The organism is Pseudomonas sp. E1BtOHC1 (assembly GCF_058744285.1).
The window spans coordinates 5,851,034-5,905,262 of sequence record NZ_CP196023.1 but is presented as its reverse complement, the minus strand read 5'-3'; the positions used below and the strand labels follow the sequence as shown (position 1 = coordinate 5,905,262).

Genomic DNA, 54,229 nt, shown 5'->3' with positions numbered 1-54,229 from the left:
AGATCCATGGGTCGCTATCAAGGCTCGTTACCCAGAAAGCACCCGCGTTACCGCTCGTGTAACCAACCTGACCGACTACGGCTGCTTCGCTGAGCTGGAAGAAGGCGTTGAAGGTCTGGTACACGTTTCGGAAATGGACTGGACCAACAAGAACATCCACCCTTCGAAAGTCGTACAAGTTGGCGACGAAGTGGAAGTTATGGTTCTGGACATCGACGAAGAGCGTCGTCGTATCTCCCTCGGCATCAAGCAGTGCAAGTCCAACCCATGGGAAGACTTCTCTGGCCAGTTCAACAAGGGCGATAAAATCTCCGGTACCATCAAGTCGATCACCGATTTCGGTATCTTCATTGGTCTGGACGGCGGCATCGACGGTCTGGTTCACCTGTCCGACATCTCCTGGAACGAAGTGGGCGAAGAAGCCGTACGCCGCTTCAAGAAGGGCGACGAGCTGGACACCGTTATCCTGTCTGTTGACCCAGAGCGTGAGCGTATCTCCCTGGGTATCAAGCAACTGGAAAGCGATCCGTTCTCCGAGTACGTACAAGAGAACGACAAAGGCGCAATCGTTAAGGGTGTTGTAAAAGAAGTTGACGCCAAAGGCGCCATCATCACCCTGGCTAACGATATCGAAGCTACTCTGAAAGCCTCCGAAATCAGCCGTGACCGCATCGAAGATGCTCGTAACGTTCTGAAAGAAGGCGAAGAAGTTGAAGCCAAGATCATCAGCGTTGACCGTAAGAGCCGTGTAATCCAGCTCTCGATCAAGTCGAAAGACGTTGAAGACGAGAAAGAAGCTATCCAGAGCCTGCGCGACAAGCCAGCTGCTTCTGATATCGCTGCTGGTCCTACCACTCTGGGCGACCTGCTGCGTGCACAGATGGAAAAGCAGAACTAAGTTCTGTCAGACCATAAAAAAGAGCGACTTCGGTCGCTCTTTTTTTTTGCTCAAAAATCGTTAGTTTGAGAGTTCTCCATGTGGGAAACCAACACATGCCGTGAGTTGTCTCTTTCTTGAGTGGGGCGGCTGCATATTTGGAGCTAGGCTTTACTTTGGAAGTGCACCATTCGAGTAGCAAGGGCTGGCATGGCATAAGGAAGAGTATGAGCAGGCTGGGTGTGGTTGTTTTGGTTCTTCTATTGGTTGGCTGTACGGCCAATGTAAAAACCTATGCTGTTCGTGGGGGCAGTGGTATCGAGATCGATTGTTCAGGTTTGGGGTCGGGTTGGGAGAAGTGCTACGCACGTGCTGCGAGTGAGTGTCAGGCTAGTGGTTACAGAGTTATCACCAAGTCGAGCGACGCCAGGGACGAGGAGGGAGATTATCCGTTCGGCTGGAATCCAGCGGGGTACCTCACACGTACGATGCTCGTGATGTGTCGATAGAGAGGCTTGGATTCTTGTATCTGAGTCTCTACCAGTGGCAAAAGAAGTTTGTGTTAGCAACTCAGCGCTTGGGCTGTTCAAAACCTTCAGGGCATGCTAAAACCTTTTGAGCACTGACCTAGCTGCTTGAAAAAGAAGGGAAAAATATGACGAAGTCGGAGTTGATCGAACGAATTGTCACCCATCAAGGGCTGCTGTCATCCAAGGATGTCGAGTTGGCCATCAAGACGATGCTTGAGCAAATGTCTCAGTGTTTGGCTACTGGGGATCGGATTGAGATTCGAGGGTTTGGTAGCTTCTCGCTTCACTATCGCGCTCCTCGGGTAGGTCGGAACCCAAAAACGGGTCAGTCAGTTAGCTTGGATGGGAAGTTTGTGCCCCATTTTAAACCGGGTAAGGAGCTTCGAGATCGAGTAAATGAAGAGGAGGGGGATGGGCTCTGAGTCTGTAGGCTAAGGAGTCATCACCATTCTGATTTTACTTAAAGTGAGCTTCTTTAGTGCGTTTGTTGGTGTTTTTTAATGAATAAAGTTTTTTGAAAGTTGTTATGTGGAATTTTGGTTCTTCTAAAGTATTTCGGTGTTTTATAGATTGATGTATGTGTTGGGTTGTTTTTCTAGTGTGTTTTTAAGTAGCACTTTTATTTGATTTGTTGGTGTGTGTTTTGTAAAAGCTTGGTGCTTCGCTAAATTTCTATAAGGTTGCGAGGATTTTTTGCTACTGGATGTGGATCGTCAGGGCTCTATAAGCGCATAATGCCGCTTTTCGAGTGCTTCAGATACTATCCTGTGGCGCCAGTTTAAGAAGGTATAGTAGGAAATGAGCAGGATCCTTTTGACAGGAGCATCCGGTTTTGTGGGAGGAGCTGTTCATGAATGCTTGTCTAAGATTTCAACTCAGAAGCTAACCTTGGCAGTACGTAAGCCAGTACAAGGGCTGCTATCCACTACGCTCACTGCTCAGATTGATCAGATTGATGGCTTTACGGACTGGGCTCAGGCCCTGTTGGATTGTGATGTCGTAATACACGCGGCTGCTCGTGTTCATGTAATGCATGATTCCTCTCTTGATCCTCTCGCTGAATTTCGGAAAGTTAATGTTGACGGAACGCTGAATCTTGCGCGACAAGCTGCGCAAAGAGGGGTGCGTCGTTTGATATTCATTAGCTCCATAAAAGTGAACGGTGAGGAGACTTCGCTTGATGCTCCCTACACAGCAGATATTGAGCCAGCTCCGGTGGATCCCTACGGAATTTCCAAGATGGAAGCGGAAAAGGGGCTTATGACCATCGCATCTCAAACTGGAATGGAAGTAGTGATCATTCGCCCTACGCTTGTATATGGTCCTGGGGTTAAGGCGAACTTCTTGAGTATGATGCAATGGTTGTATAGAGGTGTTCCTTTACCTTTTGGTGCTATACATAATCGCCGCAGTTTAGTTGCGCTGGGTAACTTGGTAGACCTGATTGTTACGTGCATTGACCATCCCAAAGCCGCAAATCAGACATTTTTGGTTAGTGACGGTGATGATCTGTCAACAACTGTGTTGTTGGAAAAAATGGGAACTGCACTAGGGCGGTCTGCTCGCTTGTTGCCTGTGCCGAGTGGGTTTTTGAAGTTTGGTGCGGCCATTTTTGGGAAAAAAGCCCTGTCTCAACGATTGTGCGGCTCGCTTCAAGTTGATATCGCTAAGAATCGCGAGTTACTGGGGTGGACTCCACCTATAGCTGTAGATGTCGCGCTTAGTCTTACGGCCAAGCATTTTCTTGACAGTCACTCCTGACTCTTCGTGCATATCAAGAGTGTTATTCATGAGATTTTTCATTGTTTAGATTGAGCAGTTCTAGTTGTAGTTGCTCTCTTGTTTTGAATTAGGGAAAAAAATATACATGGCAATCTGGTGGTTGATGTTGGCGGTGCTCGGCATTTCGCTTTTGTTGACTTGGGTGCTACGGCGCTATGCGCTAGCCCGCAGCCTGATGGATATTCCCAATAACCGTAGCTCTCATTCGGTGCCTACCCCAAGAGGGGGCGGGGTTGCAATTGTCTTGAGTTTTCTTGTAGCCAGTCCTCTTCTGACTTTTATTGCTGATGTGCCTTGGCCGTATATTTGGTCTCTATGGGGAGCGGGTGCGCTTACTGCTGTGATTGGTTTTCTGGATGATCATGGACATATAGCCGCACGTTGGAGGCTACTTGCTCATTTTTTTGCCTCGATTTGGGCGTTGGCCTGGCTGGGTGGTTTGCCTCCTGTACAGTTGCTGGGGGTTGACTTCAACCTTTCATGGGGTGGTCATTTTTTCGCTGTTTTCTATCTAGTCTGGATGCTTAATCTATATAACTTCATGGATGGTATTGATGGAATAGCTAGCGTGCAGGCAGTGAGCGCATGTCTTGGCGCATGCGTTATCTATTGGTTGGCCGGAGACATATCGTTGATCTGGATGCCACTGCTATTAGCCGTAGCAGTATTGGGATTCCTTTATTGGAATTTTCCTCCCGCGCGCATTTTTATGGGAGATGCGGGCAGTGGTTTTCTCGGGCTTATTTTGGGTGTGTTTTCAGTACAGGCTGCTTGGACCTCCTCACGTTTTCTTTGGGTTTGGTTGATTCTTCTTGGAGTATTCATCGTTGATGCGACTTTTACTCTGATTCGTAGATTGTTACGTGGAGATAAAGTTTATGAGGCTCATCGTAGCCATGCTTATCAGTTTGCCTCCCGTCAGTTTGGTCGACATCTGCCGGTGACTCTGGCAGTCATGGTCATCAACGTCCTTTGGCTGCTGCCAATTGCCATGTGCGTGGGGCTTTTCGACTTGGATGGTAGTATTGGACTGGTGCTGGCTTATGCGCCTTTGGTGGTCCTTGCTATCCGGTTTCATGCGGGGGAGTTGGAGAAAACCGGCTGATAAGGCTCGATGCCAGGGGTAGGGAAGTGAGTGCTCCGCATCAGTGTGTAACATAGATCGAGGCAAGAGGCCGGGGTTCGAAAAAAGAGATTATGGATAAAATACGAACATGTCTGTTAAGGCTTCCACGTCGACAGAAGCGAGTCCTGCAAGTCATCACCGACATTTTTTTGGTGTGGACTGCGTTATGGATGGCGTTTGTCGTTCGGTTGGGCTTTGATGACCTGAACAATCCCTTTATTGTGCATTTCTGGCTCTTTGCTAGCGCACCCGTCGTTGCCATACCTTTGTTTGTACGGTTCGGAATGTATCGTGCGGTCATGCGCTATTTTGGTAACGATGCCCTTATTGCAATAGTTAAGGCTGTGACGCTGTCGGCCTTGGTTCTTGCTTTGGTCGTTTATCTGTATAGCAATCATCAAACTGTGGTGCCACGCTCAATCGTGTTCAACTATTGGTGGTTGAGTATGGTAATGATCGGTGGGCTTCGGCTTGCTATGCGCCAGTACTTTCTGGGGGATTGGTTCACTACAGCCCAGCATGTGCCGTTCACCAATCGGGATGATGGTTTACCCAAGGTAGCCATTTATGGTGCAGGCGCGGCGGGCAATCAGCTGGTAGCAGCGTTGCGATTGGGGCGACTGATGCGTCCGGTGGCATTTATCGACGATGACAGCAGCATCGCTGACCGGATGATCGCGGGACTACAAGTATACAAACCCAAGCATTTGCAACAGATGATTGACGAAACAGGTGCGGAAGAGATACTTCTGGCTATCCCTTCGTCCACTCGTAGTCGCCGCAGAGAGATTCTGGGTTATCTGGAAGGTTTCCCCCTTCATGTTCGAAGTGTTCCTGGTTTCATGGATTTGGCCAGCGGACGAGTGAAGGTCGATGACATTCAAGAGGTAGACATCGCGGACTTGCTTGGACGTGACTCTGTGCCTGCTCAAGGCGATTTGTTAGCGCACTGTATAAAAGGGAGAACTGTTCTGGTGACAGGTGCGGGGGGCTCTATTGGATCCGAGCTTTGTCGACAGATTCTGTCCTTGAGCCCCACCACTCTGATACTGCTCGATCATAGTGAGTTCAATCTATACAGTATTTTGTCTGAGCTTGAACAGCGTGTGTCGAGAGAGGCGCGTATTGTAAAACTGCTCCCGATCTTAGGCTCTGTGCGTAACTACGAAAAGCTGTTGTCTGTCATGAAAACCTGGAGTGTCGAGACGGTTTATCATGCTGCTGCTTATAAGCACGTACCTATGGTGGAGCATAATATTGCCGAAGGCGTGCTTAATAATGTGATGGGTACGCTCAATACCGCGCAGGCCGCGTTGCAATCCGGCGTAGCTAACTTTGTACTGATTTCCACTGATAAGGCTGTTCGCCCAACTAACGTAATGGGTAGTACCAAGCGTTTGGCGGAACTCACTCTTCAGGCGTTGAGCGAAGAAGTGGCGCCAGTGTTGTTCAATGACTCTTCAAATATTTCGAGGGTAAATAAAACTCGTTTCACCATGGTGCGCTTCGGTAATGTATTGGGCTCCTCAGGCTCGGTCATTCCACTGTTCCACAAACAGATCAAATCAGGTGGTCCGTTAACGGTTACTCATCCGAAGATTACGCGTTATTTCATGACTATTCCGGAGGCCGCTCAGTTGGTGATCCAGGCTGGATCGATGGGGCAGGGCGGTGATGTATTTGTGCTGGATATGGGCGAGCCAGTGAAAATTGTCGAGTTGGCAGAAAAAATGATTCATCTATCCGGGCTGAGCATCCGCTCGGAAAAAAATCCTCACGGCGATATCGCCATCGAGTTCACCGGCCTTCGTCCCGGTGAAAAGCTTTACGAAGAGTTGCTGATTGGTGACAACGTAGTGGCCACGCAACACCCAATGATCATGAGCGCTAATGAGGATCATCTGTCTTGGGATGTGCTCAAGGCCAAGCTCAGCGAACTCCTTGCTGCGCTTGAGTCAGATGATTATGCAAGAGTTCGACAACTGCTTCGTGAGACGGTGAGTGGTTATACACCGGACGGTGAAATCGTCGACTGGGTTTATCAACAACGGCGTCTTAAGCCTTGAATCTACACAACCGGTAACCCTCCTGCTTTTGACTTGCCTGCGGCATCACCTAGGTTTGGAAGGCAGCTTCGGAAAAGCTGCTTTCCTTACTCGATGTCATGGAGCGTCACTATGCGTAACTCTTATTTCTTCTCGCTGATCTTTGCCTTTCTAGCCAGCCTTTCGCTCGCAGCTCAAGCAGCGCCTGTCGTCAAGGCGCAAGCTGCAGCTCCTGAGGCAGTAGAGCAGGCAACACCTCAAGTCAGCAAAATCAACCTTAATACTGCCGATATGGCTGTCCTGCAGCGCGAGCTTTTTGGTATTGGCGAGGCCAAGGCCAAGGCGATTGTCGCTTATCGTGAAGAGAACGGTCCCTTTGCTTCGGTGGATGAACTGCTGGAGGTCAAAGGTATCGGCAAGACTATTCTGGAGCGCAATCGAGACAAGCTCGTCGTCAACTGACCTGATCCAGTAGCAGTCGAAGGCCGGTCACTGACCGGCCTTCTGCATTTCAGGGCGGATTTGGAGCCTGGCAGTGAATCTGTATCACTGGGTTAGATTTTTTTCATGGTGTCGTAAAAATATTATAGGTGTAATGTTTTTTCGTTCGCCGGATCTTCCAATCGGAGGCGTTCATTACTTTCAAGTATTGTCAGGAGCACTGCTATGAGTTCGGTTCGATCCCAAGGTACGGCGGTGGTTACCGGTGCGTCATCCGGTATCGGTGCAATTTACGCTGAACGTTTGGCGGCGCGGGATTTCGATTTGCTACTGGTCGCCAGGGATGAGGGCCGTTTGCGGGCGGCAGCCGCAGCCCTCAGTACTAGGTATCAGGTTCAGGTTGAGGTATTGAAGGCGGATCTGACGCTCAAGGATGACCTGTTGAAGGTAGAGCAACGGTTGCGTGAAGACCCAGGCATCAGCTTGCTGCTGAACAATGCGGGCGTGGCTGCCAACGGGCCTTTGGCCGGCGCCGATCTGGATCAGATGGAGCGCATGATCCAGCTCAATGTGTTGGCCTTGACTCGTCTGGCTGGAGTGGCCGCGACGAGTTTTTCCGCGGCTGGGCGAGGGGCGATCATCAATATTGCCTCGGTGGTGGCGTTAATCCCTGAGCGCTTCAATGCAACTTACAGTGCCACCAAAGCTTACGTGCTCAGTCTGACTCAGTCGCTGCAGACTGAGTTGAAAGACAGTGGCGTTCAGGTTCAGGCGGTCTTGCCCGGGGTTACCCGTACCGAGATCTGGGAGCGTTCAGGCCTGGATGCAACGGCCATCCCGCCAGAGATGGTGATGGAGGTGGCTGAGATGGTGGACGCGGCATTGAGTGGTTTCGACCAGGGAGAGTTGATCACGCTGCCTTCGCTTCCCGACCCGGCGGATTGGCAAGCGCTGGTGGCCGCACGACTGGCCTTGGCTCCCAATCTTTCCAGGAACAGTGCCGCCGCGCGTTACAAGTAAGGGGGAGCTTGGAGCGGATTGTATTATTCCCGCTCCTGTTTCTTCAGGCCCTCACTGACGACCTCCAGTATCTGTACCGCCAGTTCAGGATTTTCCACGCTGCGCGATAGCATCAACGCTCCCACCAGGGTCGACATGATCATCAGGCTGCGTTGCGCCTTATCTCCACCTTGCAGGGTCGCTTCCACTTGGGCGAGCCTGGCATTGAGCACAGCATCGGTTGTGGGGCTGGGTTGGCCGCGCTGGCCGAGTTCCGAGCTCATGGTTGGTAGGGGGCAGCCTTGATGAGGTGAGCTGCGGTGCCACTCGGAAAGATAGTTGTCGATAAACGCTTGCAAAGGCTGTTCTTGTGCGAACAGTGCTGCGCAGTGGGCGTCAAGGTCTTGTGCTGCTGCGCAAAGGGCTTCTTCTACCAGATCATCCTTGGACTTGAAGTGGGAGTAGAAACCACCATGGGTCAAGCCCAGGGCCTTCATCAGGGGTTGTAAACCTGTTCCCCCTATTCCATCACGACGAAAACGTTCCGAAGCTTCTTTGATAATGCGTTGATGTGTCTGAGCTTTATGGTCTGCTGAATAACGCATTTGAGAAACCTCCACAACTAGAGCGCTATTTTAACCAAGGATCATCAGATCTTGTCCCTACTTATCAGTGGGGTTTTTTGCGTATTTACAGCTTTCCGACAGGTATGGAGGGTGTGGAAGGGTTATCAGGAGTTGGCACGATAAGTGACTAAGGTTTGATCACGAATTGTTGAACAATACTCGAGGTATTTCCATGAGCAGCGGTTTATCCCTGGCAGACCAGATTAGGGTGGAGCTGCGTGCGGACATTATCGGTGGTCGCCTGTCGCCTGGCATGCCGTTGGTGGAGAGCGAGTTGGTCAACATCTACAACGCTTCCCGCAACACCATACGTGAAGCTTTGCACTGCTTGGGCCAGGAGGGGTTGACCCACTATGTCCGTCATAAGGGCGTTGTGGTCAGACGCCTGAGCAGTGATGAGGTAAGGGATCTGTTCCGAGTGCGTCGGACTCTGGAGTTGCAGGCGATCGCCAGTGCAAGGCCGCTGAGTGAGAGCCAGACCGATCGGATGCTCGATGCCATCGAGGCGGCCGAACTGGCCAGGGAGCGTGAGGACTGGCGTGCTGTCGGTACCCATGGTTTGCGCTTTCATCAGCAGGTGGTGGGGCTACTGGATTCCCCCCTGTTCGATGAGTTTTTCACCAATGTAGTGGCGCAATTGCGTCTGGTGTTTTGTGCGGCGCCGGATGAAGCGTTGTTCCAGGCGCCCTGGCTGGTTCGTGATCGGCAGATTTACCAATGGCTGGTGGAGGGTGACAAGGCCCGCGCCGGCGAGGCAATGGAGGCATACCTGGATGACTCCGAGCGCCTGCTGCTGAACATGTTCAGTCAATCCTTCCGTCACTGAGTGAGGGCCATACCCATGTACAAAGACTATCCAGCGGCTTATCAGGTCAGCAAAGGTTCGGCGCTGCAGGTGGATACGACCTTTTATGAACGTATCCGTGATAACCGGGCACAACGTACGCTGATTGAGCAGTTCGAGGTTCCGATCCGTACCGGCCGGGCCTGGAAGGTGCCCGCCGGTCATGTGTTTCGAGTGACCACGCCGGCAGGCCCGCAAGTGGGTGACTTCAACGTCTGGAATGCCAATGACCCGCGGGAACGTCTATGGGCCGCACGTACTCGGCAACTCCAGGGAGCCCATGTCAGCACCCATGATCGGCTCTGGTCGAACCTGCCTTTCTTACGGCCACTGGTCACGATCACCGATGACAGCCTGGCGAATTATGGCATCGACGAGCATGGCGGGCGCCTGCACGATTTATTGGGCACCCGTTGCGATCCTTATGTGAATCGAATGCTGACAGGCGAGGATTTTCATCATCACTGTCATTCCAACCTGACGCGGGCGGTCCTGCCCCATGGCCTGACCGAGTTCGACGTACATGACGTATTGAATATTTTTCAGTGCACCGGCCTTAATCATGACGACATGTATTTCATGAAGGCCTGCCCGGCGCAGAAGGGTGACTATCTGGAGTTCTTTGCCGAAATCGACCTGCTGTGTGCACTGTCGACCTGCCCGGGGGGCGATCTGTCCTTGCCTATGTGGGGGCCCGAGGCTCAGGACCCTTTGAGTGTGTGCCGTCCACTGGGGGTGGAAATCTATCGTCTCGAAGAGTCACTGCTCGAAGGCTGGAGCCAGCCGGAACGGGCGGCCTACAACGGTCAGCACGGCTTGCACATCGCCAAGGCCGAATGGGAAAAATAGAGCCTTGAACAGCCCCTTCAGCGTCGGACGAAGGGGCTGACGGGCTCAACGATCCCGCGCTTCCTTGGCATCCATTTCCGCGTTGCGTTCGGCTACGCGTTTACGTTGCTCATCAGTCAGCTCCACCTTGTTGGCGGTGTCGCGCAGCATCATCAAGCCGCCGACGATCGAACCGATAGCAACCACCAGAATCAACCAGGCATACCAGGGCATAGGGCTCTCCTTGAACGGCAGTTTCCCGAGGGCGAAGGTTCGCCCTCGGGACTGCCTGTAATGCTTTGAGTTAAAGCGTTTCGCACTGGTTCCATTGTATGCCCGATTGTTCTGGCCAGTAGCGCTCTACGCTTACAAACCGGTGAGCATGGCATCCGCCGGGGCATCGGCCCGTAGTTGTGCGGTGAGCAGGAAGTAAATGAAGCCCAGCACCATGAAGCCGAGGAAGATCAGGCCAATCAGTGCGTTGAACCAGGCCATGGCCACCAGACACACCAGCGCCAGGGCCAGTGCGATGGTGGGTACCAGCGGGTAGCCCGGGGCGCGGAAGCAGCGTGGCAGGTCCGGTTCGGCCCGGCGCAGTTTGAACAGGCTGAGCATGCTCATGATGTACATCACGATGGCGCCGAATACCGCCATGGTGATCATAGCGGCGGTCAGGGTCATGCCGCCCAGGTTGATCAGGCCGTCGCTGTAGATCGCGGCGATACCGATCAAGCCGCCGGCGATGATCGCCCGGTGCGGCGTCTGGAAACGTGACAGCCTGGCCAGGGGTGCAGGCAGATAACCGGCACGGGCCAGGGCAAAGAACTGCCGTGAATATCCGAGAATGATCCCGTGGAAGCTGGCCACGAGGCCAAACAGGCCGATCCATACCAGCATGTGCAGCCAGCCGGAACTGTCACCCACCACGGCTTTCATCGCCTGGGGCAGCGGGTCGTTGATATTTGACAGGGTACGCCAATCACCTACGCCACCCGCGAAGAACATCACCCCCATGGCCAGCAGTACCAGGGTCAGGATGCCGCTGATGTAGGCCTTGGGAATGGTGCGTTTGGGGTCCTTGGCTTCTTCGGCGGCCATGGCCGCGCCCTCAATGGCCAGGAAGAACCAGATAGCGAAGGGGATGGCGGCGAACATCCCGGCAATCGCCGGGGCACCGAAGGTGTCGGCTCCGGCCCAGCCATTGAGGGCGAAGTTGCTGAAGCTGAAGGCCGGTGCTACCACGCCCATGAATACCAGTAGCTCAGCCACCGCCAGTACGCAGACCACCAGTTCGAAGGTGGCCGCCAGTTTCACCCCGAGAATGTTCAGGCCCATGAAGACGAGGTAGGCACCCACCGCGGCATGCTTGGGGTCCAGCGCCGGAAACTGCACATTCAGGTAGGCGCCAATGGCCAGGGCAATGGCCGGTGGCGCAAAGACGAACTCGATCAGTGTGGCCAACCCGGCAATCAAGCCGCCCTTCTCACCAAAGGCGCGCCGGCTGTAGGCAAAGGGGCCTCCAGCATGGGGAATGGCCGTGGTCAGCTCGGTGAAACTGAATATAAAGCAGGTATACATGGTGGCGACCAGTAAAGAGGTCACAAGGAACCCAAGGGTACCCGCCACGCCCCAGCCATAGCTCCAGCCGAAGTATTCCCCGGAAATCACCAGACCGACCGCAATACCCCATAAATGCAACGTGCCCAAAGTGGGCTTGAGTTGTGTGTTCATCGGTTGCTCCCTGAACGGTTGGAAGTGCTCGGGACTGGTCTGTGCAGCGCCCATGCCAGTCTCGTGACGGCCGTCGTAAAGCCAGGAAAGCTGTCGTATCGAGGATGTTTCCCAGTTTTTTGTCGTCGATCGATATCAGTCTGGTGCATCCCGGTGCCTCCCATTGGGGCAAGGGAGCATCGGTGCTGCCGGTACCGTCTTCCAGCCGCCCGGGTAAACGCCGCATAAAGCCAGTCTTTACGCTTTCTTTATGGGCCGCCCACCCCGTCGATCTCGTTCCTTTACAGGCACCCTGCGGACAATGGCTGCATTCGCGGCAATCGCCGTACCTCGGAGACATTCCATGAACATTCTGGACGCGGTGTCACTGCTACTGGCAGTGGGCCTGTTCGTTTATCTACTGGTTGCGCTGCTGCGCGCGGATCGGAACTAGGAGCTGCGGCTATGCACAGTTATGACTATTGGCTGCTCCTCGCCTTCTTCGCCCTGGTGCTATTGCCGGCGCCCTGGCTGGGACATTTCTACTACAAGGTCATGGAAGGCCAGCGCACCTGGCTGACCCCGGTCCTGGGGCCGGTGGAGCATGCGTGCTACCGGATTTCCGGGGTCGATCCACAGGACGAGCAGAGCTGGCAGAAATACACCTTGGCCTTGCTGGCCTTCAACCTGGCGGGTTTTGTCCTGCTGTTTGCCATCCTGCTGTTCCAGGATCATCTGCCGCTCAACCCGCAGAATCTTCCGGGACAGGAATGGACCCTGGCATTCAACACCGCCGTCAGTTTCATGACCAACACCAACTGGCAGTCCTACAGCGGTGAGGCTTCCCTGAGCTACCTCAGCCAGATGGTCGGCCTGACCGTGCAGAACTTCGTTAGCGCCGCCACCGGGCTGGCGGTGCTGGTTGCCTTGTGCCGCGGCATTGGCCGGCGTTCGGTGCGCACCCTGGGTAACTTCTGGGTCGACATGACTCGTGCGACCCTCTATGGCTTGCTGCCGCTGTGTTTGCTGCTGGCGCTGTTCTTGGTCTGGCAGGGCGTGCCCCAGACCTTTGCCCACTACGTGGATGCCCTGACCCTGCAAGGCAACGACCAGGTGATTCCCCTGGGTCCGGCGGCGAGCCAGATAGCAATCAAGCAGTTGGGTACCAACGGCGGTGGCTTCTTCGGTGTCAACTCGGCTCACCCGTTCGAGAACCCCAGCGCCTGGAGCAATCTGTTCGAGCTGGTGTCGATCATCCTGATTCCCGTGGCCCTGGTGTTCACTTTCGGCCACTACGTCAAGGATCTGCGCCAGAGCCGCGCCATCATCGCCTGCATGTTTGCCCTGTTCCTGATTGGCGGCGCCACCTCGTTGTGGGCGGAGTATCAACCCAACCCGGCGCTGCAGAATGCTGCGGTGGAGCAGGCGGCGCCTCTGGAAGGCAAGGAAGCGCGCTTCGGCACGACCGCCACGGTGCTCTGGTCGGTGACTACCACGGCCGCGTCCAACGGTTCGGTGAACGGCATGCATGACAGCCTGAACCCCCTGAGCGGGATGGTGGCGCTGATCAACATGATGGTGGGTGAGGTGATCTTCGGCGGGGTTGGCGCCGGCCTCTACGGCATGTTGCTGAACGTGTTGATCGCGGTATTCCTGGCTGGGCTGATGATTGGTCGCACCCCGGAGTACCTGGGCAAGAAGCTTCAGGCCAAGGAAGTGCAATTGCTGGTGGTGACCCTGATGGTGATGCCCATTGGCGTTCTCGTTCTCGGTGCCCTGGCCGCCAGCCTGCCTGGCCCGGCCGCCGCCATCAGCAACCCAGGACCCCACGGTTTCAGCCAGTTGCTGTACGCCTACACCTCGGCCAGCGCCAACAACGGTTCGGCCTTTGGTGGCTTCAGTGCCAACAGCCCCTTCCATAACCTGATGCTGGGCCTGGGCATGCTGATCGGACGTTTCGGCTACATCCTGCCGGTGCTGGCCCTGGCTGGCAGCCTGGGGCTGAAGAAAACCGCACCCATCGGCCAGAACAGCTTTCCCACCCACGGCCCGTTGTTCGTGGCTTTGTTGACCGTGACCATTTTGCTGGTGGGCGGCCTGACCTTCCTGCCGACCCTGGCGTTGGGCCCAATCGCTGAACACTTGAGCATGGGCTTCTGAGGACCTGATGATGAATATGCATGTTCCAGCCTCGAACAAGGCTGTTGATTCGGCCGCCAAGGCCAAGCGCACCCAGGCCGAGTCTTCGAGTACCGCGATCTCTGCCCTGTGGCGCCCAGCGCTGATTCAGGCCTTCGTCAAGCTCGACCCTCGCCAGTTGCAACGTTCGCCAGTGATGTTGGTGGTGGAGTTGACGGCGATCCTGACCACCGTGCTGTGTTTCGTGCCGGATACTTCGGTACCGACGTTCGTCGCGGCACAGATTGCCCTCTGGCTGTGGTTCACCGTGCTCTTCGCCAACTTTGCCGAAGCCCTGGCAGAGGGTCGTGGCAAGGCCCGGGCCGACAGCCTCAAGGCCGGCAGCGAAGGCTTGAGTGCTCGTCGTCGCACCAGCGAAGGCACCTTTCAGGTGGTGCCGGCGATCAACCTGCGCAAAGGCGATGTGGTGCGGGTCCAAGCCGGGGAAATGATCCCGGGAGACGGCGAGGTGATCGAGGGCATTGCCGCGGTCAACGAGGCGGCGATCACTGGTGAGTCGGCGCCGGTGATCCGCGAGTCCGGTGGCGATCGCTCAGCGGTGACCGGCAACACCCGGCTGGTTTCCGATTGGCTGCTGGTGCGTATCACCAGCAATCCCGGCGAGTCGACCCTGGATCGCATGATCGCCCTGGTGGAAGGCGCCAAGCGCCAGAAGACCCCCAACGAAGTGGCCCTGGATATCCTGCTGATCGGCCTGACCCTGATCTTTCTGCTGGTGGTGGTGACCCTGCAGCCCTTCGCCCACTTCGCCAATGGCAGCCTGCCGCTGGTGTTCCTGGTGGCGCTATTGGTGACCCTGATTCCCACCACCATCGGCGGCCTGCTGTCGGCCATCGGTATTGCCGGGATGGATCGCCTGGTACGCCTCAATGTGATCGCCAAATCCGGGCGTGCAGTGGAGGCCGCGGGGGATGTGCACGTGTTGTTGCTGGACAAGACCGGCACCATCACCTTCGGCAACCGTCGTTGCAGCGCCATTCATCCCGCTCCCGGCGTGAACGCACGAGAACTGGCCGAAGCGGCATTGCTGGCTTCCCTGGCGGATGACACCGCCGAAGGCAAATCCATCGTCGAGTACCTGCGTGAACTTTATCCACAGCCTGAACCGGCCAGTGAAGTCTTGACTGCTGTGCCATTCAGTGCGGAAACCCGCCTGTCCGGCGTCGATTACCAGGGCCGGATCTATCGCAAGGGGGCGGTGGATTCGGTGCTGAACTTTGTCGGCCTCAAACGCAGCGACCTGGCGCCGGCCCTGTCCCGGGAAATCGACAAGATCGCCCAGAGCGGGGGTACTCCACTGCTGGTTTGCGGCGAAGGCCGGATGCTCGGGGCCATTCACCTCAAGGATGTGGTCAAGCCGGGTATCCGCGAACGTTTCGCCGAGTTGCGCAAGCTGGGAATTCGCACTGTCATGGTGACTGGTGACAACCCGCTGACCGCTGCCGCCATCGCTGCCGAAGCCGGGGTCGACGACGTACTGGCCGAAGCCACGCCGGAAAAGAAACTGGCGCGCATCCGTCATGAGCAGAACGACGGGCGCCTGGTGGCGATGTGCGGCGACGGTGCCAACGACGCCCCGGCACTGGCCCAGGCCGATGTCGGCATGGCGATGAACGACGGCACCCAGGCGGCCCGCGAGGCGGCCAACATGGTCGACCTGGACAGTGATCCGACCAAGCTGCTGGACGTGGTGCAGATCGGCAAGGAGCTGCTGGTGACCCGTGGCGCCTTGACCACCTTTTCCATCGCCAACGACGTCGCCAAGTACTTTGCCATTCTGCCGGCGCTGTTCGCGGCGATTTATCCACAGCTGGGTGTGCTCAACATCATGCACCTGACCAGCCCGCAGAGCGCGATTCTCTCGGCGATCGTATTCAACGCCCTGATCATCGTGGTGCTGATCCCTCTGGCGTTGCGCGGGGTCAGGGTCCAGGCCGCCAGTGCCGCCCACCTGCTGCGGCGCAACCTGCTGATCTACGGTGTGGGCGGGATAGTAGTGCCCTTTGTCGGGATCAAGCTGATCGACATGCTGCTGACCGCCTTGCACCTGGTGTAACCCGCCTGCGGCATTGAATGAATCGAGGATAGAGAAATGACTAGCGTATTGCGTCCGGCCTTGAGCCTGATTGTGTTGATGACTCTGATTACCGGCGTGGCCTATCCGTTGGTGGTCACCGGCGTGGCCCAAGTGGCATTCCCGGACCAGGCCAATGGCAGCCTGGTGCGTGATGCCCAGGGCAAGGTGCGTGGTTCGGCCCTGATCGCCCAGGATTTTGTTGGCGATGCCTGGTTTCATCCACGCCCATCGGCGGGAGCCTTTGCCACGGTGTCCAGTGGTGCCAGCAACCTGGCGCCGAGCAACCCGGCCTTGGCCACGCGGGTGATCGACGATGCCCAAAAGCTCCAGGTGCCAGGTCAAGGGCCGGTGCCACTGGCCTTGCTGACCACCTCTGGCAGTGGCCTTGATCCGCACTTGCCACCCGAGGCAATTGACTATCAACTGGCGCGGGTCGCGGCGGCGCGCAATCTGCCGGCGGCCAAGCTAGAGGCGCTGGTGCAGGCTCATACCGAGCGGCCGCTGGTGGGGCCGCCGGTGGTCAATGTACTGGCCCTGAATCAGGCCCTGGAGAATCTGTAACCGCTGCCGTTGGTATGGGTGACAGCGTCTAGAGTGCGGATTGAACTGAATGTTTTGTTGCAGAGAGATAACCCATGAGTGATTCCGGCCGCGCCGACGCGCTGCTTGCTGATCTGCCCCGGGATGGCCGCGGCCGGCTCAAGGTCTTTCTTGGCGCCGCTCCCGGCGTCGGCAAGACCTACGCCATGCTCCAGGCCGCCCACACGCAAATGCGCCAAGGGGTCAAAGTGCTCGCCGGGGTGGTGGAAACCCATGGTCGTGCCGAAACCGAAGCGCTGCTCAGCGGCTTGCCACAGCAGCCCCTGGTACGCTCGGAATACCGCGGGGTGCTGCTCGAAGAGATGGACCTGGACGGCCTGTTGAAGGCCAGGCCCAAGCTGGTACTGGTGGACGAACTGGCCCACAGCAATGCTCCGGGCAGCCGGCATGCCAAGCGCTGGCAGGATATCCAGGAGCTGCTGGCGGCGGGTATCGACGTGTTCACCACGGTCAATGTCCAGCACCTGGAGAGCCTCAACGATCAGGTGCGTGGCATCACCGGAGTCCAGGTCAGCGAGACGCTGCCCGACTGGGTGCTGCAGGAAGCCTACGAATTGCTGCTGGTGGACCTGCCGCCGCGAGAGCTGCTGGAGCGCCTGCGGGACGGCAAGGTCTATGTACCGGAGCAGGCGCGGGCGGCCATCGACGCCTTTTTCACCCAGACCAATCTCACCGCGTTGCGGGAGTTGGCGATGCAGACCGCTGCGGCTCAGGTGGATAACGACCTGGCCCTGGGCTATCGCCAATTGGGGCAAGCGGCCCCGGCGGTGCGTGGACGTTTGCTGGTGGGCATTGACGGCGATGCCCAGGCCGAGCGCCTGGTGCGGCATGCCAGTCGTGTGGCTCAGCGTCGGCATCTGCCCTGGAGCCTGGTGCATGTGGACAACGGTCGGCTGCGGGACGAGCAGTCGCGTCTGCGCTTGCAGGCGGCGCAGCAACTGGCGGAGCGCCTGGGAGGGGAGGTGGTCCTGCTGCGGGCTGGCGAGGTGGCCAAAACCCTGATCCAGCACGCCAGCGAACGCCGCGCCAGTTTGTTGCTGGTGGGGCAATCCAGCCGCCGCTGGCGTCGGCGCTGGTTTGGTGGCGGCCTGGCGGCGCGCCTCTTGCGTAATGCCGATGGCCTGGAAATCAATGTCCTGGACAGCGAGCCGCAACCCCATCAGCCGGGCTTGCGGGCCAAGCACTCGCTGCTGTGGTTCGACTATGCCCTGGCGCTGTTGGCGACGGTGTTGGCCAGTGCCCTGGCCTGGGGGGTGGCCAGTGTGCTGCCGTTGCCGAACATCTCGCTGGTGTTTCTTGCCGCGGTGTTGCTGGTGGCCGTGCGCAGCAGCCTGGGGCCGGCCCTGGCTTGCGCGGCGCTGTCGTTCCTGAGCTATGACTTTCTGTTTATCCCGCCGAGTTTCTCCTTTGCCATCCAGCGTGAAGAGGATGTGCTGACTTTGCTGTTTTTCCTGCTCATGGCCGCGCTCACTGGCAACCTCGCGGCGCGCCAGCGGCGGCAATTGCAGGCCCTGCGCGAGACCCAGGAGGAAACCGGTGAACTGCTGGACCTGTCGCGCAAGCTCACCGCTGCCACTGACCGGCAAGCGGTGATCAGTGCTGCAGCTCAGCACCTGAATGGGCGTGACGAGTTGCGTATCTGTCTGCTCAATCGCGACGGGCAAGGCGGCTGGAAAGTCGAAACCGGTGGCTCGCCGCAGTTCTCCGAGGCTGAACGTGCGGCGGCCGATTGGGCCTGGCAGCACGATCAGCCCGCGGGGCTGGGAACCGGGACCTTGCCCTTCGGGCGCTGGTGGTGGTGGCCATTGTCGGTGGACGACGGCCCCTTGGGTTTGTTGGGTGTGTGTCCCAGGGAAGGCGAAGAGTTCAGTGGCCAGCGGCGCCGCTTGCTCACCGCCCTCAGCCAGCCCCTGGCCCAGGCGCTGGCCCGGGCGCGCCTGGCGGAGGATCTGGAGGCAGCGCGACTGCACGGTGAAACCGAGCAGTTACGCAGTGCCTTGCTGGCCTCGGTGTCCCACGATCTGCGCACACCGCTGACCTCGATGCGCGGCAGCATCGACAGCCTGTTGGCGCTGGGGGAGGCGATTCCCCTGGAAGACCGGCGAGAACTCCTGGAAGGCACCCGGGATGAGGCCGAGCGCCTGGATCGCTACATCCAGAACTTGCTGGACATGACCCGGCTTGGCCATGGCGCGTTGAAACTGGCTCGCGACTGGGTTGCGCCGGGGGACATAGTCGGCAGTGCCCTGAACCGCCTGCGTGCGGTGCTGGCGCCACTGCAGGTGAGCACCGAATTGCCACCAGACCTGCCGTTGCTCCATGTGCATGCCGCCCTGATCGAGCAGGCACTGGTCAATGTCCTGGAGAACGCAGCGCGCTTTTCGCCAAACCAGGGTCGCCTGCAACTCAAGGTCAGTGCCGATGAGCACGAATTGAGTTTTGCCGTCAGCGATGAGGGCCCGGGGATTCCCGAGGACGAGCGGGCGAAGATCTTCGACATGTTCTACACCGCTGCCCGTGGCGATCGGGGCGGGCAAGGAACGGGACTGGGGCTGGCGATCTGTCAGGGCATGGTTGGCGCCCACGGCGGGCATATCAGTGTCGCCGATGGTATTGACGGCCATGGCACTTGCATCGCCTTGCACTTGCCATTGCAAACCCAGCCGGAGCTTGAGCAGGATCTGTGAATACCTGTAGAACGCAGTCACGCCTCGCACCGCAAGCGCTACCCGGATTACCGGAGCAGCCTTGCGCTACTCTTTTGCCTCTTATTTGTCTTGAATTGAAGCTATGAGCCAGACCGCGACCATCCTGGTCATCGACGACGAGCCGCAGATCCGCAAGTTCCTGCGCATCAGCTTGGCGTCCCAAGGATACAAAGTGATTGAAGCCGGTACCGGTACCGAGGGCCTGGCCCAGGCGGCGCTGAACAAGCCCGACTTGCTGGTGCTCGACCTGGGGCTGCCGGACATGGATGGCCAGCAGGTACTGCGCGAGTTTCGCGAGTGGTCGACGGTACCGGTGCTGGTGCTCTCGGTACGTGCCAGCGAGGTGCAGAAGGTCGAAGCCCTGGACGGTGGCGCCAACGATTATGTGACCAAGCCTTTCGGCATCCAGGAGTTCCTGGCACGCATCCGCGCCCTGTTGCGACAGGCGCCGGCGGGGGAGGTACAGGAAGCGGCATTGCAGGTGGGGCCGCTGACGGTGGACCTGGCCTACCGTCGGATATTGCTGGATGGCCAGGAAGTGGCCCTGACGCGCAAGGAGTACGCCGTGCTGGCGCAACTGGCACGACACCCCGGGCGGGTGATCACCCAGCAGCAGCTGCTCAAGGACATCTGGGGGCCGACCCACACTGAGGACAGCCATTACTTGCGGATCGTGGTCGGGCATTTGCGCCAGAAACTGGCGGATGATCCGACCCAGCCACGGTTCATCGTTACCGAGGCGGGGGTTGGCTACCGTCTCTTGGGGGGAGAGCCCTGAGCCTCAGGGCCCGGAATATCGGGGCTTGCTACTGTTCCTGTTCGTAGCGGTCCAGGGTGTCGCTGGCGATTTCCCGACCCAGGGCGATCAGTTCCGGGGCCTTGTAGAACTCGAAGAACCGGCACACGCGCTTAGGCACGTTGATCAATATGTCCGGTGGGTAGCCGGCGATCTTGTACTGGGCCAGGGACGTCTGCATCACCTCGAAGCTCTGGTTCACCAAGTCCAGTAGCGAGGCCGGACCGACGTTGTCGATGATGAACGAACCGCTGGCGGACTTTGGGGCACCGTCAGTTTCTGGTGCAGCCGCCGGTTGCTGGGATTCCGGTTCGGCACCCTCGACCCAGGGATTGATCTCGGCGGCTTCGCTCTTGAAGGCTTCCTGTTCGAGCAGCAACAGTTGCTCGGCCTGTTTGCGCCGGAACGGCAAGTGCGAACCCAGGGAGTTGATCAGGCTGTCGAAGCGGCTTTTGAACGCCGGTGGGCGCTGGATCACCGGCAACTGATAATGGCGCTGGTTGGTGGAGTTGAGGTTGACTGCGATGATCAGGTCGCAATGGCTGGAGACCACCGGCACGATCGGCAGCGGGTTGAGCAGACCGCCGTCCACCAGCATGCGGTTGCCCTGCATCACCGGGGTGAACAGGCTGGGGATGGCTGCGGACGCGCGCATGGCTTGATGCAGGCAGCCTTCCTGGAACCAGATTTCCTGTTGGTTGGTCAGGTCGGTGGCTACTGCGGTGTAGGGAATGCGCAGGTCTTCGATATTCACTTCTCCGACGATCTTGCGGATCTGGCCAAAGACTTTCTCGCCGCGAATCGCCCCCAGGCGGAAGCTCACGTCCACCAGGCGCAGTACATCGAGGTAATCCAGGCTTTCGATCCACTCCCGATACTCGGCGAGCTTGCCTGCGGCGTAGATGCCGCCCACCACGGCGCCCATGGAGCAACCGGCGATGCAGGCGATGTCATACCCGCGTCTTTCGATTTCCTCGATGACCCCGATATGGGCGTACCCGCGAGCGCCCCCCGAGCCGAGGACCAATGCGACACGTTTGTTCATGATTCGTCCCTTCGCCAAACAGGTTGCAACAATGCACCCATAGCGCCCCGGGGTTCAATTGCTGATACGAGGCCGGACCTGCCCGGTGTTTTTTCCTAGGGGGTCTCGGGCCGTGCGGCTATGCTCCTGCGGCTATATTTTCCAAGGGATGAGTCAGGCACTTTTTTACGCTGTGATCGTCTTAACCTGTACGACTGTTTTCTTTTCTTGAGGTGTCATTGATGAAAGCCTGGATCTGCTTGCCCCTGATGGCATTGGTACTGACCGGTTGTGCAGGCAAGACCGCCTACCGCGACAGCTGCGGCACTCAGCTGGACGCCGCCTGGCACGAACTGGACCTGGCCAAGGCCGAAGGCTTCGCCGGCACTGTGAGTTACTCCAAGGCCTTGTCGTTGCTGACCGGCGCCAAGACTCAGCAGCAATTCGAAGCCTTTGAAGGTTGCACCAAGAAAGCCGAGAAGGCGCGCTTCTATATTCGTGAGTCCCGCGCCGGGCGCTGAGCCGCGCCAGCCGCTACGCTGAAGCGGTCAATCACCACCCCGGACCCGAATGACCTGGCGCAATGCCGTTCTTGGGCCTGGGGTGCCATTCTTGAGTCGGATAAGCCCATGTCGGGCTTGTGAGCCGTATTGGGGAAAGCCAGATGTCTGCCTTGGTTGATCGATTGGTGGCTCAGATCCTGGGCCTGGAAGTGAGCTTGCTGGCTTGTCAGGCGCGCCTGTCTGCCGTCACCGATGCCGAGGCACTGCACGATTTGCGTATTACTGTGCGCCGCTTGCGCAGCTTGTTGCGTCCACTGCGCGGTTTGCCCGGTGTCGAGCAGTTGGAGGCCGCGGCCAGTGCGGTCGGACAACTGACGACGCCGATTCGTGACCGTGAAGTGCTGGCGGCCTATCTGCATCAGCATGGTCTGCATGCTGCCGCCGAGCATCGCATTGCCCAGTTGGACGGGGAGTATTCGGCGATAGCAGCAGGGCCGCAGTTGGCGCAGTTGTTCCTGGTACTGGATGCGTTTCCGCGGTTTCTACGGGCTTCCGAGCGGCAGGGGCTGCTGCGTGGTTTACGGGGAAAGATTGAAAAGCGCTTGTCCAAGCAGTGGAAAGTCCTGGGAGAGGCGTTGCGCGATCCTGCCCATGATCGTCATCGCCTGCGACTGTTGATCAAGCGTGTGCGCTACGCCGCCGATGCCTACCCGGAACTGGATCGTTTGCCACCCCAAGCCATGAAACGCCTCAAGGCAGCCCAGGGAGCACTGGGCGATTGGCATGATTGCTGGCAATGGCTGGCTCAGGCCGAACAGCAGATGGACTTGCTGCCCTGTGTAGCCACTTGGCGTAAAACCATGCTCCAGTCCCAGGCCCGCGCCGACCAGGTGCTGGACAAGCTTCACGGCGCTTGCTTCAGGAACTGATCACTGTTGTGCGGCTTATCTGTCCGCTGCTTTGGCCGGAATAGTGGCTGTGCGGCTCTACGACGCTGGTTAAGATCCCTGAGTCTATTTTTTGCCCCCCCGAGGTTTTCATGCGTTTTTACGATTTGCTTGAGGCCGTACGCGGCCAACCCCAGGCGCTGACCATTCCGGCCGAGTGGGCTCAGGGGCGCGCCAGTTTTGGTGGCCTGGTGGTTGCCTTGCAGTACGAAGCGATGCGGGCAAAGGTCCCGCAGGACCGGCCGGTACGCTCCCTGGCGGTCACCTTTGTCGGTCCAGTGTCACCGGATGTACCGGTCAGTTTTGAAGTGGATGTGCTGCGCGAAGGCAAGGCTGTCAGCCAGGTGCTGGGACGCGCCGTGCAGGACGGCCAAGTGGTGACCTTGGTGCAGGGCAGTTTTGGCGCTTCCCGTGAGTCTGCGGTCAGTGTTGGCGCCCTACCGGCGCCTGAAATGAAGCATTGGGATGAGTGCCAGGAACTGCCCTACATCAAGGGCGTGACGCCGGAATTCATGCGTCATCTGGCAATGCGTTGGAGCATCGGCGGCATGCCCTTCACTGGCAACCGTTCCCGGGACATGGGGGGCTGGGTACGCCTGCGTGGGGATGTCAAGGAGGAACCAGTGACCGAGGCGCATATCCTGGCGCTGGTGGATGCCTGGCCGCCGGCCCTGTTGCCGCATTTGAACAAGCCTGCGGCGGGCAGCACCCTGACCTGGACCATCGAATTCGTCCAGCCGTTGTTGTCAGTCAGCACCCTGGACTGGTGCAAGTACCGGGTGGAAATCGAGCATGCCCGGGATGGTTACGGGCACGCCGCCGCAGCGTTGTGGAGTCCTGAGGGACAACTGATTGCCCTGAGCCGGCAGACGGTAACCATCTTCGCCTGAGCCTTCAGTGACGGTGGCGTTGCCGCCAGGCACGCCACCAGGCACCGCTGAGGACAAAGCGTGGAAAGGTCACGAACTGCTCCACCAGCAGGCGTTGTACCGCATCTTTGCGATCACTGAAGGGCTCGGAAGCTTGTGCCTCCAGGCTATGGCCGTGACGCTGCAAACCCAGGGCAGCCAGCACTCCGAGCACGCCAATGGCCAGGCTCAGGAAACTCAGCGAGAACACTCCCGAAGCAATCAACAGAAAACCGACGATAAACAGGGGGACGGCAATCAGGTGCAAAACCAGGTTGGTCGGATGCTGATGGTTTTGTGGGTAGACGCGCCATTGCCAGGCGGGGAGGTTGGGGTGACGTTTGCCCATGATGATCATCCTTAGTGCTTGAAAACTCATGAACCAAGAATAGGGCGCAGTCGGTTTGGCGGCGAATCAAGACTGGCTATCGGTTCGATAGCCAGTGGGTTGGGGGGCAAGTGGTTGCGATGGGGCGGTCGCTTATCCTGCCGGATCAGAGCTTCAACTGGCCGATGGCCTTGCTCAATTCGCCGGCCAGGGTCGCCAGTTCACTGCTGGTGGTGGCGGAAGCAACGGTCTGTTGCACGGTGTTTTCGGTGACATCGCGAATGCTGACCACCGCTCGGTTCATTTCTTCGGCCACCTGGCTCTGTTGTTCTGCGGCGACGGCGATCTGAGTGTTGCTTTCGCGCATCTGTGCCACCGCACCGGTAATTTCCGCCAGTGCCGCCCCGGCTTCCTGTGCCTGCTGCACGCAGTCGTCGGCCTTGAACGAGCTTTCCTGCATGAAGTCCACCGCATCGCGGGTGCCGGCTTGCAGGGCGGATACCATGCCGGTGATTTCGTCGGTGGAAGCCTGTACGCGCTTGGCCAGGTTGCGTACTTCATCTGCCACCACGGCAAAGCCGCGGCCCATTTCACCGGCTCGGGCGGCTTCGATGGCAGCGTTGAGCGCCAGCAGGTTGGTTTGTTCGGCGATGCTGTGGATGACGTTGACCACGCCGTTGATCTTCTGGCTGTCCTCGGCGAGTTTCTGAATCATCTCGGCGGTTTGCTGCACGCCACTGGACAGCCCGGCTATGGATTTTTGCACTCGGCCGACCACTTCATGGCCGGTGCCTGCCAGGGCGTCTGCGGTTTGCGACAGGTCCCGAGTGGCACCCGCATGCTGGGCAATGTGGTAGACGGTGGCGGACATCTCGTTGATGGCAGTGGCGGCCTGATCGGTTTCGCTCTGCTGGCCGAGCATGCCGTGGCGTACATCATTCATGCTCGAGGCCAGGCGCGCGGCGCCCTGATCCAACTGGCGAGCGGTATTGGCCACAGTATTCACCACCCGTTGATAACCGGCCTGCATGGCGTTGAAGGCGCTGGCCATCTGGCCCACTTCGTCCTTGCAGGACAGCGGTACGCGGGCAGACAGGTCGCCGGTCTTCTCAACATGCAGCATGACGTCCTTGAGGGTATTGAGCTGGCTGAGGAGAAAGCGAATCAGCAACTGCGAGGCGCAGAGCATGGCGAACATCAGGATGAATACGGCCACCGCATAGTTGGTGAAGCGGTCGCTGAAGACCTGGGCCAGGCTTGGAGCATGGGCCAGTACTGCGACCTGCTGGCCGTCGGCGCGATGGACGACTTCGGCGCCCAGCAACGGGTTGGCACCGAACAGTGGCATGTGGTTGATCTCGATCCAGCCGTTGGCGCCGTTCAGCTCGGGCAACGCCTGGTCGTTGAAACTGGGCGTCTGTCCCTGGGAGAAAGTCAGTAGGTGTTCATCGGTGGGCAGGGGCTGTCCTGCAGGCCAGGCATTGAGCAGCAGGGCCTGGCTATGGGCGGCGGCTTGGGCGGTCTGGCTACGTGCCTGCTGCTCCAGTTGCACGGCGTACAGCACCAATAACAAGGTGGTCACAAAGGCGACCGCATTGACCGCCCAGAATTTGTATTTCAACGAGATATTGCTAAGCCAGGCACCCATAGAAGGTCTTCTCTGATTGAGCGAAACAGTATTGGCAAGGTGCCAGTATTGTGCCGCCATGATCTCGGAAAAATCTTGATATGAGTCAAGCAATCTCTGGCAAGCGGAAGAAAGCTCTGGAGCAGGCGGTGCTGTGGTTGGCCAGGTCTGTCGGGGTCTCTTCCCGGTGCAGTGCCACTTCCCTCAATACTTCAGTCAGGTAGGCCGGTTCGTTACGGCCGTTCTTCGGTTTTGGGCGCAGGCTGCGCGGCAGCAGATAGGGGGCATCGCTTTCCAGCATCAGACGCCCGCGGGGGATGTTGCGCACCAGTGGGTGCAGGTGGGTGCCCCGGCGTTCGTCGCAGATCCAGCCGGTAATGCCGATGTGCAGGTCAAGATCAAGGTAACTGAACAGCGCCCGTTGTTCACCGGTGAAGCAATGCACCACGGCTGCTGGCAAACGGTCACGAAAGTCCCGCAGGATATCCAGCAGACGCTGATTGGCGTCGCGCTCGTGGAGGAACACCGGCAGTTGCAGCTCGGCCGCCAGGGCCAAGTGTTCTTCCAGGACTTTTTCCTGTTGTGGGCGGGGGGAGAAATCGCGATTGAAGTCCAGTCCGCATTCGCCCACTGCACGTACCCGTGGCTCGCTGAGCAGTGCACGCAGACGCCGGGAGCTGTCGGTATTCCAGTCACTGGCAGAGTGAGGGTGCAGGCCCGCGGTAGCGAACAGCCGCTGCCCGTTGCTGTCCAGTTGCTGGCACAGTTCCAGGGCCTGTTCGCTGCCTTCGACGCTGGTTCCGGTCAGGATTAATTGGCAGACCCCAGCCTCATAAGCACGATCGAGAACAGCTTGGTGTTTTTCGGCAAAACAGGGATTGGTCAGGTTGACGCCGATATCGATGAGTTGCATGGTGCTATCTCCGCCTGCGGCCGGAAAGCATATCAGAGCTGTAGATTTATAAGAAAAACCAAGAACTACAACGAGTTAACGCTGTCTTTTGCTGCCGGAAGAACGTGATGTCCAGGCTTTTTGCTGTCATTGCGCTTGTCTTTCGCACCCTGCCAGTGCTCATGGCGCTCTGTTTCTGTCGATCAATTCTTCAAAAAACGACGAAGGGTTGAACAGTATTCTTTGCGGAGAACGGATGACCCGACCCTCGATATTGCTCGCGCTGTGCCTGACGTTGTTGCTACCAATGCCGGCCGTGGCGCGCTTGGCCGGGCCGTCGGAAACCCAGACTGCGGGAAAGGTCCGCGACCTAGCGGAGATCCGCAGCAGTCGTGTGCTGCGAGTACTGGTCAATCAGAGCCGCAATAGTTCCGGTGAAGTCCAGGGCCAGGCCATTGGCGTCGAGTACCATCGTCTGCGCTCGTTCGAGCAGTATCTCAACGGCCATGCCCGTGACGGCCAGGAAATCAGCCTCAAGATAATCCCCAAAGCCAAGGATCAACTGCTGGGCGCCTTGCAGCGAGGAGAAGGGGACCTGGTAGCACCCGGGGAATTGTTGGAGGCCCAGCCAGGGCATGCGGTCAGTTCCAGCGATCCGATCGTCAGCAATGTTCCCTTACTGTTGGTGGGGATCAAGGGCGAGCGTCGTTATACGCGTATCGAACAGTTGTCCGGCAAGACCTTGACCCTGACCACCGGCAGCGCCGCCGGGGATGCCGTGAGTCAGATCAATCAGAAACTGGCACTGCATAAGCTGGCGCCGATCAAGGTCGAGTGGGTGGACCCCAGTCTGGCGGTGGAAGATGTGCTGGAAATGGTCCAGGGCGGGATCTTTCACCTGACCATCGTCGAGCAGCCGATTGCCGAGCGTTGGAGCAAGATCCTGCCCAAGTTGCGTTTTGACAAGCAATTGAAGATCAGTGAACCGGGAGAGGAGCATTGGTTTGTTCGGCGCGATGCCTCGATGTTGCGGGCAAGCATCGATCGTTTCCTCAAGACCTATAAAACCCCGGCGGACCAGGATGTAGCCTTCCTGCGCATCTACCGCCGCCAATACCAGGTGCATTACCCCCTGGCTCGTGCCGATCGACAGCGGTTGGAAAAGCTTCGGCCGGTGCTGCAGAAGCATGCAGGGGAGCAGGGTATGGACTGGCTGAATCTGGCGGCTCTGGCCTTCAAGGAGTCGGCGTTGCAGCCCAACGCCAGGAGCGGCAGCGGCCCAACCGGACTGATGCAGATCACCCCTTCGGCGGCGCAGCGGGTCGGGGTCAACAATATCCAGTCGCTGGACAACAATGTTCAGGCCGGGGCCAAGTACCTGGCGATGATCCGCCGCAAGTTCTTCGCCAGCCCCAAGCTCAACGAGCGTGAGCGTATGGCGTTCGTCCTGGCGGCCTACAATATGGGTCCGGAACGGGTACAGGGAATGCGCAGCGAGGCCCGGCGCCGCGGATTGAATCCCAATCAATGGTTCTTCCAGGTTGAGCGTATTGCCATGGAGCAGGTGGGCATGGGCGCGGTCAGCTATGTTAATAGCGTCAATAAATACTATCTGGCATTTGACCGCGAGCGAGACTCTCTGGAGCCTCAGGAACGAAAAGTTGTGTCTCGAAAATGATCGAAAAAACTGATTTTTATCTTGGGTTTTTTGCGCTTTTAACATGATAAAAACTGATTAATATGGCGACCAACTTCCCCACCTTACACAGGACTACAGAACATGAGCACACTGATCAAAAACCTACTGAGTACTCGCGCCGGTTACGGCTTGACCGTTTTACGGATCTTCGTCGGCATCATCTTTGCGGCCCACGGTTCGCAGAAACTCTTTGGTTGGTTCGGGGGTGGTGGTCTGGCGGGAACGGCTCAGTGGATGGAAAGCATAGGCCTGGCTCCTGGCTATCTGATGGCGTTGTTGGCAGGTGGTACCGAGTTCTTCGCTGGCTTGGCGCTGGTGATTGGTCTGCTTGCGCGTCCGGCAGCCTTGGGCTTGTCCTTCACCTTGCTGGTGGCGATCTTCTCGGTGCATATCGGCAACGGTTTGTTCATGGCCAATAACGGTTATGAGTTCGCCCTGGCTCTACTGGGCGGTACTGTCGCGGTCCTGTTCGAAGGGGCTGGCAAGTTGTCTGTGGATGCAGCAATAACCAAGTGACCTGATGGGCTTGATTCATCTGCCAAGGCGGTCTCCGGAGGCTCTGGATCAACTGCCAGGAAAATTTTCAAGGCCTGCCAATGCAGGCCTTTTTCGTTGCTGGGAAATCTTGACACTGACCTGTCGGCTTCTCTAGGATGCTGCCTATGCGCCGATTTAAACAGCTACTTGCGGGGCGCCAAGTGAGTCGAAAGATCACTGATAGAAGCTATAGTCTGGCTTCGAAATACCGCTAAAGCGCTGGTTCGGTGTTGCCTCTCACCTGCCCGGCAGAAACTTGAGGCAGAGACACAATACGATGAATGCACCACGCCCCCTTGTACGTCTTGCGCCGATCACGGCGAGTCTTTCCCAGCGCAACCCGAAAATCCTTCTTGGCGGCAAACACCAACCTACGTTGTTGCGTTATCTCGACGGCTGGCCACGGCGTTCCCCGGGCCCGTCTGCCTTTTTGATTCAGTTTGTCGAAGAGGGCGAGTCATTGGCGCGTTTTGCCAGCGACAGCTTTGATCTGGCGGTCATTCCGGCCCCCAGTGCAGCGGATGCCGCTGAAGTCATCAAGCAACTGACCCGTGTCGCCCGTCAAGGGCTGATCATTCGCCGCTAGTTGCAGAGCGGTTCCGACGGCGCTGTACAGTCTGCTGCTGAACTGCGCCGTATTCAGATCGTGACTCCACCTACACAGGCACTGATTGGGAAGTTCCCAGTTGCAGCTACGGCCGGTTATTAATGAAGCGACAACGGTTTGGTGTTCAAACTACGGCGTTACGTTTTGCCAGGTCGGCCAGCGCCACGAGGTTGGAAATGTTGAAGCGCTTGAGCAAGCGAACCTTGTAGGTACTGACGGTCTTGTGGCTGATCAACAGAGCGTCGGCAATCTGCTGGTTGTTGAGGCCGGTGGCCAGTAGCTTCAGTACCGTGATCTCGCGATCGGTCAGGCGCGAGATCAACACGCTTTCCTGGCTGGCGGCATTGGTGTTCTGCTGCAGGATATTGATGGTGTCTTCCGGAAAGTAGCTGTACCCGGACAGAATGGCTTTAACTGCATTGGCCAGTTCGTGAAGGTTTTCGGTCTTGCACAGAAAACCCGCTGCTCCAGCTTGCAGGCAGCGCAGGGCGAAGTTCTTCGAATCACTGGAAGTCAGGACCAGGGTTTTTACAAGCAGGTCCGCGGACTTGATATGGGCGATGACCGAAAAACCGTCCAGGTTGGGTATACCCAGGTCGAGGATCAACAGGTCCGGCATGTGCTTTCGCACCAGTTGCACTGCGTCCGCACCGTTGTCGGCTTCGGCGACGATGGTGTGATGGTGGGGTTCCAGCACCGACCTGATGGCCAGTCGAATCAGAGGGTGGTCATCGACGATAATGATGTTGCCCATTTAGTGCGTTCCCTTTGTTTTTAGAGGTGTTGGTCAGTGTTGGCGGGTGCTTTGGATAAGTAGGTTTCACGTTGTACTGTGCGCTGGGTGCAAACACTGATGCTTGAAGTGTGTCTTGTGCCGTAAGCCCCAGCTGTTTGGCCCTATGATTGGCTGACCTCTCTGAAATCTAAATCGGACAAATCTGATAGTGCTGCCGGGCTGGTTGAGGGGGGCGCAACAGCCTCCCACGACAGGCCGAGTGCATTGGTTCATTCAAATAACAGAACAGCATGTACAAGGCTGGAAGGTGACAAGCCAATTGAGTACCAAGCTCATCACACAGGATGGTTACGACGCTCTGAAGCAGGAGTTGGATTATCTGTGGCGGCAGAAACGCCCGGATATCACCCAGAAGGTCACTTGGGCCGCTTCACTGGGTGACCGCAGTGAGAACGCGGACTATCAGTACAACAAAAAACTCTTGCGGGAGATTGATCGCCGGGTGCGTTACATACGCAAGCGGCTGGAAGACATGAAGGTGGTTTCCTACGCGCCAGAGCAAGAGGGGCGGGTGTTCTTTGGTGCCTGGGTGGAAGTGGAAAACGAGGCTGAGGAGATCAAGCGCTTTCGTATCGTCGGATACGACGAGATTTATCTGCGCAAGGACTACATTTCCATCGACTCGCCAATGGCCAGGGCGCTGTTGAAGAAGGAAGTGGGTGATGAGGCCATCGTCCATACCCCGGCAGGCGAGACCTGCTGGTGGATCAATCAGATCGACTATGTGAAGTAGGCTCGCCAGCCTGTACTGGCGAGCTGTTGCTCTTCATCCTTCGCGCAGGACGCTCAATGGGCTGGCGTTCAACGCCCGGCGGGTACCAAAAACGCCGGCCCCGCCCACCAGCAGGGCACCGATCAGCGGCAGCAGCAACAGCCAGGGATGTGGGTGCCAGGGCAGGTCGAAGGCGAACCGGTAAAGCACCAGGCTGACCAATTCGCTACCCAGGGCCGCCAGCAGGCCGCTGACTGCACCTAGAAGACCGAATTCGATCCGCCGTGCCTTGACCAGCAACCGCCTCTCGGCACCGAGGGCGCGTAACAGCGCACCTTGGCGAATGCGCTCGTCCAATGTGGCCTGCAGGCCGGAAAACAGCACTGCCATTCCCGCCGCCAGGACAAACAGCAATACATACTCCACCGCCAGAGTGACCTGGGCCAGGATGCTACGCAGTTGCTCCAGCAAGGCCTCCACTTGAAGAATGGTCACCGCTGGAAAGGCCCTGGATAGCTCGATGACCTGCTGGTCGTGTCCCGGACTTAGATAAAAGCTGGTCAGATAGGTGGCAGGCAGGTCTTTCAGGGTGCCTGGCTGGAAGATCATGAAGAAGTTCGGTTGGAAGTTGTCCCAGTTGATGCTGCGCAGGCTGGTAACCCGGGCTTCCCGATTAACGCCCGCGACGGTGAAGGTCAGTTGGTCTCCCAGTTTCAGTTTCAGGCTTTGTGCAACCTTGGCCTCTACCGATACGCCGGGCACATCACCGGCGGGCTGCGCTGACCACCAGTCGCCTTCGGTGATGCGGTTGCCGGCCGGCAGGTCGGCGGCCCAGGTCAGGCTCAGGTCGCGCTGTACCGCACGGTCGCCACTGGAGTCCTTACTGACAATCTCCCTTACAGGCTCACCGTTGATGCTCACCAGGCGTCCTGGAACTACCGGATACAGCGGCGCTGAAGGGGCAGAAAGTTGTACCAGGCGTTCGCTAAAAGCCTGTTTTTCGGCGGGAAGGATATTCAGTGCAAAGTAATTGGGGGCATTCTTCGGCAACTGGTTCTGCCAGGTATCCAGCAGTTCGCCCCGCAGCAGGGCGATCAGTGCCATGGACAGCAGAATCAGTCCAAAGGCCAGGGACTGTCCGGCCGCCGCCAAGGGATGCCGCAGCAACTGGCCAAGCCCCAGTCGCCAGGGCAGGGAAGAACGGGCCAGCAGGCGCCGCAGGCTTTGCAGCACCAAAAGCAGTAACCCGCCCAGTACCAGCGCCGCTATCAGGCCGCCGCCGAGCAGGGCAAAGGTCAGGATCAGATCCAGGCTCAGGCGCCACATGATCAGGCCCAGGGCAAAAAGCGCGGTGCCGTAGATCATCCAGGTACTGGAAGGAATGGGCAGCAGGTCACGGCGTAACACTCGAAGTGGCGGGACCCGCCCCAAGGCGGCCAGAGGGGGTAGGGCAAACCCTGCCAGGGCTACCAGCCCGGTGCCGATGCCGGCAATGGCTGGGAACAGGCCTCCTGGAGGCACATCGCTGGGCAGCAGGTCATGCAGCAGATAGAACAGGCCAAGTTGGGCCAACCACCCCAGCAGTGCGCCGCAGAGGCTGGCCAGGAGCCCCAGAAGTCCCAATTGCACGCTGAACAGCAGCATGGTTTCCCGCCGCGATAGGCCGAGGCAGCGTAGCAATGCGCTGGCATCGAAGCGCCGGGCTGCGAAACGATTGGCCGATAGGGCGACGGCGACCCCGGATAGCAACACGGCCACCAGACTAGCCATGTTCAGGTAACGCTCAGCCTTGCCCAAGGCCCCCCCAATCTGCTGGTTGCCATCGCGGGCATCCTGTAGTCGCTGGTTGGCCGCCAGGCCCGGCTTGATCAGTTGGCGATAGCTCTCAAGAGCCGGCGCCGGGCCGCGCCAGAGCTCCTTGTAGCTGACCCGGCTGCCCGGCTGAACGACGCCAGTGGCTTGCAGGTCATCCAGGCTGATCAGCACTCTAGGCGTCAGGCTATAGAAGTTGCCGGCTCGGTCGGGCTCATAGGTCAGGACCCGCGCCAGGCGCAGGGGCTGCGTACCGACGTCGATGCTGTCGCCGATCTTCAGATTCAGCGCGGTCAGCAGGCGTGATTCGACCCAGGCTTCGCCGGCCTTTGGACCTCCACCGGGCTCTTCAACGCCGTAGGGCGCTGGCGCACTCTTGAGCTGGCCGCGTAGTGGGTAGGCACTGTCCACTGCCTTGATACTCGACAGTTGAATACCATTGTCGGTGGCGATAACGCTGGAGAATTCGACGATGCGCGCATGATCGAGTCCCAGTGCCCGCCCGCTGTCGGTCTGTTCCGGGCGTGCCGGCGAGCTGCCCTCCAGAAGCAGGTCAGCCCCGAGGAATTCAGTAGCCCGCAGCAGCATGGCTCCGTTCAGGCGGGCACCGAAATAACCAATGGCGGTGCTTGCCGCCACAGCCACCAGCATGGCAAAGAACAGCACCCTTAACTCCCCGGCGCGGGCATCGCGCAACAGCTGACGCAGGGCGAGGCTGAACAGGCGCAACAGCGGCAGACGTGCCATCAAGGCTCCAGAGGGGCGACCAGCAAGCCCGCTTCAAGACGGATCAAGCGCCGGCAACGATGGGCCAGGCGTTCATCATGGGTCACCAGCACCAGGGTCGTGCCGCTCTCCTTGTTGAGCTCGAACAGCAGGTCGCTGATGCGTTCACCGGTGTGGCTGTCGAGGTTGCCGGTAGGTTCGTCGGCAAACAGCACGTCGGGTTCGGCGGCAAAGGCCCGGGCGATGGCCACTCGTTGTTGCTCACCGCCGGAAAGCTGGCGGGGCGAGTGGCTCAGGCGCTGGCCGAGGCCGACCCGTCGCAGCAGCTCGGTGGCGCGCTCACGGGCGTCGCGGCGGCCATCCAGCTCCAGAGGGAGCATGACGTTTTCCAGGGCGTTGAGGCTGTCGAGCAACTGGAAGGATTGAAACACGAACCCAACGTGCTCGGCCCTGACCCGTGCCCGCTGATCTTCATCCAGGCGACTCAAGGCTTGGCCGGCGAGGGTGACCTCACCACTACTGGGCAGGTCGAGTCCCGCCAGCAAACCGAGCAGTGTGGATTTTCCAGACCCTGAGGCGCCGACTATGGCCAGACTGTCGCCCTGGTTCAGCTCCAGACTGAGTTCATGAAGGATGGTCAGTTCACCTTCCGCGCTGGGAACCACTTTGCTAAGGTTCCGCGCAGTGAGAATGCTTGCGCCCATGGAGAATCCGATGCGTGTATGGTTTTTGAGTGCCGGCCTGGCCTTGATGTGCATGGCCCAGAACGCAGCGGCGGGTACGGTCCTGATCGTGGGCGATAGTATCAGTGCGGCTTTCGGCCTGGATACCCGCGAAGGGTGGGTGGCTCTGTTGGATAAGCGGCTCAAGGACCAGGGTTTCACCGACAAAGTGGTCAACGCCTCGGTCAGTGGCGACACCAGTGCCGGTGGCCTGGCGCGGCTGCCGGCGCTGCTTGCAGAGCATAAGCCTGAGGTGGTGATCCTCGAGTTGGGCGGCAACGATGGCCTGCGCGGTCAGCCGCCTCAGCAATTGCAACAAAATCTTGCGTCGATGATCGACAGTGCCCAGGCCGGTGGAGCCAAGGTGCTGCTGTTGGGCATGCAATTGCCGCCCAACTATGGTGTGCGCTACACACAGGCGTTCGCTCAGGTTTATAGCCAGTTGGCCAGTGACAAGAAGGTGGCGCTGGTGCCGTTTTTTCTTGATGGGGTCGGTGGTCATCCCGAGCTGATGCAGGCAGACGGTCTGCACCCTGCAGCAGCGGCTCAGGACAAGTTGCTGGAAAATGTCTGGCCGACGCTAAAACCGCTGCTTTGACGCTTTTCTAGCGGCAGTGTTTCGGCTAATGTGGCGCCCCCGATTTGGAGCCCCCGATGCCGCGTCCCGCCTGGTCCCTGTTTGCCTATCAACTGATCGAGCCTGATGAACAGCTTGACCTGTTCGCCTGCCAGGAAGTTCGAGTGCATCTGGTGACGCGTCAGCTGGAGTTGGGCGGTTCCGCCGACCGGACGTTGTGCGGCACTTTGTTGCCCGCGCAGCCGCGCTGGTCGAGTGTGGATCGGACGATTTTCCAGGATCAGCGACTCTGCCCTTTGTGTCGGGCAATCCTGGAGTCGCAAAAGCGTGGCACCCCGCCGATCTGGCCTGAGTTGCGCTTCGAGCTGTAGGCGGTCGATAGCGGACCGTTTCGACAGGGATTTCATGTGTCTGTGCTTGTGTCTCCCGCTTGGCTCCCGCAGCCAGAGGGCGGGGTGTACAATCGCGTTTCTATCACTCGTTGTTCATGCGAAGGATTATCCGGATGTTGCCGCGCCTCCCCGCCGTCACCCGCTGCCTGACACTTGCCGCATTGTGTGTGGTCGGTCCCGTTGCAGCATTGGAATTGCCTCTACCACCGCCCGGTGAAGACATCGTCGGCCAGGTGCAGGTGATCAAGGCCAAGTACGAAGACACCTTCGCCGACCTGGGTACTGCTTATGACCTGGGGTATCTGGAGATGGTGGCGGCCAACCCGGGAGTCGACCCCTGGTTGCCCGGTGCGGGCACCGAGGTCATCCTGCCCACCCGTTTCATCCTGCCCCCCGGGCCCCGTGAGGGCATTGTGATCAACCTGGCGGAGTATCGTCTTTACTACTTCCCCAAGGGGCGGAATGTGGTTTACACCTTCCCGTTGGGCATTGGACGTGAGGGCTGGGGCTCGCCGATCGCGCATACCAGCATTACTGCGAAAACCCCGAATCCAACCTGGACTCCGCCGGCGTCAATCCGAGCCGAACATGCTGCGGACGGTGATCCGCTGCCGAGCGTCGTGCCGGCAGGGCCGGACAACCCGCTCGGGCCGTTCAAGTTCACCCTGGGTACGCCCGGTTACCTGATCCACGGTTCGAACAAGAAGTTCGGCATCGGCATGCGCACCAGCCATGGCTGTTTCCGCATGCTCAACAACAACGTGCTGGAAATGGCCGGCATGGTTCCGGTAGGAACTTCCGTGCGTATCATCAACGATCCGTACAAGTTCGGTATCAGCGATGGCAAAGTCTATCTGGAGGCGCATACACCTTTGGATGACAAGGGTAATCCTTCAGTGGTCGACAAGCACACTGCGGTGATCAATGCCTTGCTCAAGCGCGAAGATCTGGCCAACAACCTGCGCATGAACTGGGATGTGGTCAGGGATGTAGTGGCGGCCGAAGATGGCTTGCCAGTGGAGATCGCAATACCGACCACGGCGCCTGCAACATCGTTGTCCAGCGCTCCGTTCGATCTGCAGCAGTAAGGGATAGAACAACAACCCGTCGATACCTGCCGGTATCGACGGGTTTTTTATTGCCTGTGGAAAATCCCAGGCAATAAAAAAGCCGATCCAAAAAATGGATCGGCTTGATAACAATCCCGAGGGACTATTACTTGCGGCTAGCTTTTTCCAGCATACGCAGAGCGCGCTCGTTAGCTTCGTCAGCAGTCTGTTGTGCTTTTTGAGCAGCAGCCAGAGCTTCATCAGCTTTACGATAGGCTTCGTCTGCACGAGCCTGAGCACGAGCTGCTGCGTCTTCAGTAGCAGTCAGACGAGCTTCGGTTTCTTTGGATACGCTGCTGCAACCGGTAGCCAGAACTGCGGCCAGAGCCAGAGCAGAGAATTTCAGAACGTTGTTCATCGTGTTCCCCTTCAAGGACTTTCTATTAGTAGCTATCACCTCAGAGTGAGGAAATAGCCGGCGTACATACTACCCATTACTTGTAGTAAGTAAACTGACGTAGCGCAAGAAGCAAAAAAAATTCTAGGCGGTGATTCTTTTTCGAGCAACTTTTGAAGCGGTTGTATAAAAAATATTCAGCGGCAAGGCTCTGTCAGAGGGGGCTGGTTGTTTGCCAGCATTGGTCTTGGACTTTTCCATGCGCTGTTTCGGAGTCTAGGCTAAAGTCGGTCTATATTGTGTCGATGGCACTTTTCTTCAGAATCTGCCTAGCCTTGACCTATCTTTGTCCATCTTGCCGGTGACTTTAAGAGGCGGCGCTCGTCTTAAGTTTCAGCATCCGGCGATGTATAGCCTCAACGCATTTTTGCACTGGGCCTGACGGTGGTTTCTGCAAGGCTTGCTGAGGGCATTTTGCGCTGATCTGTGACGAGCATGGCTTGAGCATTTATGCCAAGGGCGCCTACTATTTTGTAACGTGCTCGTGATGTAAGAGCGATGCCTTCTTCGCGGCGTCCGACAGGCACGAGGTGGCGTAAGTTGTTCCTTCGCCGGAAAAACATCGGTAAGGTAGGGGTCAGCATTCCAGACCCGCAAGGAGTAGTGATGAGCGAGGCGTTGTCCATCCACCATGACCAGGCTGGTCATCAGTTCGAGACCAATGTGGACGGTCATCGTGCCTACCTGACCTATATGGACCTGGGTAAGCAAACCCTGGATATCTACCGCACCTTCGTGCCCAACGCATTGCGTGGGCGCGGCATTGCCGCGGCACTGACTGAGCAGGCGCTGGAGTATGCCGAGCGTATGGGCTACACAGTGATTCCATCCTGCTCTTATGTAGAACGCTACATGGAACGCCATCAGCGTCACGCCGCAAAGCTCTGATCGGGGCCGACCATGAAAAACGCCGGGCTTGGCCCGGCGTTTTTGTATCTGGCGAAAAGGATCAGCTGCGATCGCGTTTTGGCAGTACGTCCTTGAGCTTGGCGTGCATGCTGCGCAGGGTTTTCTCGGTGCTTTCCCAGTCGATGCAGGCGTCGGTAATCGATACGCCGTACTGCAGGTCCGACAGGTCCTTGGGAATCGCCTGGCAACCCCAGTTCAGATGACTTTCCACCATCAGGCCGATGATCGACTGGTTGCCTTCCAAGATCTGGTTGGCGACGTTCTCCATTACCAGAGGTTGCAGCGCCGGATCCTTGTTGGAGTTGGCATGGCTGCAGTCGATCATGATGTTCGGCTTGATCTTGGCCTTGCTCAGGGCTTGCTCGCAGACAGCGACACTCACCGAGTCATAGTTCGGCTTGCCATTGCCGCCACGCAGCACCACGTGGCCGTAGGCATTGCCTTTGGTGGTGACGATCGATACGCCGCCTTGTGGGTTGATCCCCAGGAAACGATGCGGGCTGGATACCGATTGCAGCGCGTTGATCGCCACGGTGAGGCCACCGTCGGTGCCATTCTTGAAGCCCACGGCCGACGACAGGCCGGAAGCCATTTCCCGGTGGGTCTGGGATTCGGTGGTGCGGGCACCGATGGCCGACCAACTGATCAGGTCCTGCAGATATTGCGGGGAGATCGGGTCAAGGGCTTCAGTGGCGGTAGGCAGGCCCATTTCAGCCAGGTCCAGCAACAGTTGCCGCCCGATATGCAAACCGTCCTGAATCTTGAACGAGTCATCCAGGTAAGGGTCGTTGATCAGGCCTTTCCAGCCGACAGTAGTACGGGGTTTCTCGAAGTACACCCGCATTACCAGATAGAGAGTGTCGGAGACTTCCGCTGCTAAGGCCTTGAGACGTTCGGCGTACTCGTGTGCTGCCTTGATGTCGTGGATTGAGCAGGGCCCAATGACGATGAACAGACGGTGATCAGTGCCGTCGAGGATGTTGCGAATCACTTCGCGACCCTTGGTCACTGTGCGCAAGGCGGTGTCGCTCAGCGGGATGTCTCGTTTGAGTTGATCAGGGGTGATCAGGGTCTCGTTGGAGGCGACGTTAAGGTCGTTGATCGGTAAATCAGCCATCGTGTTACTCGTCAGGTCACGGGTGCCGGCCGCCAGCGATCCCCGCGCGGCGGAGCACAGCGGATTTGGGCGCGTCGGGGAGCGGAACCTTAGCGCGTTACCCGGTGACTCTACAATGGGCAGGCGGCGGTTTTATTGGGCTAAGGCTGTACAAAAGCCTGGTGCACGCGGTCCTCGGAATAGTCCTCTGCGTGCTGCTCGACCCAATTCAGAGCCAGGGCCTCGATGCATTGTTGTTCGCTCTGAGGTTCATGCAGGCGGCAGTATCGGGCGATCTGGCACACCTGTTCGCCCATGCGGGCGCCGAACAGCGTTTGTTCATCGACGAAAGCGATGCCCACCAGGTAGCCGCGCTTGCGCTTCAGGCACCAGGCGACATAGCCGTTGTAGCGCGCATTTTCCCCCAGCGTCGGCATATACACTTCAAGTGCGGTGCCGTGGCGCCAGGCACGGTGGTAATTGCACGCCATGCCACCGAGGCTGATAGTGTGCAAACGCTGACGGGAAATGCAGGCGTATTTACGCAGGGTCAGCTCAACCGGAACATCATCAGGATGAGGCAAAAAACGTCCCATGACCGCAGACTCCGAGTGTCGTCCAATTGACATTGTTTCCCCCAGTATAGTGGTCGAATTGGAACTGACAGACTTCGATATCGACCAGCAATTGCTGGGTCTGGACGGCGTTTCTCTGGTGCTTTTCACCAGCGTCGGCTGCTCCAGTTGCCGTTGGGCGCGGGCGCAACTGCCGGGGCTGGGCTTGCCGGTCGATCGGTTGTGCTGGGTCGATGCCGCTGACAGCGGAGGCGCGGTGGAGCGCTATCAGGTGTTTCACCTGCCGGCCCTGTTCGTGGTGAGCGACGGTGAGTTTTATGGGGCGTTGCAGTCGCGGCTGACGTACAAGGAGCTCTCTGAGGGCCTGCGTCAGGCGCTTAATCGAATACCAGAGGAGTTGCCTTGATGGATGCAGGTCGTAAACCGCGTGTGGGCATTATCGGGACCGGAGCGATCGGAGGTTTTTACGGGGTGATGCTGGCACGCGCCGGTTTCGACGTGCACTTTCTATTACGCAGCGAGTTCTCGACGGTGGTGGAGCAGGGGCTGCAGGTCAACAGCGCTCAGCACGGGGCGTTGAGCCTGAAACCGGTTCAGGCGTACGCCAGCGCTGAGGAGATGCCGCCTTGTGATTGGCTGCTGGTGGGGGCCAAGACCACCAGCAATGTCCAGTTGGCGCCGGCGATCATTCAAGCGGCGGCGCCTGATGCCAAGGTTCTGTTACTGCAGAATGGCCTGGACGTTGAAGATGGCCTGCGCGCCGTGCTTCCTGAGTCGCTGCATCTATTGGGTGGCTTGTGCTTTATCTGTGTTCATCGGGCGGGTCCCGGCCAGATTGAGCACCAGGCTCTCGGTGCGGTCAATTTGGGCTACCACAGTGGTCCGGCAAGCGCTGATCCGGCGTTGAGCCAGACTATTGTCGAAGAAGGGGCGGCGTTGTTTCGTGCAGCCGGGCTTGATTCCCAGGCCATGGGCAACCTGCATCAGGCGCGTTGGCAGAAGCTGGTGTGGAATGTGCCTTACAACGGTCTGTCGGTGCTGCTCAAGGCCAGTACTACGCCGCTGATGGCCGATCCGGACAGTCGCGAGTTGATTCAGGACCTCATGCAGGAAGTGCTGCAGGGGGCTGCGGCTTGTGGCCATGTCATTCCAGATGCCTACGCTCAGCAACTGTTCAAGTCCACCGAGCACATGCCCGATTACTGGCCGAGCATGTACCATGATTTCCTGCACCAGCGCCCTCTGGAGTTGGCAGCCATTTATGCCGCACCTTTGGCGGCAGCCAGGGCCGCTGGCTGTGAGCTGCCGAAAATCCAGGCGTTGTACCAGGCCTTGAGTTTCATCGATCGGCATCACGCTTGAGCGGATTACCTGAAGGGGACGGAATATGGCAAAGGGCCTGGATGGCAAGCTGGTGGTGGCGATTTCGTCACGGGCGCTATTCGATCTGAGCGACAGTCATAAGGTCTATCTGGCCCAGGGTGTCGAGGCTTACAGGCAGTACCAGATCGAACACGAGGAGGAGATCCTCGAGCCGGGCGATGCCTTCCCCCTGGTGAAGAAGCTGCTCAGTTTCAATGCCAGTCTGGGGCGTGCGCGGGTCGAGGTGGTGCTGGTTTCACGCAACAGTGCCGACACCGGTCTACGGGTGTTCAACTCGATCCAGCATTACGGTCTGGGTATTTCTCGTGCGGCGTTCGTCGGCGGTCGCAGTCCCTATCCTTATCTGGCGGCCTTTGGCAGCGATCTGTTTCTCTCTACCCATGCCGACGACGTACGCAGTGCTCTGGAGGCTGGGTTTGCTGCCGCGACCATCCTCTCCGGCGGTGCTCGGCGTGCCGCCAATGGCGAGTTGCGCATCGCCTTCGACGGTGACGCTGTGCTGTTTTCCGATGATTCGGAGCGGGTCTATCAAGCCGGTGGCCTGGAGGCCTTTCAGGCCAGTGAGCAGCAATCGGCCCGGGAACCATTGCCGGGCGGCCCGTTCAAGGGATTTCTAGCGGCACTCAATCTGCTTCAGGGCGAGTTTCCCAACGATGCCTGCCCGATTCGCACAGCCTTGGTCACTGCGCGTTCGGCGCCGGCCCATGAGCGGGTGATCCGCACTTTGCGCGAGTGGGACATTCGTCTGGACGAGTCCTTGTTCCTGGGCGGCCTGGAGAAAGCCGCCTTTCTTGAAGCCTTTGCCGCCGATGTTTTTTTCGACGACCAGGCGGGGCACTGCGAGTTGGCCCGCGAAGTGGTTGCCACCGGTCACGTGCCCCACGGCATCAGCAACGAAGCCAGGGATTGAGCCCTAAAATCCCCGGTTTTGCGTCGAACCTCCCACAGTTCCAGGCACTGCTAAGCTGAATCAATCTCCGCCATCTTGGCAGTTGAGGAGGTCATATGATTCGTTCGATGCTGTATGCCACCGACCTCGGTCTGTATGCGCCCTTTGTCATGCAGCATGCCCTGGAGCTGGCTCGAACGTTCAATGCCGACTTACATGTAGTGCACGCAGTGGAACCCATGGGGCTATTTGCCGAATCGGTGTTGCAGAGCTATCTGGATGAGCAGTCCTTGAACGAGTTTCACCGCCAGGGCTTGAGCACGGTAATGGCCAATATCGAGCAGCGGGTGCTGGACAGTTTTCGCGAGGAGTTGGGGGAGGGCATGCAGGACCTGACCTTGATCCAGTCGGTGCGAGTGCTTCAAGGGGACCCATCCCAGGTGATTCTGGATCAGGCGGCGAAACTCTCGGTGGATTTGCTGATCGTAGGAAGTCACAGCCACGGGGGCGGTGCGCAAACCCCTTTGGGGCGTACGGCAGCACGGGTTTTGCAACTGGCCAAAGTGCCGGTTTATCTGGTGCCTCTGGTGCAGCGTCGGCGTCAGGGGGATGTCTGAGGGCGGAATGGAAAATTCTGAATAAAAGTTCTAGATTTATTCTCCTGACCATTAATATAGTTATATACCGTCGCTGATACCCGTGGCGTCTACCTGCTTTGAGGGATTCATATGAAGCTTCAACAATTGCGCTACATCTGGGAAGTGGCGCACCACGACCTCAACGTCTCCGCTACCGCCCAAAGCCTTTACACCTCACAACCGGGTATCAGCAAGCAGATCCGTCTGCTCGAAGACGAGCTTGGGGTTGAGGTCTTCGCTCGCAGCGGCAAGCATCTGACCCGCGTGACCCCGGCCGGTGAGCGGATCATCACCACCGCCGGCGAGATCCTGCGCAAGGTCGAAAGCATCAAGCAGATCGCCCAGGAGTTCTCCAACGAGAAGAAGGGCACCCTGTCCATCGCTACCACCCACACCCAGGCACGTTACGCCCTGCCGCCAGTGATCAGCAGCTTCATCAAGCAATACCCCGATGTGGCGCTGCACATGCACCAGGGCTCGCCGATGCAGATCGCTGAAATGGCCGCTGACGGCACCGTGGATTTTGCCATCGCCACCGAGGCTCTGGAGCTGTTCGGTGATCTGGTGATGATGCCGTGCTATCGCTGGAACCGTTGCGTGGTCGTGCCTCAGGGCCACCCACTGACCAAGCTGCCGAAGCTGACCCTGGAAACACTGGCCGAATACCCCATCGTTACCTACGTGTTTGGTTTCACCGGCCGCTCCAAGCTCGATGAAGCCTTCAGCCATCGTGGCCTGACGCCAAAAGTGGTGTTCACCGCCGCTGACGCCGACGTGATCAAGACCTATGTGCGCCTGGGGCTGGGGGTGGGTATCGTCGCCAAGATGGCGGTCGATACCAAGCTCGACAATGACCTGGTGGTACTGGACGCCAGCGAGCTGTTCGAGTCGAGCATCACCAAGATCGGTTTCCGTCGCGGTACATTCCTGCGCGGCTTCATGTGCGACTTCATCGAGAAGTTCGCCCCGCACCTGACGCGCGAAGTCATGGCCAAGGCGATTCAATGCCATAACAAGCAGGAACTGGAAGAACTGTTCGACGGCGTCGAACTGCCGGTTCACTGATTTCAGCTAGCGGACCTCGGTGACAGTGAACTGTTGCCGAGCGCCCGCCACCACGATCTCCACCTCGTCGCCCTCGAACTTGCCCATCAGGCTCTTGCCCAGCGGTGACCGCGGGGTGATGACGGTCACCAGCTGACCCACCACATAGACTTTCAGGCCAGCCCCATCGGGGCCGAGAAACAGCCATTGTTCGTGGCCGTTTTCATCCTCTAGTCCCAGCAACGCACCGACCTGAATCCCGGCCTGTGGGTCGTAGGATCGCAGAGTCAGGTTCTGCCAGAGATTCAATGCCTGACGGATTTCCTCGACCCGCCGAGCCTGGCCGGCCGCCAGGTAGGAGGCTTCCAGTCCCAGGGTGTCGTACTTGTTCTCGGCGATATTCTCTTCGTGAGTGGCGGTTTCGTAGGCGGTTTGCGCAGCGCGCACCGCGACCTCCAGATCCTCTCGGAGCTGTTGCAGAATCAATTGGCAGACAGACTGTTTATTCATGATCAATTACAGAACTGCAGGACGTTGGCCCGGCTCTTTTCGCTGGGGGCAGTCTGGTCCTGTTGCAACCAGAACTGGCATTTGGGATTGGACAGGTTGCGCGGGTTGCTACGAGCGTTATCCAGGGATTGCAACTCTTCGTTCTTGCGCAGGTTTTCCTGATACTGCTCGAACAGCCGATTGGGCGGCTCCGGCGCAACCACCGGCGGCTTCGCCAATTGCTGCACGGCTTGCGCTACAGGGGCCAGTTGCTGGCTGAAGAGAAAGTGCGAGGCCAGCCAGCAGGTCAGGGCAATCGCCAGAAAACCCAGCCACAGGCCCAGGGCAATGCTGCCGCTGAGCGCCAGGGCATTGAAGCTGATGCGCAAGGAGCGACGAGCGGGCGGGCGATAGGACATGGTTGCCTCCTGGCGGGCGATAGTGGGCGAGGGCTGATTGTCGCATGAAGATTAATCGAGGTTGGCTCTTCTGCGCAGGGGCATTTATGCGGACAATCGGCGCCTTTGCCAATCGGGGACTGGAATGAAAGCCTCCTGGGATATTTTTTGCAGCGTGGTCGACAACTACGGCGACATCGGCGTGACCTGGCGCCTGGCCCGACAGTTGGTGGCCGAGCATCAATGCACGGTGCGTTTGTGGGTCGATGATCTGCGGGCCTTTGAAAAGATCTGTCCAGAGATCGACTCCCAGCGACACAGCCAAATTCAGGATGGGGTCGAGGTACGACACTGGCCGGCCCAGTGGCAACCTGAAGCTGCAGCCGATGTGGTGATCGCCGCGTTTGCCTGTCAGTTGCCCCATGCCTATATGGAGGCGATGGCCGAGCGCCAGCGTGCGCCCTTGTGGCTGAACCTGGATTACCTGAGCGCCGAGGACTGGGTCAGTGGCTGCCACGGCTTGCCGTCAGTGAAGTTTCGTGGCGTACAGAAGTACTTCTTCTTTCCCGGGTTCCAGGCCGGCACGGGTGGTTTGCTGCGCGAAGCCGGATTGCTGGAGCGGCGTCGGGCTTTCCAGCGGGATCGTCAGGCCAAGCTGGATTTTCTCCAGGGGCTGGGGGTGACCCCTGCAACTGATTGTCGCTTGATATCGCTGTTCGCCTATGAAAATGCCGGGCTTGGCAGCTGGCTCGACGCCTTGGCACTCGATACGCAACAGACCCATTTGCTGGTGCCCGAAGGGCGCATCCTGGGAGATGTACAGCGCTGGCTGGGAGACGTGTCGTTGAGTGTGGGCAGCCTGCAGATCCGGCAGTCCCTGACGGTCCAGGTCCTGCCTTTTGTTCGCCAGGAAGATTACGACCGTCTGCTGTGGTGCTGCGATTTCAACGCGGTGCGTGGAGAGGACTCCTTTGTTCGGGCGCAATGGGCCGGGCGGCCGATGCTTTGGCATATCTACCGTCAGGACGAAGACATCCACCTGGACAAGCTCGAGGCCTTTCTCGCCTTGTACACTCGGACGCTTTCACCTGACGCCCAGGCGGCGGTGCGGGCCCTGTGGCAAGCCTGGAATACCGAGGCGGCGATGGCCCAAGCCTGGAAAAACCTGCTGCAACACTGGCCCGAAGTCGCCGCGCACGCCGAACAATGGTGTCTGGAACAAGGCTTGCAAGCCGATCTTGCTGCGGCGCTGGTGCAGTTTTACCTAAATTGGATATGATACGCGGCCTAGATTTTTGTAAATCCCATCCAAATTCGGATATTCGCAATGAAAACTGGTAAAGAACTCAAACCCGGTACCGTGATCCGTATCGACAACGATCCTTGGCTGGTTCAGAAAGCTGAATTCACCAAGTCCGGTCGTAACAGCGCGATCATGAAGACCAAACTGAAGAACCTGCTGACCGGTTACAAGACCGAAACCGTTTACGGTGCGGACGACAAACTGGACGACGTGATCCTGGATCGCAAAGAAGCGACCCTGTCGTTCATCAGCGGTGACACCTACACGTTCATGGACACCACTGACTACACCATGTACGAGCTGAACGCCGAAGACATCGAAGCGGTTCTGCCGTTCATCGAAGAAGGCATGACCGACGTTTGCGAAGCTGTGTTCTTCGAAGACCGTCTGGTTTCCGTTGACCTGCCGACCACCATCGTGCGCCAGGTTGACTACACCGAAGGTTCCGCTCGCGGCGACACTTCGGGCAAGGTGATGAAGCCTGCCAAACTGAAAAACGGTACCGAGCTGAGCGTTGCGGACTTCATTGAAATCGGCGACATGATCGAGATCGATACCCGCGAAGGCGGTTCCTACAAGGGCCGCGCCAAGGTTTAATCCTGGCCCGACCTTGTACATGAAAAAGCCCGACCTTGAGTCGGGCTTTTTTATGCCTGGCGTTTACCGTTTCAGACGTTCACGTGCAGGCGTACATCAACATTGCCACGGGTGGCGTTGGAGTAGGGGCAGACCTGATGTGCGGCATCCACCAGGCTTTGCGCCTCTTCCTGAGCCAGGCCCGGAAGGCTGACATGCAGATCGATATCCAAGCCAAAGCCACCTGGGATCTGACCGATGCCAACATGGGCGGTGATCGAGGCGTTGTCCGGGATCTTGCGCTTGCTCTGGCTGGCAACGAACTTCAGAGCGCCGATAAAACAGGCCGAATAGCCGGCGGCGAACAACTGTTCCGGGTTGGTCGCCTGCCCACCGGCCCCGCCGAGTTCCTTGGGGGTGGCCAGTTTGACGTCGAGGATGTTGTCGCTGGAAACAGCGCGGCCATCACGGCCACCGGTGGCGGTTGCAACTGCGGTGTAGAGAGTCTGCATGGTGAAAGCCTCGTGCTGGGTTATTTTTGCGCTAATTGTTTGCGCGCCAAGTAAGTGCGAAATAAATGTATCGCTCAAGTATTTAGTGCGCAAGATAAATTTTACGCAGCCCTTTGCCTAAGGCCCTGGCTCCGGCTCAACTCATTGATTTTAAAAAAAATATATTTTTGCTAAAAACCAGCCGCAACTGTAGGAGCTGGCTTGCCAGCGAAGCCTCAAAGACTGTTCTGCAGATGCCCCCTCAGCACCTGCAAATCTTCCTGCAGCTGCCGCAACTGCTCCACCGTCCGACCGCTGGCGCCGAGGATGCACTGGGGAATTTCCCGAGCCTGACCCTGCAGTGCACGACCCCGCTCGGTCAGCTCGACAATCACCACTCGCTCATCTTCCCGGCTGCGGGTGCGGCTCAGCAGGCCCTCGGCTTCCAGGCGCTTGAGTAAGGGCGTCAGCGAGCCGGGGTCGGTCAGCAGGCGCTGGCTGATTTCGCCGACGGTCAGCCCATCGCGCTCCCAGAGCACCAGCATTGCCAGGTACTGCGGGTAGGTCAGCCCCAGTTGCTGCAGCAATGGTTTGTAGACCTTGGTCAGCAGCAGCGATGTGGAGTGCAGGGCGAAACACACTTGGTTGTCCAACAGCAACTGTTCGCAGGTATCCGGGGTAGAGCGATCGGTGGTCATGTCGGGGGCCTTGGTCGTTAATGGTCCTGAATCTAGCGGGCGAGTCTTTAATGCGCCAGATAATTTTCGTCGATGTCAGCCCATTGCACTCTGCAGTGCCAGGTCCCATGGCGGAACCGGACTGAAGCGACTTTTCAGGTACTCCAACAGCAGGCGGCTACGGGCATTGGGATGCTGCTCCATGCGTAAGGCATAGATGCCGGCGGTTTCCGGCTTGGGCAGACCGTTATCACAGAACAACGGCACCAGCTCTCCGCGCAACAGGTATTCACTCACCAGCCAGGTGGGCAAGTGAGCAATACCCAGCCCAGCCAAGGCTCCCGAAAGCAGGGCTTCGGCATTGTTGGCGCTGAGGCGGATGCGTTGCGGGCGATGACTTTGCACCTGTCCGTCCCACTCAAAGCGCCAGGCGAACAACGGTGCCAGGCCATCCCAGTCGAGGCCGTCGTGCTGGTTGAGTTCAGCGGGGTGAGTCGGGGTGCCACGGCTCTTCAGGTAGGACGGACTGGCGCAGGCAATGCGTACGATGCTGGCCAGGGAGGTGGCCACCATCCGGGTATCCACCCGTTGCCCGGCCCGCAGTACCAGGTCCACTTTGCCCAGGTGCGAGCCCTGCATGTCGACGAAGCTGTCGATCAGGTGCAGTTGTACATCCAGGCCGGGATAGCGCACCAGGAAGTCGGCGATCGCCGGTGCCAGATGACGGCGGCCGAAGGCGGCCGGGGCATCGATGCGGATCAGGCCTTCCGGCGCATGGCTCAGAGACACCGCCTCGGCCCGGGCCAGTTGCAGTTCAGCGACGATGCGCCGGGCCCGTTCGGCGAAGGCCAGGCCGGCGGCGGTGGCAACCACCGCATGGGTGGTGCGCATGAACAGTGTGGTGCCCACGGCACTTTCCAGGCTGTCGATACGCCGGGCCACGGCGGAGGGGGTCAGTGGATGACGGCGAGCCGCGGCGGAAAAGCTGCCGGCTTCCAGCACATCGAGAAACAGCCCCAGTTGGTCGGTTAGGGTATTGGGATTCATGGTCAGAGCGCTTATGCGGAAACGGCACAGCCATTGTGCGTTGCTGTGCGTTTCCGTGCCAGGGCCGACTGCGTAGCATGCAGATCTCAGGTGAGGAGAGCGGCTTTGATCGAGTTAGTGATGTATCTGCTGTTGGGCGCGGCTCTGGGCACTGTGGGCGGTTTGTTCGGTATCGGTGGCGGCTTGATCGCGATTCCCGTGCTGGGGGTGTTGTTCGGCCTGGATCAGCAGATTGCCCAGGGCACGGCACTGGTGATGGTGGTGCCCAATGTGATGCTGGCGCTGTGGCGTTACCACCAGCGCAACCGGATTGAATTGCGCCATGCCTTGCCCCTGGCAGTGATGGGCTTTTGTTTCGCCTGGCTCGGTTCGATCTGGGCGGTGGGCATCGATGCCCAGAAGATGCGTATTGGCTTTGTCGCCTTTCTCCTGGTGCTGTCGGCCTACAACCTGTTGCGGATGTTCATGGCCGACACACCGGCCGGTGCCCGGATGCGCTACTCCTGGCCGTGGCTGGGCGTTCTCGGTGCAGCGTCCGGCGCCATGGGCGGGTTGTTCGGGGTCGGTGGCGCGGTTGTGGCCACACCGATACTGACCAGCGTCTTTGGCACCACCCAGGTGGTGGCACAAGGGCTGTCCCTGGCTCTGGCGTTGCCGAGCACCGGCGTGACCCTGGTGACCTACGGCTTCCATCATCAAGTGGACTGGATGATCGGTCTGCCATTGGCAGCAGGCGGCCTGTTGAGCATCAGCTGGGGAGTGAAGGTGGCTCATGCTTTGCCCGAGCGTCTGCTGCGGGCGCTGTTCTGCGGTTTCCTGGTGGTGTGCGCGGTGATGCTGGCCTTTAAAGTTTGAAGCCTTCGACAATGTGCTCCGCCAGGCACTCGGTGATGGGGGAGGGAGTATTGAGGTTGCGCAGCAGCATGATGCTCGCCTCGGGCAATTGGGGCAGCCCCTCGGCCTCACCGAGAATGCGCATGTCCGGGGTGATCAGGCTTTCCAGTTGTGCGGTGATCGCCAGCCCTGCACTGACCACGGCCATCAGCGCCGCCAGGCTCGAGCTGTTGTAGGCAATCCGGTAGTCGAGTCCGGCGGCGTCCAGGGCGTTGCAGGCCCAGAGTCTGCAAAAACAGTCGCTGTTGAACATCGCCAGGGGCAATGGCGATTGCTCGTGGGGATTGAAGCACTGGGCAACGGCCCAGACAAAACGCTCCTTGCGCAATAGCTGGCCGATCTCGCTGCCCGGCTCGCGGGTGACGATGGACAGGTCCAGATCCTGGCGTTGCAGCAACTGTTTGCTCGATTCGCAATGCACCTCGATCTGGATCAGCGGGTAGCTTTGGGCAAAGCGCGACAGGATTCCCGGCAGAAAACGCATCACATAATCATCCGGAGTGCCGATGCGAACCAGGCCCACCATGTGCGGTTCGCGCAGGGTATTGAACACTTCGCTGTGCAGTTTCAGGATGCGCCGGGCATAGCCCAGCAGCACCTGACCCTCGGCGGTGAGCTTGACCTGGCGCCCGTCACGTTGGAACAGCTGGCGTTGCAGCACATCCTCTTCCAGACGTTTCATCTGCATGCTCACCGCGGATTGAGTGCGATTGACCCGTTCACCGGCCCGGGTAAAACCGCCCTCATCGGCGATGGCGACAAAGGTGCGCAGAACTTCGGTGTCGATGCTGGGGAACTGGGACATTCCATCAAATCCTGAGATGAATGGCATAAGAAACATTCGTTGGATTGATCTTAATCCCGAGCAGACACTGACGTCATCCCCACTGGAGGGCAAGATGATGAAAGGTCAAAAGGGTTATTTGCTGGTCCACAAACTGTCATTTCAGGCGCTTTCGCCCAGTGCGTTATGGCACAAGGCCGTACGCTGGTACGAGATCGGGCACGAGCGCCGGATGCTGGCGAGGCTGAGCGATGAAGCGTTGAAGGATATGGGGCTGACTCGGGCCGATGTCGAGCACGAGAGGGTCCGTCCGTTCTGGGACGACCCCATGCATAAATAATCGCAAGAGCGCTACACAAGCCGGTTCCCGGTGCGCTAGCGTGCGGGCAGACAAGGAGAACTCCCATGCCCGCACAATGCTCTTTCTCTCTCAAGCAGGCTCGACGTCTGGCACTGGCGGCCCAAGGGTTCGGCGGGCGCCAGACGTCGGCAACGATCAAGGCCGCACGCCTCAATCAGCAGATAGAACGCCTGGGTCTGCTGCAGATCGATTCGGTCAACGCGTTGGTGCGGGCGCATTACTTGCCGTTGTTTTCCCGCCTTGGCAGTTATCCACAGCAGTTGCTCGACCAGGCCGCCTGGAGTCAGGGCCGGCAACGCACGTTGTTTGAATACTGGGGGCATGAGGCGTCGTTGCTGCCCATGTCCATGTACCCGCTGATGCGCTGGCGGATGCAGAGGGCAAAGCAGGGGCAGGGCATCTACTCCCAGTTGACGCGCTTTGGCCAGGAGCGCCAGGCCACTGTCCGTCGGGTAATGGCCGCGGTTGAGGCGCAAGGAGCGTTGGGCGCGGGAAGTCTGTCCACCCGTGAGGAACGTGCCGGGCCCTGGTGGGATTGGAGCGATGAAAAGCATGCGCTGGAATGGCTGTTCGCGGCCGGTGAAGTGACGGTGGCGGGGCGCCGCGGTTTCGAGCGCCTGTACGATTTGCCGGAGCGAGTGATCGCACCGCAGATCCTTCGGCAACCGCTGCTGGATGAGGCTCAGGCCCAGCGCCGCCTGGTGCTGCATGGCGCAACCGCCTTGGGCGTGGCCACGGAAAAGGACCTTCGGGATTATTTTCGTCTCGATCCAGGCGACAGCCGTGCACGACTGGCCGAACTGGTGGAGTCCGGTGAGTTGCTGGTCTGCGAGGTTCAGGGCTGGCGTCAGCCGGCCTATTGCTTGCCGCAGGTCAAGGTGCCGCGCAAGGTCGAGGCCAGTGCGCTGTTGTCACCGTTCGATTCACTGATCTGGGAGCGCAGCCGCACTGAGCGGCTGTTCGATTTCCGCTATCGGCTGGAGATCTACACGCCCCGGCACAAGCGGGTCTATGGCTATTACGTGTTGCCGTTCCTGCATCACGAGCGGATTGCCGCTCGGGTCGATCTGCGAGCGGAGCGGGCCCTGGGGCGTCTGGCGGTGCATGGGGTGCATGAAGAGGAGCCCGGTCTGGATGAAGAGGGAATCCGGGCATTGGCCGCGCAATTGCGAAAGATGGCCGACTGGCTGGGGTTGGAACAGATTCAGCTCAATTGCCAGCGTGAGGGTGCGCGCCGACTGCGTGAGGTGCTGGCGTGAAGAGCTTCGCGGGCGAGCCCGCTCCTACACAGCCCTTGTAGGAGCGGGCTCGCCTGCGAAAGCGCTCTTAGCGTTTGACCTGCTTCAAGGTCTCGGCAATCAGGAAGGCCAATTCCAGGGACTGGTCGGCATTCATCCGTGGATCGCAATGGGTGTGGTAGCGATCCGACAAGCCATCCTCGGTAATCGGCCGTGCGCCGCCGATGCACTCGGTGACGTTCTGCCCGGTCATCTCGATATGAATGCCGCCGGCATAGCTGCCTTCCGCCTGATGCACCTGGAAGAATTCCTTGACCTCGGTCAGGATCTGCGCGAAATCCCGGGTCTTGTAGCCACTGCTGGCCTTGATGGTGTTGCCGTGCATCGGGTCAGAGCTCCAGAGCACTTGCTTGCCTTCGCTCTCTACCGCGCGGATCAGTTGCGGCAGGTGGTCGCCGACTTTGTTGGCGCCCATGCGCACGATCAGGTTGAGACGGCCTGGATCGTTGCTCGGGTTGAGAATGTCGATCAGGCGGATCAGTTCCTCGGTGTTCATGCTCGGGCCGACCTTGACCCCGATCGGGTTATTCACACCCCGCAGGAACTCGACGTGGGCACCGTCCAACTGGCGGGTACGGTCGCCGATCCACAGCATGTGCGCCGAGCAGTCGTAGTAGTCGTTGGTCAGGCTGTCACGGCGGACAAAGGCCTCTTCGTAATTGAGCAGCAGCGCTTCGTGGGCGGTGAAGAAGCTGGTCTCGCGCAGTTGCGGCGAGCTGTCCATGCCGCAGGCACGCATGAAGGCCAGGGTTTCATCGATGCGGTTCGCCAGCTGGCTGTACTTCTCGGCCAGGGCCGAGTTGGCGATGAAGTCCAGGTTCCACTTGTGCACTTGATGCAGGTCGGCAAAGCCGCCTTGGGCGAAGGCCCGCAACAGGTTCAGGGTGGCCGTGGCCTGGTGGTAGGACTGCAGCAGGCGGTCCGGGTCTGGCACCCGGCTTTTTGCATCGAAGCCGATGCCGTTGACGATGTCGCCGCGATAGGCCGGCAAGGTCACGCCATTGATGGTTTCGTCGTTGGCCGAGCGTGGCTTGGCGAACTGGCCGGCCATGCGTCCGACCTTGACCACAGGGCAGCCGGCGGCAAAGGTCATGACAATGGCCATCTGCAGCAGCACCTTGAAGGTGTCGCGGATCTTCGCGGCGGAGAATTCGGCAAAGCTTTCGGCGCAGTCGCCGCCCTGGAGCAGGAAGGCGCGGCCCTGGGTCACTTCGGCAAACTGGCGGCGCAACTCCCGGGCTTCACCGGCAAACACCAGCGGTGGATAACTGGCCAGGGTTTGCTCGACCTGCAGCAGATGCGCAGCGTCGGGGTACTGGGGTTGTTGCTGGATCGGCAAGGCGCGCCAGCTGTCGGGGCTCCAGGGTTGGCTCATCGCGGACTCGAGTGCTTTACGGTGGGAGGGGCATGTTAGCAGCAAATTAGTGCGTGACCTGCTCCTCTCGCTTGGCCGACAATCGCGCCTTTCCCGCTCGCTGCCGAGCGGTTGGTTTATCGCGCCGGCCCGATTGCGAGCCCCGCGACTAGGAGATGAAATGACTGAGGAGCGCGTCGAGCGTGTGCTCGCCGAGGTTCATGACCAGTTCGGCATGATTCGGGTATTGGAAGTGGCGGACTACCGCTTCCTCGAATTTGGCGACGCCATCGAGCAAAGCTGCGTGTTCACCGCCGATCCCAGCTGGCTGGAGTACGACTACACCCGGGCCATGCTGATCGGTGCCCTGTGCCATGAGGCACCGGAGAGCGCACTGTTTCTCGGCCTGGGCGCCGGCACCCTGACTCAGGCCTGCCTGAAGTTCCTGCCTCTGGAAGACGTCGAAGCCATTGAACTGCGCCCGGATGTTCCACGCCTGGCCATCGAGTACCTGGGCCTGGACGATGATCCGCGTCTTTATATAAGAGTCGGTGACGCCCTGGAGTTGCTGGACAGTGCCGAATCCGCCGACCTGATCTTCGTCGACCTGTACACCGATGTCGGCCCGGGCGTCGGCCATCTGGCCTGGGGCTTTCTGGAAAACTGCCAGAAGCGCCTCAATCCCGGAGGCTGGCTGGTGATCAACCAGTGGGCCACCGATGACGGCAAGCCCCTGGGGGCAGCCTTGTTGCGTGGCCTTTATCACCGCCACTACTGGGAGCTGCCGGTGAAGGAGGGCAATGTGATCCTGATCGTGCCCTCCGACCTGGAGCAGGACCTGGACCTGCCGAGCCTGACCGCTCGGGCCGAAGCCCTGGCCCCGCGCCTGGGCTATTCCCTGCAGTCGCTGATCAAGGCCATTCGCCCCGCCACATGAGCTTGTTGCAGGAGCCGGCTCGCCGGCGAAGACAATCTGCCGGCCGGCCTGTTCAACACCCCTTGAACCCCCCCGGCCGCTTCTCGATCATCGCCCGCACGCCTTCCTTGGCGTCCTCGCTGTTCATCAGTTTGTGTATCAGCGGCGGCAAGCCCTGAGCGGCCACCGTCTCGCCTTCAAGCCTGGCCTGACGCGCTGACATCAGCGTTGCCTGCACCCCCAGCGGCGCCTGCCGGGCAATCCGTTCGGCCAGTTCAATGGCCCGGGGCAGCAGGTCCTCACTGGCCATCACCTCCTGGACCAGCCCCAGGCGCAGGGCTTCATGGGCGTCGAACTCGTCACCGGTCAGCAACCAGCGCATGGCATTGCCCCAGCCGGCCAGTTGATGCAGGCGCAGGGTCGCGCCGCCGAAGGGAAAGATGCCGCGCTGCACTTCCATCTGGGCAAAGCGCGTATTGCTGGCACACAGATTGATATCCGCCGCCAGCATCAGTTCGATTCCGATGGTCAGGCAGTAACCCTGTACAGCGACTATCACAGGCTTGCTTACCCGCGGTCCGGCGAACACCCCCCAAGGGTCGCA

General features: G+C 58.9%; 59 protein-coding genes (2 of these 59 cut by a window edge). 38 read left to right on the top strand and 21 right to left on the bottom strand.

Going from position 1 to position 54,229, the window contains the following annotated elements:
• The 8 genes from rpsA to ACSSVC_RS26490 form a co-directional block, all read left to right on the top strand.
• Positions 1-898, top strand: partial view of a 30S ribosomal protein S1 gene (gene rpsA, locus ACSSVC_RS26525; RefSeq protein WP_007931318.1) — the 3' portion only. The gene continues 797 nt to the left of window position 1, outside the view; 898 of the gene's 1,695 nt are visible here — the last part of the coding sequence; its start codon lies beyond the left edge, outside the window; its stop codon occupies positions 896-898.
• Positions 899-1,104: 206 nt separating this feature from the next.
• Positions 1,105-1,386 (top strand): hypothetical protein, encoded by a 282-nt coding sequence (locus tag ACSSVC_RS26520; RefSeq protein ID WP_346632197.1) that lies wholly within the window; start codon positions 1,105-1,107, stop codon positions 1,384-1,386.
• A 146-nt stretch (positions 1,387-1,532) separates the two neighbouring features.
• The gene (ihfB, locus tag ACSSVC_RS26515) at positions 1,533-1,829 is read left to right on the top strand and encodes an integration host factor subunit beta (protein ID WP_072442827.1); all 297 of its coding nucleotides are present in this window, start codon (positions 1,533-1,535) and stop codon (positions 1,827-1,829) included.
• 376 nt (positions 1,830-2,205) lie between these two features.
• On the top strand, positions 2,206-3,168 hold the full coding sequence (locus ACSSVC_RS26510) for a UDP-glucose 4-epimerase family protein (RefSeq protein WP_346632196.1): 963 nt from the start codon (positions 2,206-2,208) through the stop codon (positions 3,166-3,168).
• Between the two features lie 106 nt (positions 3,169-3,274).
• Positions 3,275-4,294 (top strand): MraY family glycosyltransferase, encoded by a 1,020-nt coding sequence (locus ACSSVC_RS26505; protein WP_346632195.1) that lies wholly within the window; start codon positions 3,275-3,277, stop codon positions 4,292-4,294.
• Between the two features lie 92 nt (positions 4,295-4,386).
• A complete protein-coding gene (locus ACSSVC_RS26500; RefSeq protein WP_404937456.1) occupies positions 4,387-6,381 on the top strand; it encodes a polysaccharide biosynthesis protein in 1,995 nt (664 codons plus the stop codon).
• Between the two features lie 111 nt (positions 6,382-6,492).
• Positions 6,493-6,822, top strand: a complete 330-nt coding sequence (locus ACSSVC_RS26495; protein WP_346632194.1) for a ComEA family DNA-binding protein — start codon at positions 6,493-6,495, stop codon at positions 6,820-6,822.
• 204 nt (positions 6,823-7,026) lie between these two features.
• On the top strand, positions 7,027-7,821 hold the full coding sequence (locus tag ACSSVC_RS26490; protein ID WP_492611682.1) for an SDR family NAD(P)-dependent oxidoreductase: 795 nt from the start codon (positions 7,027-7,029) through the stop codon (positions 7,819-7,821).
• 23 nt (positions 7,822-7,844) lie between these two features.
• Here the strand turns inward: ACSSVC_RS26490 and ACSSVC_RS26485 are convergent, their stop codons facing one another.
• Positions 7,845-8,405: a TetR/AcrR family transcriptional regulator gene (locus ACSSVC_RS26485; RefSeq protein WP_346632192.1), complete on the bottom strand. Its 561-nt coding sequence runs from the start codon at positions 8,403-8,405 to the stop codon at positions 7,845-7,847.
• A 193-nt stretch (positions 8,406-8,598) separates the two neighbouring features.
• Here ACSSVC_RS26485 and ACSSVC_RS26480 point away from each other — a divergent pair, with 193 nt between their 5' ends.
• Positions 8,599-9,252, top strand: coding sequence for a GntR family transcriptional regulator (locus ACSSVC_RS26480; RefSeq protein ID WP_346632191.1), 654 nt, complete (start codon positions 8,599-8,601; stop codon positions 9,250-9,252).
• A 15-nt stretch (positions 9,253-9,267) separates the two neighbouring features.
• Positions 9,268-10,119: an urea carboxylase-associated family protein gene (locus tag ACSSVC_RS26475; RefSeq protein WP_346632190.1), complete on the top strand. Its 852-nt coding sequence runs from the start codon at positions 9,268-9,270 to the stop codon at positions 10,117-10,119.
• A 45-nt stretch (positions 10,120-10,164) separates the two neighbouring features.
• On the opposite strand, the gene ACSSVC_RS26470 is transcribed toward ACSSVC_RS26475, so the two are convergent.
• Together ACSSVC_RS26470 and eat are read right to left on the bottom strand one after the other, a co-directional pair.
• Positions 10,165-10,332 carry a DUF2897 family protein gene (locus ACSSVC_RS26470; RefSeq protein WP_016964082.1) on the bottom strand — a complete coding sequence of 56 codons (168 nt, stop codon included), beginning with the start codon at positions 10,330-10,332 and terminating at the stop codon, positions 10,165-10,167.
• Between the two features lie 132 nt (positions 10,333-10,464).
• On the bottom strand, positions 10,465-11,829 hold the full coding sequence (eat, locus tag ACSSVC_RS26465) for an ethanolamine permease (protein ID WP_492611681.1): 1,365 nt from the start codon (positions 11,827-11,829) through the stop codon (positions 10,465-10,467).
• A 343-nt stretch (positions 11,830-12,172) separates the two neighbouring features.
• On the opposite strand from eat, the gene kdpF reads away from it, so the two are divergent.
• The 6 genes from kdpF (at position 12,173) to ACSSVC_RS26435 (ending at position 20,170) form a co-directional block, all read left to right on the top strand.
• Positions 12,173-12,262: a K(+)-transporting ATPase subunit F gene (gene kdpF, locus ACSSVC_RS26460; protein WP_016964080.1), complete on the top strand. Its 90-nt coding sequence runs from the start codon at positions 12,173-12,175 to the stop codon at positions 12,260-12,262.
• A gap of 11 nt (positions 12,263-12,273) precedes the next feature.
• Positions 12,274-13,968, top strand: coding sequence for a potassium-transporting ATPase subunit KdpA (gene kdpA / locus ACSSVC_RS26455; protein ID WP_492611680.1), 1,695 nt, complete (start codon positions 12,274-12,276; stop codon positions 13,966-13,968).
• A gap of 16 nt (positions 13,969-13,984) precedes the next feature.
• Positions 13,985-16,063 (top strand): potassium-transporting ATPase subunit KdpB, encoded by a 2,079-nt coding sequence (gene kdpB / locus ACSSVC_RS26450; RefSeq protein WP_346632558.1) that lies wholly within the window; start codon positions 13,985-13,987, stop codon positions 16,061-16,063.
• 36 nt (positions 16,064-16,099) lie between these two features.
• Positions 16,100-16,645: a potassium-transporting ATPase subunit KdpC gene (gene kdpC / locus ACSSVC_RS26445; RefSeq protein ID WP_446439267.1), complete on the top strand. Its 546-nt coding sequence runs from the start codon at positions 16,100-16,102 to the stop codon at positions 16,643-16,645.
• Between the two features lie 74 nt (positions 16,646-16,719).
• Positions 16,720-19,371, top strand: a complete 2,652-nt coding sequence (locus ACSSVC_RS26440; RefSeq protein ID WP_492611679.1) for a DUF4118 domain-containing protein — start codon at positions 16,720-16,722, stop codon at positions 19,369-19,371.
• A 103-nt stretch (positions 19,372-19,474) separates the two neighbouring features.
• Positions 19,475-20,170 carry a response regulator gene (locus ACSSVC_RS26435; RefSeq protein ID WP_346632185.1) on the top strand — a complete coding sequence of 232 codons (696 nt, stop codon included), beginning with the start codon at positions 19,475-19,477 and terminating at the stop codon, positions 20,168-20,170.
• Positions 20,171-20,198: 28 nt separating this feature from the next.
• On the opposite strand, the gene ACSSVC_RS26430 is transcribed toward ACSSVC_RS26435, so the two are convergent.
• Complete coding sequence (locus ACSSVC_RS26430; RefSeq protein WP_123727037.1) at positions 20,199-21,233, bottom strand: patatin-like phospholipase family protein; 1,035 nt, start codon at positions 21,231-21,233, stop codon at positions 20,199-20,201.
• A 221-nt stretch (positions 21,234-21,454) separates the two neighbouring features.
• Here ACSSVC_RS26430 and ACSSVC_RS26425 point away from each other — a divergent pair, with 221 nt between their 5' ends.
• The 3 genes from ACSSVC_RS26425 (at position 21,455) to ACSSVC_RS26415 (ending at position 23,552) form a co-directional block, all read left to right on the top strand.
• A complete protein-coding gene (locus ACSSVC_RS26425; RefSeq protein ID WP_213665776.1) occupies positions 21,455-21,733 on the top strand; it encodes a hypothetical protein in 279 nt (92 codons plus the stop codon).
• Positions 21,734-21,876: 143 nt separating this feature from the next.
• Positions 21,877-22,644, top strand: coding sequence for a CHAD domain-containing protein (locus ACSSVC_RS26420; protein ID WP_346632184.1), 768 nt, complete (start codon positions 21,877-21,879; stop codon positions 22,642-22,644).
• Positions 22,645-22,754: 110 nt separating this feature from the next.
• Positions 22,755-23,552 (top strand): acyl-CoA thioesterase, encoded by a 798-nt coding sequence (locus tag ACSSVC_RS26415; RefSeq protein WP_492611678.1) that lies wholly within the window; start codon positions 22,755-22,757, stop codon positions 23,550-23,552.
• Positions 23,553-23,556: 4 nt separating this feature from the next.
• Here ACSSVC_RS26415 and ACSSVC_RS26410 read toward each other — a convergent pair whose 3' ends face one another.
• From ACSSVC_RS26410 to ACSSVC_RS26400, 3 genes are all read right to left on the bottom strand, one after another.
• Positions 23,557-23,919 carry a terminase gene (locus ACSSVC_RS26410; protein ID WP_346632182.1) on the bottom strand — a complete coding sequence of 121 codons (363 nt, stop codon included), beginning with the start codon at positions 23,917-23,919 and terminating at the stop codon, positions 23,557-23,559.
• Between the two features lie 145 nt (positions 23,920-24,064).
• Positions 24,065-25,546 (bottom strand): methyl-accepting chemotaxis protein, encoded by a 1,482-nt coding sequence (locus ACSSVC_RS26405; RefSeq protein ID WP_346632181.1) that lies wholly within the window; start codon positions 25,544-25,546, stop codon positions 24,065-24,067.
• Positions 25,547-25,631: 85 nt separating this feature from the next.
• Positions 25,632-26,438 carry a TatD family hydrolase gene (locus ACSSVC_RS26400; RefSeq protein ID WP_346632180.1) on the bottom strand — a complete coding sequence of 269 codons (807 nt, stop codon included), beginning with the start codon at positions 26,436-26,438 and terminating at the stop codon, positions 25,632-25,634.
• Positions 26,439-26,673: 235 nt separating this feature from the next.
• Between ACSSVC_RS26400 and ACSSVC_RS26395 the strand changes: the two genes are divergently transcribed.
• The 3 genes from ACSSVC_RS26395 to ACSSVC_RS26385 all read left to right on the top strand — a co-directional run bounded on the left by ACSSVC_RS26395 (position 26,674) and on the right by ACSSVC_RS26385 (position 29,239).
• Entirely contained in the window at positions 26,674-28,095 is a 1,422-nt protein-coding gene (locus ACSSVC_RS26395; protein ID WP_492611677.1) for an MltF family protein, read from the top strand.
• Positions 28,096-28,197: 102 nt separating this feature from the next.
• Positions 28,198-28,632, top strand: a complete 435-nt coding sequence (locus ACSSVC_RS26390) for a DoxX family protein (RefSeq protein ID WP_346632178.1) — start codon at positions 28,198-28,200, stop codon at positions 28,630-28,632.
• A 298-nt stretch (positions 28,633-28,930) separates the two neighbouring features.
• On the top strand, positions 28,931-29,239 hold the full coding sequence (locus tag ACSSVC_RS26385; protein ID WP_346632177.1) for a class I SAM-dependent methyltransferase: 309 nt from the start codon (positions 28,931-28,933) through the stop codon (positions 29,237-29,239).
• 145 nt (positions 29,240-29,384) lie between these two features.
• On the opposite strand, the gene ACSSVC_RS26380 is transcribed toward ACSSVC_RS26385, so the two are convergent.
• Positions 29,385-30,014 carry a response regulator gene (locus ACSSVC_RS26380; protein WP_317069484.1) on the bottom strand — a complete coding sequence of 210 codons (630 nt, stop codon included), beginning with the start codon at positions 30,012-30,014 and terminating at the stop codon, positions 29,385-29,387.
• Between the two features lie 301 nt (positions 30,015-30,315).
• On the opposite strand from ACSSVC_RS26380, the gene greB reads away from it, so the two are divergent.
• Positions 30,316-30,789, top strand: coding sequence for a transcription elongation factor GreB (greB, locus tag ACSSVC_RS26375; RefSeq protein ID WP_492611676.1), 474 nt, complete (start codon positions 30,316-30,318; stop codon positions 30,787-30,789).
• A gap of 33 nt (positions 30,790-30,822) precedes the next feature.
• On the opposite strand, the gene ACSSVC_RS26370 is transcribed toward greB, so the two are convergent.
• Both ACSSVC_RS26370 and ACSSVC_RS26365 read right to left on the bottom strand, forming a co-directional pair.
• On the bottom strand, positions 30,823-33,327 hold the full coding sequence (locus tag ACSSVC_RS26370; RefSeq protein WP_404937444.1) for an ABC transporter permease: 2,505 nt from the start codon (positions 33,325-33,327) through the stop codon (positions 30,823-30,825).
• Positions 33,327-34,010 (bottom strand): ABC transporter ATP-binding protein, encoded by a 684-nt coding sequence (locus ACSSVC_RS26365; RefSeq protein WP_102860886.1) that lies wholly within the window; start codon positions 34,008-34,010, stop codon positions 33,327-33,329. Before ACSSVC_RS26365 ends, ACSSVC_RS26370 begins: the two co-directional genes overlap by 1 nt.
• A 10-nt stretch (positions 34,011-34,020) precedes the next feature.
• On the opposite strand from ACSSVC_RS26365, the gene ACSSVC_RS26360 reads away from it, so the two are divergent.
• The 3 genes from ACSSVC_RS26360 to ACSSVC_RS26350 all read left to right on the top strand — a co-directional run bounded on the left by ACSSVC_RS26360 (position 34,021) and on the right by ACSSVC_RS26350 (position 36,085).
• Entirely contained in the window at positions 34,021-34,626 is a 606-nt protein-coding gene (locus tag ACSSVC_RS26360; protein ID WP_346632174.1) for an arylesterase, read from the top strand.
• Between the two features lie 56 nt (positions 34,627-34,682).
• Positions 34,683-34,976, top strand: coding sequence for a hypothetical protein (locus ACSSVC_RS26355; RefSeq protein ID WP_007931378.1), 294 nt, complete (start codon positions 34,683-34,685; stop codon positions 34,974-34,976).
• 134 nt (positions 34,977-35,110) lie between these two features.
• A complete protein-coding gene (locus ACSSVC_RS26350) occupies positions 35,111-36,085 on the top strand; it encodes a L,D-transpeptidase family protein (protein ID WP_346632173.1) in 975 nt (324 codons plus the stop codon).
• 127 nt (positions 36,086-36,212) lie between these two features.
• Here the strand turns inward: ACSSVC_RS26350 and oprI are convergent, their stop codons facing one another.
• Entirely contained in the window at positions 36,213-36,464 is a 252-nt protein-coding gene (oprI, locus tag ACSSVC_RS26345) for an outer membrane lipoprotei OprI (protein WP_003448337.1), read from the bottom strand.
• Between the two features lie 645 nt (positions 36,465-37,109).
• Between oprI and ACSSVC_RS26340 the strand changes: the two genes are divergently transcribed.
• Positions 37,110-37,391 (top strand): GNAT family N-acetyltransferase, encoded by a 282-nt coding sequence (locus ACSSVC_RS26340; RefSeq protein WP_011062548.1) that lies wholly within the window; start codon positions 37,110-37,112, stop codon positions 37,389-37,391.
• A gap of 61 nt (positions 37,392-37,452) precedes the next feature.
• Here ACSSVC_RS26340 and ACSSVC_RS26335 read toward each other — a convergent pair whose 3' ends face one another.
• Positions 37,453-38,529, bottom strand: coding sequence for a 3-deoxy-7-phosphoheptulonate synthase (locus ACSSVC_RS26335; protein ID WP_016967428.1), 1,077 nt, complete (start codon positions 38,527-38,529; stop codon positions 37,453-37,455).
• Between the two features lie 140 nt (positions 38,530-38,669).
• The gene (locus ACSSVC_RS26330) at positions 38,670-39,104 is read right to left on the bottom strand and encodes a PilZ domain-containing protein (RefSeq protein WP_102860889.1); all 435 of its coding nucleotides are present in this window, start codon (positions 39,102-39,104) and stop codon (positions 38,670-38,672) included.
• Between ACSSVC_RS26330 and ACSSVC_RS26325 the strand changes: the two genes are divergently transcribed.
• The 5 genes from ACSSVC_RS26325 to cysB all read left to right on the top strand — a co-directional run bounded on the left by ACSSVC_RS26325 (position 39,103) and on the right by cysB (position 43,058).
• Positions 39,103-39,489, top strand: a complete 387-nt coding sequence (locus tag ACSSVC_RS26325) for a YbbN family protein (RefSeq protein ID WP_346632172.1) — start codon at positions 39,103-39,105, stop codon at positions 39,487-39,489. The genes ACSSVC_RS26330 and ACSSVC_RS26325 overlap by 2 nt on opposite strands.
• The gene (locus tag ACSSVC_RS26320; RefSeq protein ID WP_346632171.1) at positions 39,489-40,445 is read left to right on the top strand and encodes a putative 2-dehydropantoate 2-reductase; all 957 of its coding nucleotides are present in this window, start codon (positions 39,489-39,491) and stop codon (positions 40,443-40,445) included. The genes ACSSVC_RS26325 and ACSSVC_RS26320 overlap by 1 nt, the downstream gene beginning before the upstream one ends.
• A 25-nt stretch (positions 40,446-40,470) precedes the next feature.
• Positions 40,471-41,376, top strand: a complete 906-nt coding sequence (locus ACSSVC_RS26315) for a 5'-nucleotidase (protein ID WP_346632170.1) — start codon at positions 40,471-40,473, stop codon at positions 41,374-41,376.
• Positions 41,377-41,471: 95 nt separating this feature from the next.
• On the top strand, positions 41,472-41,972 hold the full coding sequence (locus ACSSVC_RS26310; RefSeq protein WP_102860893.1) for a universal stress protein: 501 nt from the start codon (positions 41,472-41,474) through the stop codon (positions 41,970-41,972).
• 111 nt (positions 41,973-42,083) lie between these two features.
• Positions 42,084-43,058 (top strand): HTH-type transcriptional regulator CysB, encoded by a 975-nt coding sequence (gene cysB, locus ACSSVC_RS26305; RefSeq protein ID WP_102860894.1) that lies wholly within the window; start codon positions 42,084-42,086, stop codon positions 43,056-43,058.
• Positions 43,059-43,064: 6 nt separating this feature from the next.
• On the opposite strand, the gene ACSSVC_RS26300 is transcribed toward cysB, so the two are convergent.
• A complete protein-coding gene (locus ACSSVC_RS26300) occupies positions 43,065-43,547 on the bottom strand; it encodes a GreA/GreB family elongation factor (protein WP_404937442.1) in 483 nt (160 codons plus the stop codon).
• A 2-nt stretch (positions 43,548-43,549) separates the two neighbouring features.
• A complete protein-coding gene (locus ACSSVC_RS26295) occupies positions 43,550-43,945 on the bottom strand; it encodes a hypothetical protein (RefSeq protein WP_102860896.1) in 396 nt (131 codons plus the stop codon).
• 124 nt (positions 43,946-44,069) lie between these two features.
• Here ACSSVC_RS26295 and earP point away from each other — a divergent pair, with 124 nt between their 5' ends.
• The gene (gene earP, locus ACSSVC_RS26290; RefSeq protein ID WP_404937441.1) at positions 44,070-45,203 is read left to right on the top strand and encodes an elongation factor P maturation arginine rhamnosyltransferase EarP; all 1,134 of its coding nucleotides are present in this window, start codon (positions 44,070-44,072) and stop codon (positions 45,201-45,203) included.
• A 48-nt stretch (positions 45,204-45,251) separates the two neighbouring features.
• Positions 45,252-45,824: an elongation factor P gene (locus ACSSVC_RS26285; RefSeq protein WP_007931398.1), complete on the top strand. Its 573-nt coding sequence runs from the start codon at positions 45,252-45,254 to the stop codon at positions 45,822-45,824.
• A 71-nt stretch (positions 45,825-45,895) separates the two neighbouring features.
• Here the strand turns inward: ACSSVC_RS26285 and ACSSVC_RS26280 are convergent, their stop codons facing one another.
• The 3 genes from ACSSVC_RS26280 to ACSSVC_RS26270 all read right to left on the bottom strand — a co-directional run bounded on the left by ACSSVC_RS26280 (position 45,896) and on the right by ACSSVC_RS26270 (position 48,018).
• Complete coding sequence (locus ACSSVC_RS26280) at positions 45,896-46,315, bottom strand: organic hydroperoxide resistance protein (protein ID WP_102880441.1); 420 nt, start codon at positions 46,313-46,315, stop codon at positions 45,896-45,898.
• 215 nt (positions 46,316-46,530) lie between these two features.
• Positions 46,531-46,992, bottom strand: coding sequence for a MarR family winged helix-turn-helix transcriptional regulator (locus ACSSVC_RS26275; protein WP_346632167.1), 462 nt, complete (start codon positions 46,990-46,992; stop codon positions 46,531-46,533).
• Between the two features lie 75 nt (positions 46,993-47,067).
• Positions 47,068-48,018, bottom strand: a complete 951-nt coding sequence (locus ACSSVC_RS26270) for a LysR family transcriptional regulator (protein WP_346632166.1) — start codon at positions 48,016-48,018, stop codon at positions 47,068-47,070.
• Positions 48,019-48,123: 105 nt separating this feature from the next.
• On the opposite strand from ACSSVC_RS26270, the gene ACSSVC_RS26265 reads away from it, so the two are divergent.
• Positions 48,124-48,873, top strand: a complete 750-nt coding sequence (locus ACSSVC_RS26265) for a sulfite exporter TauE/SafE family protein (RefSeq protein ID WP_346632165.1) — start codon at positions 48,124-48,126, stop codon at positions 48,871-48,873.
• On the opposite strand, the gene ACSSVC_RS26260 is transcribed toward ACSSVC_RS26265, so the two are convergent.
• Positions 48,863-49,717 carry a LysR substrate-binding domain-containing protein gene (locus ACSSVC_RS26260; RefSeq protein ID WP_346632164.1) on the bottom strand — a complete coding sequence of 285 codons (855 nt, stop codon included), beginning with the start codon at positions 49,715-49,717 and terminating at the stop codon, positions 48,863-48,865. The two genes, ACSSVC_RS26265 and ACSSVC_RS26260, sit on opposite strands and share 11 nt — an antisense overlap.
• A gap of 97 nt (positions 49,718-49,814) precedes the next feature.
• Here ACSSVC_RS26260 and ACSSVC_RS26255 point away from each other — a divergent pair, with 97 nt between their 5' ends.
• A complete protein-coding gene (locus tag ACSSVC_RS26255; RefSeq protein ID WP_346632557.1) occupies positions 49,815-50,036 on the top strand; it encodes a DUF1127 domain-containing protein in 222 nt (73 codons plus the stop codon).
• A gap of 65 nt (positions 50,037-50,101) precedes the next feature.
• Complete coding sequence (locus tag ACSSVC_RS26250; protein WP_446439270.1) at positions 50,102-51,316, top strand: winged helix-turn-helix domain-containing protein; 1,215 nt, start codon at positions 50,102-50,104, stop codon at positions 51,314-51,316.
• Between the two features lie 67 nt (positions 51,317-51,383).
• Here ACSSVC_RS26250 and ACSSVC_RS26245 read toward each other — a convergent pair whose 3' ends face one another.
• The gene (locus ACSSVC_RS26245; protein ID WP_492611675.1) at positions 51,384-52,730 is read right to left on the bottom strand and encodes a class II 3-deoxy-7-phosphoheptulonate synthase; all 1,347 of its coding nucleotides are present in this window, start codon (positions 52,728-52,730) and stop codon (positions 51,384-51,386) included.
• 160 nt (positions 52,731-52,890) lie between these two features.
• Between ACSSVC_RS26245 and ACSSVC_RS26240 the strand changes: the two genes are divergently transcribed.
• Positions 52,891-53,646, top strand: a complete 756-nt coding sequence (locus ACSSVC_RS26240) for a spermidine synthase (protein ID WP_102860905.1) — start codon at positions 52,891-52,893, stop codon at positions 53,644-53,646.
• A 52-nt stretch (positions 53,647-53,698) separates the two neighbouring features.
• Here ACSSVC_RS26240 and ACSSVC_RS26235 read toward each other — a convergent pair whose 3' ends face one another.
• Positions 53,699-54,229, bottom strand: the 3' portion of a protein-coding gene (locus ACSSVC_RS26235; RefSeq protein ID WP_492611674.1) for a crotonase/enoyl-CoA hydratase family protein. It continues 261 nt past the right edge of the window; 531 of the gene's 792 nt are visible here — the last part of the coding sequence; its start codon lies beyond the right edge, outside the window; its stop codon occupies positions 53,699-53,701.

Coding starts and splice junctions, on each gene's coding strand:
- ACSSVC_RS26270 (WP_346632166.1), bottom strand. CDS start 48,018: ATGAATCCCAATACCCTAACCGACCAACTGGGGCTGTTTCTCGATGTG.
- ACSSVC_RS26430 (WP_123727037.1), bottom strand. CDS start 21,233: ATGAACAAACGTGTCGCATTGGTCCTCGGCTCGGGGGGCGCTCGCGGG.
- ACSSVC_RS26425 (WP_213665776.1), top strand. CDS start 21,455: ATGAAAGCCTGGATCTGCTTGCCCCTGATGGCATTGGTACTGACCGGT.
- ACSSVC_RS26310 (WP_102860893.1), top strand. CDS start 41,472: ATGATTCGTTCGATGCTGTATGCCACCGACCTCGGTCTGTATGCGCCC.
- eat (WP_492611681.1), bottom strand. CDS start 11,829: ATGAACACACAACTCAAGCCCACTTTGGGCACGTTGCATTTATGGGGT.
- earP (WP_404937441.1), top strand. CDS start 44,070: ATGAAAGCCTCCTGGGATATTTTTTGCAGCGTGGTCGACAACTACGGC.
- kdpF (WP_016964080.1), top strand. CDS start 12,173: ATGAACATTCTGGACGCGGTGTCACTGCTACTGGCAGTGGGCCTGTTC.
- ACSSVC_RS26320 (WP_346632171.1), top strand. CDS start 39,489: ATGGATGCAGGTCGTAAACCGCGTGTGGGCATTATCGGGACCGGAGCG.
- ACSSVC_RS26285 (WP_007931398.1), top strand. CDS start 45,252: ATGAAAACTGGTAAAGAACTCAAACCCGGTACCGTGATCCGTATCGAC.
- ACSSVC_RS26325 (WP_346632172.1), top strand. CDS start 39,103: ATGACCGCAGACTCCGAGTGTCGTCCAATTGACATTGTTTCCCCCAGT.
- ACSSVC_RS26365 (WP_102860886.1), bottom strand. CDS start 34,010: ATGGGCGCAAGCATTCTCACTGCGCGGAACCTTAGCAAAGTGGTTCCC.
- kdpA (WP_492611680.1), top strand. CDS start 12,274: ATGCACAGTTATGACTATTGGCTGCTCCTCGCCTTCTTCGCCCTGGTG.
- ACSSVC_RS26475 (WP_346632190.1), top strand. CDS start 9,268: ATGTACAAAGACTATCCAGCGGCTTATCAGGTCAGCAAAGGTTCGGCG.
- ihfB (WP_072442827.1), top strand. CDS start 1,533: ATGACGAAGTCGGAGTTGATCGAACGAATTGTCACCCATCAAGGGCTG.
- ACSSVC_RS26485 (WP_346632192.1), bottom strand. CDS start 8,405: ATGCGTTATTCAGCAGACCATAAAGCTCAGACACATCAACGCATTATC.
- ACSSVC_RS26390 (WP_346632178.1), top strand. CDS start 28,198: ATGAGCACACTGATCAAAAACCTACTGAGTACTCGCGCCGGTTACGGC.
- ACSSVC_RS26380 (WP_317069484.1), bottom strand. CDS start 30,014: ATGGGCAACATCATTATCGTCGATGACCACCCTCTGATTCGACTGGCC.
- ACSSVC_RS26480 (WP_346632191.1), top strand. CDS start 8,599: ATGAGCAGCGGTTTATCCCTGGCAGACCAGATTAGGGTGGAGCTGCGT.
- ACSSVC_RS26255 (WP_346632557.1), top strand. CDS start 49,815: ATGAAAGGTCAAAAGGGTTATTTGCTGGTCCACAAACTGTCATTTCAG.
- ACSSVC_RS26385 (WP_346632177.1), top strand. CDS start 28,931: ATGAATGCACCACGCCCCCTTGTACGTCTTGCGCCGATCACGGCGAGT.
- ACSSVC_RS26335 (WP_016967428.1), bottom strand. CDS start 38,529: ATGGCTGATTTACCGATCAACGACCTTAACGTCGCCTCCAACGAGACC.
- ACSSVC_RS26470 (WP_016964082.1), bottom strand. CDS start 10,332: ATGCCCTGGTATGCCTGGTTGATTCTGGTGGTTGCTATCGGTTCGATC.
- ACSSVC_RS26440 (WP_492611679.1), top strand. CDS start 16,720: ATGAGTGATTCCGGCCGCGCCGACGCGCTGCTTGCTGATCTGCCCCGG.
- ACSSVC_RS26505 (WP_346632195.1), top strand. CDS start 3,275: ATGGCAATCTGGTGGTTGATGTTGGCGGTGCTCGGCATTTCGCTTTTG.
- ACSSVC_RS26435 (WP_346632185.1), top strand. CDS start 19,475: ATGAGCCAGACCGCGACCATCCTGGTCATCGACGACGAGCCGCAGATC.
- ACSSVC_RS26350 (WP_346632173.1), top strand. CDS start 35,111: ATGTTGCCGCGCCTCCCCGCCGTCACCCGCTGCCTGACACTTGCCGCA.
- ACSSVC_RS26260 (WP_346632164.1), bottom strand. CDS start 49,717: ATGTCCCAGTTCCCCAGCATCGACACCGAAGTTCTGCGCACCTTTGTC.
- oprI (WP_003448337.1), bottom strand. CDS start 36,464: ATGAACAACGTTCTGAAATTCTCTGCTCTGGCTCTGGCCGCAGTTCTG.
- ACSSVC_RS26340 (WP_011062548.1), top strand. CDS start 37,110: ATGAGCGAGGCGTTGTCCATCCACCATGACCAGGCTGGTCATCAGTTC.
- ACSSVC_RS26275 (WP_346632167.1), bottom strand. CDS start 46,992: ATGACCACCGATCGCTCTACCCCGGATACCTGCGAACAGTTGCTGTTG.
- kdpC (WP_446439267.1), top strand. CDS start 16,100: ATGACTAGCGTATTGCGTCCGGCCTTGAGCCTGATTGTGTTGATGACT.
- ACSSVC_RS26395 (WP_492611677.1), top strand. CDS start 26,674: ATGACCCGACCCTCGATATTGCTCGCGCTGTGCCTGACGTTGTTGCTA.
- kdpB (WP_346632558.1), top strand. CDS start 13,985: ATGCATGTTCCAGCCTCGAACAAGGCTGTTGATTCGGCCGCCAAGGCC.
- ACSSVC_RS26330 (WP_102860889.1), bottom strand. CDS start 39,104: ATGGGACGTTTTTTGCCTCATCCTGATGATGTTCCGGTTGAGCTGACC.
- ACSSVC_RS26415 (WP_492611678.1), top strand. CDS start 22,755: ATGCGTTTTTACGATTTGCTTGAGGCCGTACGCGGCCAACCCCAGGCG.
- ACSSVC_RS26295 (WP_102860896.1), bottom strand. CDS start 43,945: ATGTCCTATCGCCCGCCCGCTCGTCGCTCCTTGCGCATCAGCTTCAAT.
- ACSSVC_RS26280 (WP_102880441.1), bottom strand. CDS start 46,315: ATGCAGACTCTCTACACCGCAGTTGCAACCGCCACCGGTGGCCGTGAT.
- ACSSVC_RS26495 (WP_346632194.1), top strand. CDS start 6,493: ATGCGTAACTCTTATTTCTTCTCGCTGATCTTTGCCTTTCTAGCCAGC.
- cysB (WP_102860894.1), top strand. CDS start 42,084: ATGAAGCTTCAACAATTGCGCTACATCTGGGAAGTGGCGCACCACGAC.
- ACSSVC_RS26300 (WP_404937442.1), bottom strand. CDS start 43,547: ATGAATAAACAGTCTGTCTGCCAATTGATTCTGCAACAGCTCCGAGAG.
- ACSSVC_RS26240 (WP_102860905.1), top strand. CDS start 52,891: ATGACTGAGGAGCGCGTCGAGCGTGTGCTCGCCGAGGTTCATGACCAG.
- ACSSVC_RS26420 (WP_346632184.1), top strand. CDS start 21,877: ATGTCTGCCTTGGTTGATCGATTGGTGGCTCAGATCCTGGGCCTGGAA.
- ACSSVC_RS26490 (WP_492611682.1), top strand. CDS start 7,027: ATGAGTTCGGTTCGATCCCAAGGTACGGCGGTGGTTACCGGTGCGTCA.
- ACSSVC_RS26370 (WP_404937444.1), bottom strand. CDS start 33,327: ATGGCACGTCTGCCGCTGTTGCGCCTGTTCAGCCTCGCCCTGCGTCAG.
- ACSSVC_RS26315 (WP_346632170.1), top strand. CDS start 40,471: ATGGCAAAGGGCCTGGATGGCAAGCTGGTGGTGGCGATTTCGTCACGG.
- ACSSVC_RS26520 (WP_346632197.1), top strand. CDS start 1,105: ATGAGCAGGCTGGGTGTGGTTGTTTTGGTTCTTCTATTGGTTGGCTGT.
- ACSSVC_RS26500 (WP_404937456.1), top strand. CDS start 4,387: ATGGATAAAATACGAACATGTCTGTTAAGGCTTCCACGTCGACAGAAG.
- ACSSVC_RS26405 (WP_346632181.1), bottom strand. CDS start 25,546: ATGGGTGCCTGGCTTAGCAATATCTCGTTGAAATACAAATTCTGGGCG.
- ACSSVC_RS26360 (WP_346632174.1), top strand. CDS start 34,021: ATGCGTGTATGGTTTTTGAGTGCCGGCCTGGCCTTGATGTGCATGGCC.
- ACSSVC_RS26245 (WP_492611675.1), bottom strand. CDS start 52,730: ATGAGCCAACCCTGGAGCCCCGACAGCTGGCGCGCCTTGCCGATCCAG.
- ACSSVC_RS26400 (WP_346632180.1), bottom strand. CDS start 26,438: ATGCAACTCATCGATATCGGCGTCAACCTGACCAATCCCTGTTTTGCC.
- ACSSVC_RS26355 (WP_007931378.1), top strand. CDS start 34,683: ATGCCGCGTCCCGCCTGGTCCCTGTTTGCCTATCAACTGATCGAGCCT.
- ACSSVC_RS26510 (WP_346632196.1), top strand. CDS start 2,206: ATGAGCAGGATCCTTTTGACAGGAGCATCCGGTTTTGTGGGAGGAGCT.
- ACSSVC_RS26410 (WP_346632182.1), bottom strand. CDS start 23,919: ATGGGCAAACGTCACCCCAACCTCCCCGCCTGGCAATGGCGCGTCTAC.
- ACSSVC_RS26250 (WP_446439270.1), top strand. CDS start 50,102: ATGCCCGCACAATGCTCTTTCTCTCTCAAGCAGGCTCGACGTCTGGCA.